This is a genomic window from Hymenobacter sp. PAMC 26628 (genome assembly GCF_001562275.1).
Classification (GTDB): domain Bacteria; phylum Bacteroidota; class Bacteroidia; order Cytophagales; family Hymenobacteraceae; genus Hymenobacter.
Genome location: NZ_CP014304.1, coordinates 1822601 through 1879738, shown reverse-complemented (window position 1 = coordinate 1879738; position 57138 = coordinate 1822601). Strand labels below are relative to the sequence as shown.

47 protein-coding genes and 1 tRNA gene (1 of these 48 running past the window's edge) are annotated in these 57138 nt (G+C 63.3%); 20 read left to right on the top strand and 28 right to left on the bottom strand.

All coding sequences use genetic code 11. From position 1 onward, the window contains the following. Positions 1–59 precede the first annotated feature (59 nt). The gene (gene msrA / locus AXW84_RS08275; RefSeq protein WP_068231248.1) at positions 60–602 is read left to right on the top strand and encodes a peptide-methionine (S)-S-oxide reductase MsrA; all 543 of its coding nucleotides are present in this window, start codon (positions 60–62) and stop codon (positions 600–602) included. A 291-nt stretch (positions 603–893) separates the two neighbouring features. Here msrA and AXW84_RS08270 read toward each other — a convergent pair whose 3' ends face one another. Beyond that, complete coding sequence (locus AXW84_RS08270) at positions 894–1730, bottom strand: 2,3,4,5-tetrahydropyridine-2,6-dicarboxylate N-succinyltransferase (RefSeq protein WP_068231245.1); 837 nt, start codon at positions 1728–1730, stop codon at positions 894–896. A gap of 88 nt (positions 1731–1818) precedes the next feature. Between AXW84_RS08270 and AXW84_RS08265 the strand changes: the two genes are divergently transcribed. The 5 genes from AXW84_RS08265 to AXW84_RS08245 all read left to right on the top strand — a co-directional run bounded on the left by AXW84_RS08265 (position 1819) and on the right by AXW84_RS08245 (position 8020). Continuing rightward, the gene (locus tag AXW84_RS08265; RefSeq protein ID WP_071891121.1) at positions 1819–2988 is read left to right on the top strand and encodes a glycosyltransferase; all 1170 of its coding nucleotides are present in this window, start codon (positions 1819–1821) and stop codon (positions 2986–2988) included. A gap of 82 nt (positions 2989–3070) precedes the next feature. Continuing rightward, the gene (locus tag AXW84_RS08260; RefSeq protein ID WP_204248436.1) at positions 3071–4081 is read left to right on the top strand and encodes a beta-ketoacyl-ACP synthase III; all 1011 of its coding nucleotides are present in this window, start codon (positions 3071–3073) and stop codon (positions 4079–4081) included. 127 nt (positions 4082–4208) lie between these two features. After that, positions 4209–4865, top strand: a complete 657-nt coding sequence (locus tag AXW84_RS08255) for a metal-dependent transcriptional regulator (protein ID WP_068231239.1) — start codon at positions 4209–4211, stop codon at positions 4863–4865. A gap of 297 nt (positions 4866–5162) precedes the next feature. Continuing rightward, complete coding sequence (mnmE, locus tag AXW84_RS08250) at positions 5163–6569, top strand: tRNA uridine-5-carboxymethylaminomethyl(34) synthesis GTPase MnmE (RefSeq protein WP_068231236.1); 1407 nt, start codon at positions 5163–5165, stop codon at positions 6567–6569. Between the two features lie 158 nt (positions 6570–6727). Continuing rightward, positions 6728–8020 carry a citrate synthase gene (locus AXW84_RS08245; RefSeq protein WP_068231233.1) on the top strand — a complete coding sequence of 431 codons (1293 nt, stop codon included), beginning with the start codon at positions 6728–6730 and terminating at the stop codon, positions 8018–8020. Positions 8021–8106: 86 nt separating this feature from the next. Here the strand turns inward: AXW84_RS08245 and AXW84_RS08240 are convergent, their stop codons facing one another. The 7 genes from AXW84_RS08240 to AXW84_RS08210 form a co-directional block, all read right to left on the bottom strand. Continuing rightward, a complete protein-coding gene (locus tag AXW84_RS08240; RefSeq protein WP_068231230.1) occupies positions 8107–8298 on the bottom strand; it encodes a DUF4177 domain-containing protein in 192 nt (63 codons plus the stop codon). A gap of 73 nt (positions 8299–8371) precedes the next feature. Next, complete coding sequence (locus AXW84_RS08235) at positions 8372–8752, bottom strand: hypothetical protein (RefSeq protein ID WP_068231227.1); 381 nt, start codon at positions 8750–8752, stop codon at positions 8372–8374. 482 nt (positions 8753–9234) lie between these two features. After that, positions 9235–11160, bottom strand: coding sequence for an OmpA family protein (locus tag AXW84_RS08230; protein WP_236943334.1), 1926 nt, complete (start codon positions 11158–11160; stop codon positions 9235–9237). Between the two features lie 79 nt (positions 11161–11239). Beyond that, positions 11240–11884 (bottom strand): 7-carboxy-7-deazaguanine synthase QueE, encoded by a 645-nt coding sequence (locus tag AXW84_RS08225; protein ID WP_068239078.1) that lies wholly within the window; start codon positions 11882–11884, stop codon positions 11240–11242. 147 nt (positions 11885–12031) lie between these two features. Further along, positions 12032–12949, bottom strand: a complete 918-nt coding sequence (locus AXW84_RS08220) for a bifunctional 5,10-methylenetetrahydrofolate dehydrogenase/5,10-methenyltetrahydrofolate cyclohydrolase (protein WP_068231224.1) — start codon at positions 12947–12949, stop codon at positions 12032–12034. Positions 12950–13455: 506 nt separating this feature from the next. Continuing rightward, positions 13456–15243 (bottom strand): translation elongation factor 4, encoded by a 1788-nt coding sequence (lepA, locus tag AXW84_RS08215; protein ID WP_068231221.1) that lies wholly within the window; start codon positions 15241–15243, stop codon positions 13456–13458. A 137-nt stretch (positions 15244–15380) separates the two neighbouring features. Continuing rightward, entirely contained in the window at positions 15381–16385 is a 1005-nt protein-coding gene (locus tag AXW84_RS08210) for an acyl transferase (protein WP_068231218.1), read from the bottom strand. Positions 16386–16504: 119 nt separating this feature from the next. Here AXW84_RS08210 and AXW84_RS08205 point away from each other — a divergent pair, with 119 nt between their 5' ends. Beyond that, a complete protein-coding gene (locus tag AXW84_RS08205) occupies positions 16505–17041 on the top strand; it encodes a hypothetical protein (RefSeq protein ID WP_068231215.1) in 537 nt (178 codons plus the stop codon). Positions 17042–17137: 96 nt separating this feature from the next. On the opposite strand, the gene AXW84_RS08200 is transcribed toward AXW84_RS08205, so the two are convergent. Further along, complete coding sequence (locus AXW84_RS08200; RefSeq protein WP_068231212.1) at positions 17138–19555, bottom strand: alpha-ketoacid dehydrogenase subunit alpha/beta; 2418 nt, start codon at positions 19553–19555, stop codon at positions 17138–17140. A 186-nt stretch (positions 19556–19741) separates the two neighbouring features. On the opposite strand from AXW84_RS08200, the gene AXW84_RS23145 reads away from it, so the two are divergent. The 4 genes from AXW84_RS23145 to ald all read left to right on the top strand — a co-directional run bounded on the left by AXW84_RS23145 (position 19742) and on the right by ald (position 23353). Then, positions 19742–20521 (top strand): DUF1573 domain-containing protein, encoded by a 780-nt coding sequence (locus AXW84_RS23145; RefSeq protein WP_071891118.1) that lies wholly within the window; start codon positions 19742–19744, stop codon positions 20519–20521. 14 nt (positions 20522–20535) lie between these two features. After that, positions 20536–21555, top strand: coding sequence for an L-glyceraldehyde 3-phosphate reductase (gene mgrA, locus AXW84_RS08190; RefSeq protein ID WP_068231209.1), 1020 nt, complete (start codon positions 20536–20538; stop codon positions 21553–21555). A 62-nt stretch (positions 21556–21617) separates the two neighbouring features. Continuing rightward, positions 21618–22130 (top strand): VOC family protein, encoded by a 513-nt coding sequence (locus AXW84_RS08185; RefSeq protein WP_068231206.1) that lies wholly within the window; start codon positions 21618–21620, stop codon positions 22128–22130. Between the two features lie 95 nt (positions 22131–22225). After that, positions 22226–23353, top strand: coding sequence for an alanine dehydrogenase (ald, locus tag AXW84_RS08180; RefSeq protein WP_068231203.1), 1128 nt, complete (start codon positions 22226–22228; stop codon positions 23351–23353). 142 nt (positions 23354–23495) lie between these two features. Here the strand turns inward: ald and AXW84_RS08175 are convergent, their stop codons facing one another. The 3 genes from AXW84_RS08175 to AXW84_RS08165 form a co-directional block, all read right to left on the bottom strand. Continuing rightward, on the bottom strand, positions 23496–24524 hold the full coding sequence (locus AXW84_RS08175) for an aldo/keto reductase (RefSeq protein WP_068231200.1): 1029 nt from the start codon (positions 24522–24524) through the stop codon (positions 23496–23498). 104 nt (positions 24525–24628) lie between these two features. Next, the gene (locus AXW84_RS08170) at positions 24629–25492 is read right to left on the bottom strand and encodes a fumarylacetoacetate hydrolase family protein (protein ID WP_068231197.1); all 864 of its coding nucleotides are present in this window, start codon (positions 25490–25492) and stop codon (positions 24629–24631) included. A 139-nt stretch (positions 25493–25631) separates the two neighbouring features. Next, the gene (locus tag AXW84_RS08165) at positions 25632–26102 is read right to left on the bottom strand and encodes a type I restriction enzyme HsdR N-terminal domain-containing protein (protein WP_068231194.1); all 471 of its coding nucleotides are present in this window, start codon (positions 26100–26102) and stop codon (positions 25632–25634) included. Positions 26103–26231: 129 nt separating this feature from the next. Between AXW84_RS08165 and AXW84_RS08160 the strand changes: the two genes are divergently transcribed. The 3 genes from AXW84_RS08160 to AXW84_RS08150 all read left to right on the top strand — a co-directional run bounded on the left by AXW84_RS08160 (position 26232) and on the right by AXW84_RS08150 (position 31865). Continuing rightward, positions 26232–27002, top strand: a complete 771-nt coding sequence (locus AXW84_RS08160) for an AMP nucleosidase (protein ID WP_068231191.1) — start codon at positions 26232–26234, stop codon at positions 27000–27002. 163 nt (positions 27003–27165) lie between these two features. Beyond that, on the top strand, positions 27166–28824 hold the full coding sequence (locus tag AXW84_RS08155; RefSeq protein WP_068231188.1) for an amidohydrolase: 1659 nt from the start codon (positions 27166–27168) through the stop codon (positions 28822–28824). 626 nt (positions 28825–29450) lie between these two features. Then, on the top strand, positions 29451–31865 hold the full coding sequence (locus AXW84_RS08150) for a T9SS type A sorting domain-containing protein (protein ID WP_068231185.1): 2415 nt from the start codon (positions 29451–29453) through the stop codon (positions 31863–31865). Between the two features lie 173 nt (positions 31866–32038). Here the strand turns inward: AXW84_RS08150 and AXW84_RS08145 are convergent, their stop codons facing one another. The 6 genes from AXW84_RS08145 to AXW84_RS08130 all read right to left on the bottom strand — a co-directional run bounded on the left by AXW84_RS08145 (position 32039) and on the right by AXW84_RS08130 (position 36398). After that, complete coding sequence (locus AXW84_RS08145) at positions 32039–32557, bottom strand: DinB family protein (protein ID WP_068231183.1); 519 nt, start codon at positions 32555–32557, stop codon at positions 32039–32041. A gap of 75 nt (positions 32558–32632) precedes the next feature. After that, complete coding sequence (locus AXW84_RS08140) at positions 32633–34063, bottom strand: MFS transporter (protein ID WP_068231180.1); 1431 nt, start codon at positions 34061–34063, stop codon at positions 32633–32635. A 105-nt stretch (positions 34064–34168) separates the two neighbouring features. Further along, on the bottom strand, positions 34169–34702 hold the full coding sequence (locus AXW84_RS26150; protein ID WP_250636929.1) for a DUF2254 family protein: 534 nt from the start codon (positions 34700–34702) through the stop codon (positions 34169–34171). Then, on the bottom strand, positions 34645–35316 hold the full coding sequence (locus AXW84_RS26145) for a DUF2254 family protein (protein ID WP_250636928.1): 672 nt from the start codon (positions 35314–35316) through the stop codon (positions 34645–34647). Before AXW84_RS26145 ends, AXW84_RS26150 begins: the two co-directional genes overlap by 58 nt. Then, positions 35310–35432, bottom strand: coding sequence for a hypothetical protein (locus AXW84_RS26200; RefSeq protein ID WP_257722082.1), 123 nt, complete (start codon positions 35430–35432; stop codon positions 35310–35312). The genes AXW84_RS26145 and AXW84_RS26200 overlap by 7 nt, the downstream gene beginning before the upstream one ends. A gap of 159 nt (positions 35433–35591) precedes the next feature. After that, positions 35592–36398, bottom strand: coding sequence for a DUF4468 domain-containing protein (locus tag AXW84_RS08130; RefSeq protein WP_068231177.1), 807 nt, complete (start codon positions 36396–36398; stop codon positions 35592–35594). Between the two features lie 690 nt (positions 36399–37088). Between AXW84_RS08130 and AXW84_RS08125 the strand changes: the two genes are divergently transcribed. Next, the gene (locus AXW84_RS08125; RefSeq protein WP_162268251.1) at positions 37089–38018 is read left to right on the top strand and encodes a hypothetical protein; all 930 of its coding nucleotides are present in this window, start codon (positions 37089–37091) and stop codon (positions 38016–38018) included. Between the two features lie 188 nt (positions 38019–38206). On the opposite strand, the gene AXW84_RS08120 is transcribed toward AXW84_RS08125, so the two are convergent. Further along, positions 38207–38294, bottom strand: a tRNA-Ser gene (locus AXW84_RS08120). A 127-nt stretch (positions 38295–38421) separates the two neighbouring features. After that, positions 38422–39519, bottom strand: a complete 1098-nt coding sequence (locus AXW84_RS08115; protein ID WP_082773773.1) for a type I asparaginase — start codon at positions 39517–39519, stop codon at positions 38422–38424. A 150-nt stretch (positions 39520–39669) separates the two neighbouring features. Between AXW84_RS08115 and AXW84_RS08110 the strand changes: the two genes are divergently transcribed. Beyond that, entirely contained in the window at positions 39670–41187 is a 1518-nt protein-coding gene (locus tag AXW84_RS08110; RefSeq protein WP_068231172.1) for a malate:quinone oxidoreductase, read from the top strand. 154 nt (positions 41188–41341) lie between these two features. On the opposite strand, the gene AXW84_RS08105 is transcribed toward AXW84_RS08110, so the two are convergent. Continuing rightward, entirely contained in the window at positions 41342–41917 is a 576-nt protein-coding gene (locus tag AXW84_RS08105; protein WP_068231169.1) for a DUF3109 family protein, read from the bottom strand. A 96-nt stretch (positions 41918–42013) separates the two neighbouring features. Between AXW84_RS08105 and AXW84_RS08100 the strand changes: the two genes are divergently transcribed. From AXW84_RS08100 to murA, 3 genes are all read left to right on the top strand, one after another. Continuing rightward, positions 42014–44269, top strand: a complete 2256-nt coding sequence (locus AXW84_RS08100; protein WP_068231167.1) for an ATP-dependent helicase — start codon at positions 42014–42016, stop codon at positions 44267–44269. A 177-nt stretch (positions 44270–44446) separates the two neighbouring features. Beyond that, positions 44447–45205 (top strand): DUF4290 domain-containing protein, encoded by a 759-nt coding sequence (locus AXW84_RS08095; protein ID WP_068231164.1) that lies wholly within the window; start codon positions 44447–44449, stop codon positions 45203–45205. 85 nt (positions 45206–45290) lie between these two features. Next, positions 45291–46595, top strand: a complete 1305-nt coding sequence (gene murA / locus AXW84_RS08090; protein ID WP_068231161.1) for a UDP-N-acetylglucosamine 1-carboxyvinyltransferase — start codon at positions 45291–45293, stop codon at positions 46593–46595. 98 nt (positions 46596–46693) lie between these two features. Here the strand turns inward: murA and AXW84_RS08085 are convergent, their stop codons facing one another. The 7 genes from AXW84_RS08085 to AXW84_RS08055 all read right to left on the bottom strand — a co-directional run bounded on the left by AXW84_RS08085 (position 46694) and on the right by AXW84_RS08055 (position 55621). Next, on the bottom strand, positions 46694–47032 hold the full coding sequence (locus AXW84_RS08085) for a phage holin family protein (RefSeq protein WP_068231158.1): 339 nt from the start codon (positions 47030–47032) through the stop codon (positions 46694–46696). Positions 47033–47091: 59 nt separating this feature from the next. Continuing rightward, the gene (locus AXW84_RS08080) at positions 47092–48183 is read right to left on the bottom strand and encodes an agmatinase family protein (protein WP_068231155.1); all 1092 of its coding nucleotides are present in this window, start codon (positions 48181–48183) and stop codon (positions 47092–47094) included. 192 nt (positions 48184–48375) lie between these two features. After that, positions 48376–49011 (bottom strand): chemotaxis protein CheC, encoded by a 636-nt coding sequence (locus tag AXW84_RS08075; RefSeq protein ID WP_236943282.1) that lies wholly within the window; start codon positions 49009–49011, stop codon positions 48376–48378. A 70-nt stretch (positions 49012–49081) separates the two neighbouring features. Then, positions 49082–50734 (bottom strand): chemotaxis protein CheA, encoded by a 1653-nt coding sequence (locus AXW84_RS08070; RefSeq protein ID WP_068231150.1) that lies wholly within the window; start codon positions 50732–50734, stop codon positions 49082–49084. Positions 50735–50851: 117 nt separating this feature from the next. Next, positions 50852–51226 (bottom strand): response regulator, encoded by a 375-nt coding sequence (locus tag AXW84_RS08065; protein ID WP_068231147.1) that lies wholly within the window; start codon positions 51224–51226, stop codon positions 50852–50854. 91 nt (positions 51227–51317) lie between these two features. After that, positions 51318–51833, bottom strand: coding sequence for a chemotaxis protein CheW (locus AXW84_RS08060; RefSeq protein ID WP_068231143.1), 516 nt, complete (start codon positions 51831–51833; stop codon positions 51318–51320). Between the two features lie 35 nt (positions 51834–51868). After that, entirely contained in the window at positions 51869–55621 is a 3753-nt protein-coding gene (locus tag AXW84_RS08055) for a methyl-accepting chemotaxis protein (RefSeq protein WP_082773772.1), read from the bottom strand. Between the two features lie 263 nt (positions 55622–55884). Here AXW84_RS08055 and topA point away from each other — a divergent pair, with 263 nt between their 5' ends. After that, positions 55885–57138, top strand: partial view of a type I DNA topoisomerase gene (gene topA, locus AXW84_RS08050; protein ID WP_068231140.1) — the 5' end (the start) only. The gene runs 1269 nt beyond the window's last position; the window shows 1254 of its 2523 coding nt (coding positions 1–1254); its start codon is at positions 55885–55887; its stop codon lies off the right edge, out of view.

Genomic DNA, 57138 nt, shown 5'->3' with positions numbered 1-57138 from the left:
TGATTTGCGTTGAGGACCTAGCAGCGCGTACTTCACAACCCGCGCGCTTTTCCTGACCCATGACTGAACATGCATTATTTGGCGCCGGCTGTTTCTGGTGCGTCGAGGCCGTTTTCCAGAACCTGAAGGGCGTGGAGAAAGTGGTATCTGGCTACGCCGGGGGCCGCATCGCCAACCCGACCTATAAAGAAGTGTGCAGCGGCCTGACGGGCCACAACGAAGTGATTGATATTGCCTTCGACCCGGCCGTCATCAGCTACAAAGAGCTGCTCGAAATCTTCTGGAAAACCCACGACCCGACCACCCTCAACCGTCAGGGCAACGACGTGGGCACCCAGTATCGCTCGGGCGTGTACTACTACAGCGACGAGCAAAAGCAGCTCGCCGAAGGCTACAAACAGAAGCTCAACGACGGCCATGCCTTTCCAAACCCCATCGTGACGGAAATCACCGCTGCCCCCACCTTCTACCCCGCCGAGAACTACCACCAGAACTACTTCAACCTGCACGGCCACGAGCCCTACTGCCAGTTCGTCGCCAAGCCCAAAGTAGACAAGGTGAAAGCCCTGTTCGGCGAAAAGCTGAAGGAAGGCGTAGCGTGATTGCCGCCCGGAACCTGGATAAAAAAAGCCCGCTAATTAGCGGGCTTTTTTATGTGTCAATAAAATTAATCCTACTAGTAACAAAGAAAGTTCTAGCAACAAAGGAAGTTCAGAAAAGACTAGAATCCCTCCTAGTAAACTAAGTAATCTACCCTTGCACGGATAAGTATACCCAACAGGGCCTGCTAGAATTCCGGCGAATAAAAACACCAAGCCAAGCCATTTCTGCTTAGTCATATAACTACTTTGCTCACTGTGCTTTGTGTGGCCGTCAAATTTATCCTTACCAAATTAAACACTTACCCCAAAATCGCGCAACGCGTCGTTCAAGCTCGTTTTCAAGTCGGTGCTGGGTTTGCGCTGACCGATGATGAGGGCGCAGGGCACCTGGTACTCGCCGGCGGGGAACTGCTTGGGGATGGAGCCGGGGATGACGACCGAGCGGGGCGGCACGTAGCCCTTGTACTCCTTGGGCTCGGGGCCCGTCACGTCGATGATTTTGGTGCTGCCGGTGATGGTGACGCCCGCGCCAATGACGGCTTCTTTGCCGATGCGGCAGCCTTCGACCAGGATGCTGCGCGAGCCGATGAAGGCGCCGTCCTCGATGATGACGGGGGCCGCTTGCACGGGCTCTAGCACGCCGCCCAGGCCCACGCCACCGCTCAGGTGCACGCCTTTGCCCACTTGGGCGCAGCTGCCCACGGTGGCCCAGGTGTCCACCATCGTGCCCTCGCCCACGTAGGCCCCGATGTTGGTGTAGCTGGGCATGAGGATGACGCCGGGGGCCAGGAAGGCGCCGTAGCGGGCCACGGCGGGCGGCACCACGCGCACCTGCTGGCCGGCGTAGTCGGTTTTGAGCTGCATTTTGTCGTGGTACTCGAAGGGGCCCACTTCCTGGGTGCTCATCTGGCGCAGGGGGAAGTAGAGGATGACGGCCTTCTTCACCCACTCGTTGATGGTCCACTCGCCGCCGTCTTCGGCGGGCGGGGTGGCCACGCGCAGGCGGCCTTTGTCGAGCTCTTCAATGATGGCCTCGACGGCGGCTTTGGTGTCGGCGGTTTGGAGTAGGGCGCGGTCGGCCCAGGCAGCTTCGATGGTGGCTTGCGCGGCGGCGGAATCGAATGACATAAAAACGGAAAAAGTGAATCCGGGGCAAAACTACCATCTTTGGCCGCCGCAGCCGCGGGCCGGCGCTTCCTTTCTGCCTTGCTTGCCCATGCCGCCGCTCACCGTTCTGCTTGCGTCCGTCCTCAAGCCCGTCGACGAGCCGCGGATGACGGGCAAGTTTGCCGCCACCCTGCTGGAGCGGCCCGGCATGCAGGTGCACGTAGCCGGCCAGGGCCCCCGCGCTGGCCGGGGCCCCGGGGCCGGCGGGGCGGAGAGCCGACTAGAGTTCCACGCTATTTTTCAGGGTTCACGGCTGGGGCTGAGTCGCTTGGGGGCCCAGTGGCGCTACTGGCGCCTGCTGCGTCGCCTGCGGCCCGGCCTGGTGGTAGTGCACGCCCCGGAGCTGCTGCCGCTCACGCTGCTGTGGCAGGCGCTGGGGAGCGGCCGGCGCTTCGTGTACGACATCCAGGAAAACTTCGCGCTCAACATCCGCACCCAGCGCGTGTACCCGCCGTGGGTGGGCCGCGTGCTGGCCGGGGCCCTGCGCCGCGTGGAAACCCTGGCCGCCCGCCGCGCCGCCGGCCTCGCGCTGGCCGAGGCCAGCTACGCCGATGAGCTACCTTTTTTGAATAGGGCCCCGGGCCGCGTGGCGGTGCTCGAAAACAAGTACCAGCCCGCGCCCGGCGAAGCGCCACCCGCCGCTGCCCGGCCGCTGCCGGGGCCCCAGACGCCGCTGCGGCTGCTGTTTTCGGGCACCCTCTCGGAGCTGAACGGCGTGCGCGAAGCGGTGGCCCTGGCGGGGGCCCTGCACGCGGCCCGGCCGGGCGGGGCCCACCTCACGGTTATCGGCTTTTGCCAGCAACCCACTTTATTGCAGTGGCTTACGGAAACTGCCGACCAACACTCGGCCTGGCTGACGCTGGAAGGCGGGGCCCGGCCGGTGCCCCACGCGGCCGTAGTGGCGGCCATCGGGCGGGCGCACCTGGGCCTGCTGGCCTACCGCCCCCACCCCAGCTCGGAACGATGCCAGCCCACCAAGCTGTTTGAATACCTGGCCCACGGCCTGCCGCTGCTGGTGCCGCCCAACCCGCTGTGGGCGGCGGCAGTGCGGGCCCACGGCGCGGGCTTGGTCGTCGATTTTGCCGACCCAGCCGCGGCGGCGGCCACCGTGCTGGGGGCCCTGGCGGCGGGCCCGGCGTTTTACCCGCAGGGGCCCCCGGCCGATGCGCTGTGGGCCGGCGAGGCCAAAAAATTATGGGCCCTGCTGAATTTATCCTGAATAAGCTGCCAACTTTGCGCCCCTTTTGGCGGGGCAGTTCCGTACATTTCCTTCCCCAATCCCACCCTTTTCCCTGCGTTGCATGGCTACTTTGCGTCATTCCGAAATTGCCGGCGTCGGCCACTACGTACCCAGCCGGGTGGTGAAAAACGCCGAACTGGAGCCCCTGCTCAACACCTCGGACACCTGGATCCAGGAGCGCACCGGCATCCAGGAGCGGCGCTGGTTTGAGGAAGGCACCGACACCACGGCCAATATGGGGGCCCGCGCCGCCCGCCGGGCCCTGGACATGGCCGGCCTCCAGCCCGACGACGTGCAGCTCATCGTATTCGCGACGCTTTCCCCCGACTACTTCTTCCCGGGCTCGGGCGTGCTGTTGCAGCGCGAGCTGGGCATGACGAATAATTGCCCCGCCCTCGACGTACGCAACCAGTGCTCAGGCTTCATCTACGGCCTCTCGGTAGCCGACCAGTTTGTGCGCACCGGCATGTACGACACGGTGCTGGTGGTGGGCTCGGAAATCCATTCCTCGGGCCTCGACAAAACGCCCAACGGCCGCGGCGTGGCCGTCATTTTCGGCGACGGCGCCGGGGCCGTGGTGCTGCGGCCCAGCACCCGCGAGGGCCACGGCATCCTCAGCACGCACCTGTATTCGCAGGGCGAGTTTGCCGAGGAGCTGATTGTGAAGGAGCCCAGCTCGAACCAGGAGGACCGGGTGGGGCACGTCATCGCCAACGCCGCCGACCTTTACCCCTACATGAACGGCCAGAACGTGTTCAAGCACGCCGTGGTGCGCTTCCCGCAAGTCATCAAGGAGGCACTGGACACGAACGGCTACCAACCCGCCGATATCGATATGCTCATCCCGCACCAGGCCAATTTGCGCATCACGCAGTACGTGCAGCAGAAAATGGGCCTGCCCGACGAGAAAGTGTTCAGCAACATCCAGCGCTACGGCAACACCACCGCCGCCAGCATCCCGCTGGCCCTGAGCGAGGCCGTGGAGCAGGGCAAAGTTCAGCGCGGCGACCTAGTGTGCCTGGCCGCTTTCGGCTCGGGTTTCACTTGGGCCTCGGCGCTGATTAAGTGGTGAGATTGTTAATTAAAAATTATAAATGAAGAATTAAAAATTGATGCGGGAGAACCGGCGTCCTCCAAACCGTCGGCTTTGCTAGCCGCGCTCTTAACGTCATTTTTAATTTATAATTTTTAATTCCCTCATGACCATCACCGAAGAGAACTACCTCAAGGCCATTTGCAAGCTTTCGGAAGCGGAGCCGGAGACGGGCGTGAGCACCAACCGCATTGCGGGGGCCCTGGCTACGCGCCCGGCTTCGGTGACGGACATGCTGCGCCGCCTGGCCGACAAGGGCTTGCTGGATTACGAGAAGTACCGCGGTGTGCAGCTCACCGACGCGGGCCGGCGGCTGGCATTGCTCACCATCCGGCGGCACCGGCTGTGGGAGGTATTTTTGGTGCAGCAGCTGGGCTTTAATTGGGACGAGGTGCACGAGGTGGCCGAGGAGCTGGAGCACGTGCAGTCGCCGCTGCTGATGCGGCGGCTCGACGCCTTTCTGGGCCACCCCGCCCTCGACCCCCATGGCGACCCCATTCCGGCCGAGGACGGGGCCATGCGCCGCCCCGCCCACCGCCTGCTGGCCGACCTGGAAGCCGGCGAACGTGGCACCCTCACGGCGGTCAAAAACACGTCGGGGCCCTTCCTGCAATACCTCGACAAGGTGGGCCTCCAGCTGGGGGCCCTGGTGGAAGTGCTCGACAAGGTGGCCTTCGACCACTCGCTGGAGCTGCGCGTGAACCGGGAGCGCACCGCCCTGGTGTCGGCCGAAGTGAGCCGCAATTTGTTCGTGACGGCGTAGTCTGAACCACGGATTTATCGGATTGGGCGGATTCGTCGGATTTTGGGGACGATTCCTGGGGCCGGTTAGGGGCCCTGGGACGGGGCGGGCAGCCGGCTTTTCGTTGAATCGCTGTTATCCTAAACTAAACCTCTTATCAGACAAACGATTAGCAAATGCACCCTAGCGATTAGCGGGCAGCCGGCGAAAAGCCAGCAGCCCGCCCTGTTCAGGGGGCCCATATAGCCCAAACCTAAGCCTAAGCCCAAACGCGAATCGTCCCCAAAATCCGACAAATCCGCCCAGTCCGATAAATCCGTGGTTCTGACACTCTTTTCCGATACCATCGTGGCCTTGTCCACGCCGCCCGGCGTGGGGGCCCTGGCCGTGGTGCGCCTCGCGGGGCCCGACGCGGTGAGCCTGGTGGCCGGCATATTTTCCAAGAAAAACCTAGCCGCTCAGCCCGGCCACACCCTGCACTACGGCACCATCCGCGACCCCGACGGCGGGGCCCTAATCGACGAAGTAGTCGTGGCCCTGTACCGGGCCCCGCGCTCGTTCACGCGCGAAGACGCGGTGGAAATTAGCACCCACGGCTCCGACTACGTGGTGCGCCAGCTGCTGGCGCTGCTGCTGCGCCGCGGGGCGCGCCTGGCCGAGGCCGGCGAGTTCACCAAGCGTGCCTTTCTCAACGGGGCCCTGGACCTGGCCCAGGCCGAGGCCGTGGCCGACCTTATCGCCGCCGACTCGGCCCTGAGCCACCAGGTAGCCCTCCACCAGCTGCGGGGCGGCTTCTCGCAGGAGCTGCGCGCGCTGCGCGGCCGGCTTGTCACGTTCGCCTCGCTGCTGGAGCTGGAGCTGGACTTTGGCGAGGAAGACGTGGAATTTGCCGACCGCACCGGCCTCAGGGCCCTGCTGGCCGAGGTGGCCGAGCGGGTGGCGGCGCTGCTGCGCTCGTTCGAGCTGGGCAACGTGATTAAGAACGGCATCACGGTCGTCATCGCCGGGCGGCCCAACGCGGGAAAGTCCACGCTGCTCAACGCGTTGCTGCGCGAGGAGCGGGCCATCGTGTCGGCCATTCCGGGCACCACGCGCGACTTTATCGAGGACGAGGTGAGCCTCGACGGCCTGCGCTTCCGCTTCGTGGACACGGCCGGCTTGCGCGACGATCCCGCCGACGAGGTAGAAGCCATCGGCGTGCAGCGCACCCGCCAGCGCATCGGCCAGGCCGCCCTGCTCCTCTACCTCTTCGACCTAACCGAGTTGACGCCTGCCCAGGTGCGGGCCGAAATTAGGGCCCTGACGGACGCGCACCCCGCCCTGCCCGTGCTGGCCGTGGGCAACAAGCTGGACTTGGGCACGGCCGAACAGCTGGCTGACTTTGACGGCTTTGCGGTTGGCGGCACCGCCGCCGTGCGGCTGGCTGCCGCCCGGGGCCAGGGCTTGGAGGCGCTGCAAGCCGCGTTGCTGGCCCGCGTGCGCAGTGCCGGCCTAGCGGGCCACGCCGGGGCCACCATCGTCACGAATGTGCGCCACGCCCGGGCCCTGGCCGTGGCGGCCGAGCACCTGGCCGCTGTGCGCGTGGGCCTCGACGCCGGCCAGGGCACCGAGTTGCTGGCCGCCGACCTGCGCCACGCCTTGGGGGCGTTGGGTGAAATCACGGGCGAGATTTCGTCGGACGATTTGCTGACCAGCATCTTCACCCAGTTCTGCATCGGCAAGTAAGCTGAGGGGCCCCGGGCCACGCTGGGCCAACCTGCGCCCGGTCGAAACCATGCCTCCGCTACTTTTGTAATAATTGCACGGCACAAAAATCGGGCAGCTTGCCGCGCAGGCCGTAGCTTCGCGCCCGTTACCCACTCCTTATTCCTTCCTCACCGCACATGGCAGAATCTGCTGAACTCATCCTCGACGGTAAATCCATCAGCCTCCCCGTCATCGAGGGCACCGAGCACGAAAAAGCTTTTGACATAGGCAAGCTGCGCGACCAGACCGGCTACGTCACCCTCGACTCGGGCTATAAAAACACCGGGGCTACCAAAAGCGCCATCACCTTCCTCGACGGCGAGGAAGGCATCCTGCGCTACCGCGGCTATCCGATTGAGCAGTTGGCCGAGAAATCGTCGTTCATCGAAGTGGCGTACCTGCTGATTTACGGGGCCCTGCCCACGGCCCCCCAGCTGGCCGACTTCAGCAACCGCATCACCAAGCACACGCTGGTGCACGAGGACATGCGGAAGATTTTCGACGGCTTCCCGAGCAGCACGCACCCGATGGCCATCCTGAGCAGCCTCACCTGCGCCCTCACCGGCTTCTACCCCGAGAGTATCAGCCCCAACCAAACTCCAGAGGAAGTTGACCTGAATGTGGTTCGCTTACTGGCTAAAATCTCGACCATCGCCGCCTGGACCTACAAAAACTCGGTGGGCCACCCGCTTAACTACCCCCGCAACGACCTCGACTACACCTCCAACTTCCTGTACATGATGTTCAGCTTCCCCACGGAGAAGTACGAAATCAACCCGGTGGTGGTGAGTGCGTTGAACAAGCTGCTCATCCTGCACGCCGACCACGAGCAGAACTGTTCGACCAGCACCGTGCGCCTCGTGGGCTCGGCCAACGCCAGCCTCTACGGCTCGGTGTCGGCGGGCATCAACGCGCTGTGGGGCCCCCTGCACGGCGGCGCCAACCAGGAAGTGATTGAGATGCTGGAAGCCATCGAGAAAGACGGCGGCGACACCAGCAAGTTCATCAACAAGGCCAAGGACAAGAACGACTCGTTCCGCCTGATGGGCTTCGGCCACCGGGTGTACAAAAACTTCGACCCGCGCGCCAAAATCATCAAAAAAGCCGCCGACGAGGTGCTGCAAGCCCTGGGCATGCAGGACAGCCCGCTGCTGAAAATCGCGCAGGAGCTGGAGCAAGCCGCCCTCACCGACCAGTACTTCGTGGAGCGCAAGCTGTACCCGAACGTGGACTTCTACTCGGGCATCATTTACAAGGCCCTGGGCATCCCCACCGAAATGTTCACGGTGATGTTTGCTGTGGGCCGCCTCCCCGGCTGGATTGCCCAGTGGAAGGAAATGCGCGAGAACAAAGAGCCCATTGGCCGCCCCCGCCAGATTTACGTGGGCGAGCTGGAGCGCGACTACACCGCCATCGGCGAGCGGGCCTAGGGCCCCAGCGTTTTGCTTTATTAAGCCGTAGCCGGCTTGCTCGCGGGCAAGCCGGCTACGGCTTTTTTAGGGCCCCGGGGGGTAGCTCAAGCTATTTCACGCTTGAGGGTGACGAGCAGGCCCCGGGCCTGGTTGCGGGTAAACTCCGTTTCGACCACCGCCACCACTTCCCAGCCCTGCGCCCCGAGCACGTTCAGCCGTTCCGTCAGTTCTTGGTAATCAATGGCGCTGAAGAAGCCGCTGTTGATGTCCAGCAGGCGGTATTCAAATTTTTTCATGGGTTGGCAGACAGCGTTGTGCGGCGGTTGAGGAGTCAGTCAAAACAACTCTATCGCTGCCGGTGCCCACGCATTACAGCCGGTGCGCTGTGAAGCTGCTGCGCAGGCCCTGGTAGGCCACCAGCTGGGCGGGGCGTAGCAGGGCGGACAGCGCAGTTTCGTAACGCTGCTGGGCGCCGGCCAGGGCCTGGTCGCGGGCAGCGGGGTCGGCACCGCTCAGGCTGATGGCCAGGGCCTGGCGCTCGGCCAGCATGCGCAGGTGCAGGGCTCGGATGCGGATGTACTGAGCTTCGTCGAGGGGCACGCGGCCGGCCAGGGCCCGGGTCAGGCCGTTGGCCCGCGCCACGGTGGCGGCCGAATACGCGGCGGGGTCGTCGGAGCCGGCCGGGGCCGAAGTAGCAGGTTGGGCCCCGAGGCCAGCGACTAGGCAGAACGTAGCGAAAAAGTTGTACATGGTAATGGAATAAAAAAGGTGATGAAGAAATCTCGGCTTATGCCCCTTGCCAACCGGCAGGGCCAGCGGCTTGGGTTCTCCAAACGTAGTCCTATTTCTCCTTCAGCCAAGTAACTTGATTTTCAGCCCATTTCTCATCCGGCTATTTTACGTATTAACCATAAACATCTGGTTAATAGACCTATATTATCAAATCGAAAATATGGCGTTTATACCAGCACTTTTCAGCGGCTAGCCATACCGACAAACCTTTCTTAACGGAATGCCAAACTATTTTCACCTTCCTAAAGCCTTGCTTTAAGTAGAAACCCTGAGCGGCTGCAAAGGCGCACTTGTAGCGCCAAGTCGCGCTCCGCCGCACGCGGGTTGCTTTAGCAACACCTAGGGCCCCGGGGCGAGGCCCCCTGCGGTGCCAGCGCTGCCTAGCAGCACGAGCACGCGCCGTCCGAACCAAGTAAACCTATTCGAATCAAGGTATCTGGTTAGAGGATGCGCAGCTCGATGCGGCGGTTCAGGCGGCGGCTGGCGTCGGTATCGTTAGGGCCCAGGGCGCGGGCGGCGCCGTAGCCCTTGGCCCGCAAGCGGGCGGCTTGCACGCCGTGGGCCGTGAGGTAGGCCACCACGGCTTGCGCCCGGCGCTCGGAAAGCTGGAGGTTAGCCGCGTCGGTGCCCACGTTGTCGGTGTGGCCCGAAACCTCGATTTGCACGTCCTGGTACTGGCGCATGAACTCGATGAGGCGGTTGAGCTCGGTGCGCGAGCGGGGCTCCAGCTCGTACTGGTTGGTGTCGAAGAACAGGTTGTTCAGCACCACGCTGCGGCCGGCGCGCACGGGGTCGAGGTAGATATCGAGCGTGAACGGGTCGAACTGCTGCTTGCCGGCGTAGTCGAAGCTCAGGCTTTTGAGCAGGTACTTATCGGCGGCGGCGTACATGGCGTAGCGGTGGCCCTCGTTAAGTACGGCGGTGTACTCCCCGGTTTCGGGGTCGGAGGTCACGAACTGCGTCAAGGCGTCGGTGTCCACGTCGTAGATTTTTACATCGGCCCGCATGGGCTTCTTAGTAGTAGCGTCGAACACCCGGCCCTGGGCGTAGGTGCTGGTTTCGCGGGCCTTGACCTCGGCGGGCACGTCGAAGCCGAAGAGCTGCACGCCCCGCTCGGGTGGCAGCCCCCCGGGGGCAGCGGGCTTTTCGTCGCCCATCTGCGTGCGCGAGTAGAAGCCGCGCTGGTTGTCAGACGATACAAACAGCGAGGCCTCGTCTTCGAACGTATTCAGCGGGTAGCCTAGGTTGGCCGGGGGGCCCCAGGCGCCGCCAGCGGCGGCTTCGCTGCGGAATACGTCGAGCCCGCCCATGCCCACCAGCCCGTCGGTGACGTAGTAGAGCGTGGTGCCGCTGGCGTGGATGAACGGGGCCATATCCTTGCCAGGCGTGTTCACCGGGGTTCCCAGGTTTTTGGCAGGGGCCCAAGCGCCATCGGGTTGCAAGGTGGTTACGTACAAGTCTTCCTGGCCCTGGCCGCCACGGCGGGTCGAGGTGAAGTACAGCGTACGCCCGTCGGCCGAGAGTGACGGCTGCGAGTCCCACTCCGGCGAGTTCACGGCCACGCCCAGGTTTTGGGGTGGGCTCCAGGTATTACCAGTGCGCCGCGAAATATATAAATCGCAGTTACCCACGCTCTTGGGCCGGTCACAGGAGGCAAACACTAGCGTTTTGCCGTCGCCCGAAATCGTGCCCGCGCCCTCGTTGTAGCTCGAATTGATGGTCGGGGCAATGCCAGCGGGCGCGCTGAACGTGCCATCGGCCGCCCGGCGGCTCACAAACAGGTCTTCGCCGCTGCTCAACATCGGCCGCCCCGTGAAGAGCAGGAAGCGGCTGTCGGCCGTCAGCGTGGGAAAGTATTGGAACTTGAAGGCGTTCAGCGGGGGCCCCAGCGGCGCGGGCGCGGGTCCTACGGGGTGCTTCAAGGCCGCCTCGGCAAACTCGCAGGTGCGCAGGCCGCGCTCGGCCACGGCGCGGTGGCGGGCCACTTTGGGGCCCACTTTCAGCAGCTGGCGGTATGCCACGCCGGCAGTGGCGTAGTCACCGTACTGCAAGGCCAGGTCGCCGAGCAACAGGTACTGGGTGGCGCGGGCGGCGTCGGGCGGCACCTTGGCCAGGCCCTCGCGGTAGGCGGCCAGGGCCCCGCGGGTGTCGCCCTGGGCCTTCAGTAGCGAGCCTTTCATAAGCCAGCCTTCGCCGAGCGACGGAAACTTTTGGGTGAGGGTACCCAGCGTCTCCAGCGCCTTGCCAAACTCGCGGTCTTTGGCCTGGGCCTGAGCCTTCTCGTAGAGGCCGCGAGCCTTGGTATTGGCAATAACCGGGGGCGCAATTCCCTGAGCCTGTGCCGATAGGGCCCCGCCCAGGGCCACTGCCAAAACCAGTCCGCCATGCAGTGCGCAGCGTCGGGCGTTGCCCCAAAAAGTACCCAGTCGTCGCATAGCCCGCAAACTACGGAATGTCGAGGTATTTATGCGTTTGCAGCGATACTTGCCAGCGCGGGTGGGCCTTCACGTAATCGATGAGGGCGGGCGTCATGCGAGCGGCGCGGCTCCATTCGGGCTGGAGGTAAAGGCGCGTGGTGGCGGGCACCAGCGCGGCGTGCTCCTCGGCCCAAGCAAAGTCGCTGTCGTTGAAAACGATGATTTTCAGCTCGTCGGCGTGGGCCAGCACGTCGGGCCGAGGAGCCTTGAACTTCTTGGGCGACACGCAGATCCAGTCCCAGCGGCCGCTGAGCGGGTGGGCCCCGGAGGTTTCAATCCAGGTTTGGAAGCCGGCCGCTTGCAGGGCCCGCGTGAGGGGCCCGCAGTCGTGCATCAGCGGCTCGCCGCCGGTGATGACCACGTTCCGGCCGGGGTACGCGGCGGCGGCGGCCACCAGCGCGGCCACGGCCTGGCGCGGGTGCGCGTCGGCGTCCCACGATTCCTTCACGTCGCACCACACGCAGCCCACGTCGCACCCGCCGAGGCGGATGAAGTAGGCCGCCCGGCCGGTGTTAAAGCCTTCGCCCTGAATGGTATAAAACTGCTCCATCACCGGCAGCGCCGTAGCCACCGGCCCCGGGGCCGTACCGGCTAGCACCGGCAACTCCAACATCAACTCCATAGCCATAATAGCACAATCAGACAAGCAAACCGGCCCCGCGCCACCCGCAAGTGGGGGTTAGAAACAATCCTTAAAGGTACGGCTTGCCTTGGGGAAGTTAAAAGTTGAGGGTTAAAAGTTAAAAACCCTGCTCTTTTTTCAACTTTTAACTTCCCCAGGGCGCGGGTATACGGCGCCCGTGGCGGCGCGCAACGTGTTCAGCAGCAGCATGGCGATGGTCATGGGGCCCACGCCGCCGGGCACGGGCGTGATGCGCGAAGCCAGCGGGGCCACTTCGGCAAAGTTCACGTCGCCCTTCAGGGTGAAGCCGCTCTTCTTGTTGGCGTCCGTCACGCGGGTCGTGCCCACGTCAATCACCACCGCGCCGGGCTTCACCATGTCGGCCGTCACGAACTCGGGCCGGCCGATGGCGGCCACGATAATGTCGGCCGTCCGCACAATTTCAGGCAGGTTTTTGGTGCGCGAATGGCATAAAGTAACAGTGCAGTTAGCCGTCTCCAAGTTTTTGGCTAACAAGATGCTGACTGGCGTACCCACGATGTTACTACGGCCAATAACCACGCAGTGCTGGCCACTCGTTTTGATGCCCTGGCGGGCCATCAACTCCACGATACCGGAGGGCGTGGCAGGCAGCAGCGCGGGCAGTCCGGCCACCATGCGGCCCAGGTTCATGGGGTGGAAGCCGTCCACGTCCTTCTCAGGCCGGATGGCTTCGATCACCTTCTCGGCATCGATGTGCTTGGGCAGCGGCAGCTGCACAATGAAGCCGTCGATGGCCGGGTCGTCATTCAGGGCCCCCACCTGGGCCAACAGATCGGCCTCGGTGATGTCGTCTTCAAAGCGCAGCAGGGTGCTGTCGTAGCCCACCCGCTCGCAGGCCAGCACCTTGTTGCGCACGTAGGTTTCGGAGCCGCCATCGTGGCCCACGAGGATGGCGGCCAGGTGCGGCGGGCGCTGGCCGGTGGCCGTCAGCTTGGCCACGGCGGCAGCAATTTCAACTTTGATGTCCTCGGCGGTTTGCTTGCCGTCGATGAGGTGGGGGGTAGCAACTTGCATTTCTATAAACTTTAGTGTTCTTCTAGCATCACTGTGAAAACTGTACTCCACGAATAATAGTGGGTTCGGCCTACGCTAATAAACCAGTTTTCTTCCATTTCCTCGGGCAAGTCGGCGAAGATGTGCAAACCAGTTCCGTTACTTAATTCCAAGCGTAAATCGCCCCACTTAGGCAAGGTTACTGTTTGGACTTCGCCATCATGCAATAGCGCCAAGCCAAGAGCAAGCAGGCCATCTGGGTCTTCATGCCAAGTGCAAACGACGTCTGCTCCTTTGGTTACGCGCCATGCACAAGAGACCATAAGAGAATACTCACCCCACTCCGGCTTGTCCGCTAATGGCTCACCGAATTGTAAGGTGGAAATGGACCCTGCACCGCTACCAGCTCGGCTGCCCCACGCCTTTATACCGCGCAGCTTTTAAACGACTGCTTGTAGCTCAGAGAAATTAACTTTGCGTTTTGCCATAATTAAAAACGCGGCCCTTTCAAAGCCGCGTTTTTCAAATCAGTCAATCTTCAGCACCGCCAAAAACGCCTCCTGCGGAATCTCAACCGAGCCCACGGTGCGCATCCGCTTCTTACCCTCCTTCTGCTTTTCGAGCAGCTTGCGCTTACGGCTGATGTCGCCGCCGTAGCACTTGGCAATCACGTTTTTGCGCAGGGCCTTGATGGTTTCGCGGGCGATGATTTTCTGGCCGATGCTGGCCTGGATGGCGATGTCGAACATCTGGCGGGGCAGCAGCTCGCGCAGCTTTTCGCAGAGGCGGCGGCCCCACTCGTAGCTCTTCGAGCGGTGCACAATGGCCGAGAGGGCGTCCACCTTCTCGCCGTTCAGCATCACGTCGAGCTTCACCATATCGGATTCGCGGAAGCCAATCAGCTCGTAATCAAGCGAAGCGTAGCCGCGGCTGATGGACTTGAGCTTGTCGAAGAAGTCAAACACGATTTCCGAGAGTGGCAGCTCGAAGCTCATTTCTACCCGCTCGCTCGTCAGGTACGACTGGCCCTTGATGATGCCGCGCTTCTCCATACACAGCGTAATGATGGGGCCCACGTACTCCGAAGCGGTGATGATCTGCGCTTTGATGTAGGGCTCCTCGATGGTTTTTATCAGGTTCGGCTCCGGCATTTCGGAGGGCGCGTTGATGGTCAGCAGCTGGTCTTTGGTGCCGGTGGCGTGGAACTGCACGCTCGGCACGGTGGTGATGACCGTCATGTTGAATTCGCGCTCCAGGCGCTCCTGTACGATTTCCATGTGCAGCATGCCCAGGAAACCGCAGCGGAAGCCGAAGCCCAGCGCCACCGACGTTTCGGGCTCCCAGACCAGCGAAGCATCGTTGAGCTGGAGCTTTTCCATGCTCGAACGCAGCTCCTCGTACTCGGTCGTATCCACCGGGTAGATGCCGGCGAACACCATCGGCTTCACGTCGGCAAAGCCCTGGATGGCCTCGGCCGTGGGGTTATGCACGTGGGTAATGGTGTCGCCCACCTTCACCTCACGGGCTTCTTTGATGCCCGAGATGAGGTAGCCCACGTTGCCGGCGCTCATCTCCTGGCGCGGCTCCTGGTTCAGGCCCAGGATGCCGATTTCGTCGGCCCCGTACTCCTTGCCCGTGGCCATGAAGCGCAGCTTGTCGCCCTTCTTCATCACGCCATTCTTGATGCGGAACAGGACCTCGATGCCGCGGTACGAGTTGAACACCGAGTCAAAAATCAGGGCCTGCAAGGGGGCCCCGGGGTCACCTTTTGGAGCTGGTACACGTTCCACAATGGCGTTCAGGATGGCCTCAATGCCAATGCCAGCCTTGCCCGAAGCGTGGATAATGTCCTCCGGTTTGCAGCCAATCAGGTCCACAATCTCGTCGGTTACTTCCTCCGGCATGGCGTGCGGCAAGTCAATCTTGTTGAGCACCGGGATGATTTCCAAGTCAGCCCCAATGGCGAGGTACAGGTTGGAAATTGTCTGGGCCTCAATGCCTTGCGAGGCATCCACAATCAGCAAGGCCCCTTCGCAGGCGGCGATGCTGCGGCTCACTTCGTAGCTAAAATCGACGTGGCCGGGCGTGTCGATCAGGTTCAGCGTGTAAATCTCCCCTTTGTAGGGAAACTGCATCTGGATGGCGTGGCTTTTGATGGTAATGCCCCGCTCGCGCTCCAGGTCCATGTTGTCGAGCAGCTGGGCCTGCATGTCGCGCTTGGCCACGGTGCTCGTGAACTCCAGGAGCCGGTCGGCCAGCGTGCTTTTGCCGTGGTCGATGTGGGCGATGATGCAGAAATTACGGATATTCTTCAACGGAGGGCGGTTTTTTCAGAACAACGAAGGTACGGCGAAAGCAGTGCCAATGCCAGCGTAAGGGTGTAGCGTGGACTCTGCGAGTCCGCGCGTTGAACGTTCACTACGCGCGGACTCGCAGAGTCCGCGCTATAGCCTCACGCCACCAGCTGGTTGCAGCCGCGCACATCGGAATTGTCCATGCGGCCCAGCACCTCAAACGAGCCATCGGAGTGCTGCACGGCTAAATCTTTGGTTTCGATGAAGGCACACGAGTCAATGTTGGCCAGGTCAATAACATTGATGGCACCGTCGGGCCGGCGCTCGGCCACGTCGAACGGGTCGGCGGGGTCGCGCAGCAGCACGCGTAGCGGCGACGGCGCGTGGAAGCGGCCGTCGCCGAGCGAGTAGGCCTGGCTGAGCAGCTCCGTCATGCCGTACTCGGAGTGGATGCCGGCGGGCCCGAAGGCGCGCTGCAACTCCTGGTGCAGCTCCTCGCGAATCAGCTCGCGGCGGCGGCCCTTCATGCCGCCGGTTTCGAGCACCGTCAGGCCCTGCAGCTCGGGCGCGGGGCCCGCTTCGGCGGCCAGGTCCAGCAGGGCGTAGCTCACGCCGATGAGCAGCACGCGGCGGCTGGGGGCCCGCTGGGCCTCGGCCAGGGCCCGGCGCAGGGCCCCGTGGTCGTGCAGGAAAAATGCGGGCTGCACCTGCCCCGAGCGCCGGGCGAAGTCGTCCACCATCGCCACCAGCGACGACTGCCCCTGCTCCAGGTACGAGGGCAGCAGGGCCAGGAACGTCCAGCCCGGGAGGGGCCCGTAGAACTGCTCGAAGATGCGGGCGGCGTTGTCGCGGTACAGCTGCGGGTCGCGCAGCAAGTGGCGGCTGCGCTGTTGCCGGGTGGTGCCGCTGCTCAGGAATTCTTCCTGGGGGCCCCAGGCGGCGGGCTCGGTGCGCACGTCGTGGGTTTTGAAGAACTCGATGGGCAGAAACGGGATGTCGGCCAGGGCCCCCACGGCGGCGGGAGCCCGGCCCAACTGGCGCAGGTAGGCGGCGTAGGGCGGGCAGTGGGCGGCCTGGTGGCGAAACAAAGCCAGGGCCGCCGCCTCGAAGGTGGCGGCCGACACAGCGGGCAGCTGGCGCAGGAACTCGGCGCGGAAACTCATTGGCGGGCGAAGGGGTTAGCAGGGCACAACAAAACCGCGGCGGCTTCGTTGCGAAAAATGTACATTCGGGCCACTTTTGGGGCCCCGGGGTGGGTTCACTTTCGTCTTTTCACGCTTCTATGCGCACTTTATTCTACTCACTGCGCCTGGCTGGGCTACTGGCCGTTGCGGCCGGGGCCGTCAGCAGCTGCCTCAACCCGCCCGACTACTCCACCACGCCGTCCATCGACAACGCGCAGCTCACCTCCACGCGCCTGGGCACGGGCGGGGCCCGGCGCGACTCGATGGTCGTCTCCGTCACGTATCAGGACGGCAACGGCGACCTAGGCTTGTCTGATGCGGACATTGCCGGCCCATTTGCCAGCAATCCCAAGAACTATTTCCTCCAGCCGCAGCTGAAAAATGCCACAACCGGCGTATTCGCCGATTTCACCACCAGCACCATCCCGCTGGGCCAGTACAACGGCCGGTACCCGCGCATCACCGCCGACGGTACCAAGGAGGCCCCGGTGAAGGGTACGCTCCAGTACGGCCAAGCCTTTCTGCTCGGCTCGCCCTTCCGGCCCGGCCAGGAGGTGCGCTTCGTGGTCAGCATCCAGGACCGCGCCCTGAACCGGAGCAACGTGGTGACCACCAACAGCATCATCATCCCGTAGGGCCCTGAGCCCGACGGTAAAGAAGGGCCGTTTCCCGCTGGGGAGGCGGCCGTTTTTTTGGTGATGTAGCTCGCGCTACAAAGTCCAAGCTATGGGTTAATAAATGTCCGGGAACCGCTCTGGGTCGGCCTCGCTCAGCAAGGCGTAGGCAGCGTCGAACACGTCCTCCACGTTGGGCTTGCTGAAGTAGTCGCCGTCGGAGCTGTAGGCCGGGCGGTGGGCCTGGGCCGAGAGGCAGCGCGGGGCGGCGTCGAGCAGCTGGTAGCCGTTTTGCTCGTCGATGACGTGCTGAAGCATGAAGGCCGAGGCCCCGCCGGGCACGTCCTCGTCGGCAAACAGCACGCGGCCGGTTTTGCGCAGGCTGTCGGCGATGAGGTGCTCGGTGTCGAAGGGCAGCAGGGTTTGCACGTCGATGACTTCGGCCGAAATGCCTTCGGCGGCCAGCTGGGCGGCGGCCTCCAGCACCACCCGGCACATCGAGCCGTAGGTAACGATGGTAACGTCGGTGCCGGCGCGCAGCACCTCGGGGCGGCCCAGCGGCAGCGTGAACTCACCCACGTTGGCGGGCAGCTTTTCCTTGAGGCGGTAGCCGTTCAGGCACTCCACCACCACGGCGGGTTCGTCGGAGCGCAGCAGCGTGTTGTAGAAGCCGGCGGCGCGGGTCATGTCGCGGGGCACGCACACGTGGATGCCGCGCAGCGTGGTGAGCAGCAGGCCCATGGGCGAGCCCGAGTGCCAGATGCCCTCCAGGCGGTGGCCCCGGGTGCGCACAATCAGCGGGGCCTTCTGGCCGCCCTTGGTGCGGTACTGGAGGCAGGCGAGGTCGTCGCTCAGAATTTGAACCGCGTACAGCAGATAATCGAGGTACTGAACCTCGGCGATGGGCCGCAGCCCGCGCAGGGCCGTGCCAATGCCCTGCCCAATAATGGTGCACTCGCGGATGCCAGTATCGGTCACGCGCAGCTCGCCAAACTTCTCCTGCAAGCCGGCGAAGGCCTGGTTTACGTCGCCGATCTGGCCCACGTCCTCGCCGATGGCAAAAATGCGTGGGTCGCGCTCGAAGTTGGCCGTGAAGCAAGCTTGCAGCACCTCGCGGCCGTCCACCTGCGGGGCCCCGTCGGCGTAGGCCACGGGCACTTCCTCGATGTTGCCCACCGCTTCTTCGCTCTGGCTGAAGAGGTTGGAGTTGTAGCGGTCGGCGTTTTCGCCTTGCAGCTGCTCCAGGTACTGTTGCACGGCGCGGCGGCCGGGGTGGCGCAGGCCGCGCACCTGGCGCAGGGCCCGGCGTAGGGTGCGCACGCTGTCGGCGCGGATGGGCGCGGGGTTGGTGCGCAGTTGGTTTACGGTTTCGGCCAGGGCGTGCTCGGTGCCAGTGGCCTTCACCAGGCGGTCGAGCAGGGCCACGGTGGCGTCGCGCTCGTCCTTGATGGGGCCCACGAAGGCCGCCCAGGCGGCGGTGCGCGCCTGCTTAACGGTGGCCGCGGCGTCCTTTTCGAGGGCGTCGAGTTCCTCGGCGGTGGCGTGGCCCTCGGCCAGCAGCCACTCACGCATTTTCAGTAGGCAGTCGTTTTTTTCTTCCCAAAGCAGGCGCGCCTTGGGCTTGTAGCGCTCGTGCGAGCCGCTGGTGCTGTGGCCTTGGGGCTGCGTGAGCTCGGTGACGTGGAAGAGCACGGGCACGTGCTGTTCGCGGCACACGGCGGCCGCGCGCTGGTAGGCGTCCACCAGGGCGGGGTAATCCCAGCCCTTTACCACAAAAATCTCGAAGCCGGGCTCCCCCTCGCCCTCGCGCTGCAAACCGGCCATGATGGCCGAAATGCTCTGCTTGGTGGTCTGGTACTCGGCGGGCACCGAGATGCCGTAGTGGTCGTCCCACACGCTCACCAACAGCGGAATCTGGAGCACGCCGGCCGCGTTCAGGGCCTCGAAAAACATGCCCTCCGAGGTGCTGGCGTTGCCGATGGTGCCGAAGGCCACCTCGTTGCCGTGCACCGAGAAGTCGCTAAACTGGTGCAGCTCGGGGTTGAGGCGGTAGAGCTTGCTGGCGTAGGCCAGGCCCACGAGGCGCGGCATTTGGGCGGCGGTGGGCGAGATATCGGCCGACGAATTCTTGGTCGAGGTCTGGGGCTTGAACCGGCCGTCGTCGTCGAGCAAGCGGGTGCCGAAGTGGCCGTTCATGGCGCGGCCGGCGGTGGAGGGCTCGGCCTCCACGTCGGGGTTGGCGTAGAGCTGGGCAAAGTACTGCTGCCAGGTCAGCTCGCCGATGGCCACCATGAAGGTTTGGTCGCGGTAGTAGCCGGCGCGAAAGTCGCCGTTTTTGAAGGCGCGGGCCATGGCCAGCTGGGGCAGCTCTTTACCATCGCCAAAGATGCCAAACTTGGCCTTACCCATGAACACCTCCTTGCGGCCGGCCAGCGAGGCGTGCCGGCTCTCCCACCCCAAGCAGTAGTCGTGCAGAAAATCGGCCGGGGCCAGGGCGGCCGTGGGGGCCGGAGCGATGAGTTCGGCAGTGGGCATGGGCTAGGAAACTTAAGTGGAGCGGGTGGGGCGTGGGTAAGGACGAAGCGGCCGGAGCCGGAGCAAAAATAGGGCACCGGGCGCGGGCAAGCCGGTGGGCGGGGGCCCGGTGTATATTTGCCTTGCCCGCCAGCCGCCGCAGTTTGCCGCCGCGGGCCGCCGGTTTCACGCCCCACGCTCCTACTTATGAAATACCTTTTCGCCCTCGCTTTGTTGGCCGGCGCCCTGGGGGCCCGGGCCCAGGGCGTGCTCACGTTCGAGCGCGACCTACACGATTTCGGCGCCGTGCCGGAGGGCACGCAGGCCGCCCACGAGTTCCGGTTCAAGAACACCGGCAACCAGCCCGTGGTCATCGCCAACGTGCAGGCCAGCTGCGGCTGCACCACCCCCGACTGGACCAAAACGCCGGTGCTGCCCGGCAAGTCGGGCATCGTGCGGGCCGTGTACAGCAGCGCCGGCCGCCCCGGCGTGTTCAACAAAACCGTAACCGTGACCAGCAACGCCGCCGAGCCCAGCCACGTGCTCACCATCAAGGGCACGGTGCTGACCAAAGACGAGCAGAAAAAAACCCTGACGCCCGCCGAACTGGCCCGTTCGCCGCGCCTGGTAATTGAAGGGGCCCCGGCGCACGATTTCGGCCGGCTCGAAAGTGGGCAGCAACTCAGCGCGCGCTTCGTGGTGCGCAACGCCGGCAAGAGCCCGCTCGTGCTGGGGGCCCTGGGCAGCGCCTGCTACTGCGTGGGCTACAAGGTGCCGCCCGCCCCCATCGCCCCCGGCCAAAGCGCCACCGTGGAGCTGGTGTACGCCCCGCGCCAGCTGGGGCCCCTGGCCGACGTGGTGACGCTGCAATCGAACGACGTGGCCACGGCCGGCGAGGCCAAGCTCACGCTGCGCGCCACCGTGGTGCGCACCCTGGTCCCCGAAAGCCTCGTAAAGGAAAGCGGCACCGCCGTTCCGTTCAAATAACCCTTTCCCTTTTCATGCCTCCCCAATACCTCCCCGCCGCGGGCCGCTACCAGGCCCTGCCCTACCGCCGCTGCGGCAAAAGCGGCCTCAAGCTGCCCGCCATTTCACTGGGCCTCTGGCATAACTTCGGCGACGTGGACGCGCTGGCCACCGGCCGCGAAACCCTGCACCTCGCCTTTGATAACGGCATCACCCACTTCGACCTGGCCAACAACTACGGCCCGCCCCCCGGCTCGGCCGAGCTGAACTTTGGCAAGGTGCTGGCCCAGGATTTTGCCGCGTACCGCGACGAGCTGATCATCTCCACCAAGGCCGGCTACAACATGTGGGAGGGCCCCTACGGCGAGTGGGGCTCGCGCAAGTACCTGCTGGCCAGCCTCGACCAGAGCCTCAAGCGCATGGGCCTGGAGTACGTGGATATCTTCTACCACCACCGGCCCGACCCCGACACGCCCCTGGAGGAAAGCATGGGGGCCCTGGCCCATGCCGTGCGCCAGGGCAAGGCCCTGTACGTAGGCCTGTCGAACTACGGGCCCGAGGAGGCGCAAAAGGCCATCGGCCTGCTGCGCGAAATGGGCACGCCCTGCCTCATCCACCAGCCCAAGTACTCCCTGCTGGTGCGCGACCCCGAGGCCGGGCTGCTCGACGTGCTGGGCGCGGCGGGCGTGGGCTGCATCCCGTTCTCGCCCCTGGCCCAGGGCCTGCTGTCGGACAAGTACTTAAAGGGCATCCCCGACGACTCGCGGGCGGCGAGCAGCACGGGCTTTTTGCAGCGCGAGCAGGTGACGCCCGCCGTGGTGGCCCAGCTCCAGCAGCTCAACGCCGTGGCCCAGGCCCGCGGCCAAAGCCTGGCCCAAATGGCCCTGGCCTGGCTGCTGAAGGATGACCGGGTGACCTCCGTGCTGGTGGGCGCCAGCCGCCCCGCCCAGCTCGCCGACTCGCTACACTGCCTCCAAAACCTGGATTTCAGCGCTGACGAGCTGGCCCGCATCGAGCAGATTTTGCAGAAGCCCGCGGAAACAGCCGCGGCCTAAACGCCTAATAACTGGGGCCCTCAAGCGTTGCTTGGGGGCCCCAGTTTTTTAATCTTAATTCCATGCCGGAAGCTCCCACACCCTACGCCGCGCCCGCCGGGGCCCAAGTGGGCCACGTGCACTTGCAAGTTACCGACCTCGACCGAGCGTTGGCCTTTTACCAGGGCCTGCTGGGCTTTGAATTGCAGCAGCGCTACGGCGCGCAGGCTGCCTTTTTGGGGGCTGGGGGTTACCACCACCACATCGGGCTGAACACCTGGAACAGCCTGAATGGGGCCCCGGCCCATACCCAGGGCGCGGCGGGCCTTTACCACGCCGCCCTGCTCTACCCCACCCGCGCCGACCTGGGCCGCGTGGTGGGCCGGCTGGTGGCGGCCGGCTACCCGCTGCGCGGCGCGGCCGACCACGGCGTGTCGGAAGCCGTGTACCTCAACGACCCCGACGGCAACGGCCTGGAGCTGTACTGGGACCGGCCGCGCGCCGAATGGCCCCGCGACGCGGCCGGCGCCATCGCCATGTACACCCATCCCCTCGATTTGGGCGCGCTGGTGGCAGCGGGCGAAACACCCGGCTAGCGGGCGGCACTTTTAGCCGCCCCGGCCCGTTGGGGCCCTATCTTTGCACCGCGTTTTGCATCCTTATTGTCTCCCCACTCCCACCCCGCAACCTTATGATTATCGGCGTTCCCAAAGAAATTAAAAACAACGAAAACCGCGTGGGCCTCACGCCCGCCGGCGTGGCCGAGCTGCGCAAGCACGGCCACACGCTGCTGGTGCAGGCCGGGGCCGGCGGCGGCAGTGGCTTCGACGATGCCGAGTACGAGCAGGCGGGGGCGCAGTTGCTGCCCACCATCGCCGACGTGTACGGGCAGGCCGAGATGATCATCAAGGTGAAGGAGCCGATTGCCGAGGAGTACCCGCTCATCAAGGAAAACCAGCTGCTGTTCACCTACTTCCACTTCGCCAGCGGTGAGGAGCTGACCCACGCCATGATCGAGCGCAAGGCCATTTGCCTGGCCTACGAAACCGTGGAGCTGCCCAACCGGGCCCTGCCCCTGCTCATCCCGATGAGCGAGGTGGCCGGCCGCATGGCCCCCCAGGAAGGCGCCAAGTACCTGGAGAAACCCCTGAAAGGCCGCGGCATTCTGCTCGGCGGCGTGCCCGGCGTGAAGCCGGCGCACGTGCTGGTGCTCGGCGCGGGCATCGTGGGCACGCAGGCCGCTAAAGTGGCCGCGGGCCTGGGGGCCCAGGTTACCATCATGGACATCAACCTGAACCGCCTGCGCGAGCTCGACGACTTCATGCCCAAGAACGTGGTGACGCAGTACTCCAACGAGTACAACATCCGCGAAGCCATCAAAACCATCGACCTGGTGGTGGGCGCGGTGCTGATTCCGGGCGCCAAGGCCCCGCACCTCATCACGCGCGACATGCTGAAAACCATGCGCCCCGGCACCGTGCTCGTGGACGTGGCCGTGGACCAGGGCGGCTGCATCGAAACCTGCCGCCCCACCACCCACGAAGACCCGACCTTCATCATCGACGACGTGGTGCACTACTGCGTAGCCAACATGCCCGGCGCGGTGCCCTACACCTCCACCCTGGCCCTCACCAACGCCACGCTGCCCTACGCCGTGAAGCTGGCCAACCTGGGCTGGCAAGCCGCTTGCCGTCAAGACGCGGCCCTGCGCCTCGGCCTGAACGTGGTGCACGGCGAGGTCGTCTACAAAGGCGTGGCCGACGCCTGGGGCCTGCCCCTGGTGGACGTAGCCGACGTGCTGGAGCCGGTAACGGCGTAACGCTAACCCTGCAAGTCCGCGCGTGAACGTAGCTGCACGGCTCCGTGCGGCCCCGCCCACGCACGGACTCTGCGAGGCCGCGCTACATAAAATAAGCCTCCCCGATACTGTATCGGGGAGGCTTATTTCGTTTACGACTTACCTACTCCGCCTTGCGGTCGCCGCTGGTAAAGTCCACCATCCAGCCCGGATACTCGGGGGCCAGCTTGCTCACTTCGGCCAGTTGCTGCAATTCTTCGGGCGTGAATTTTACGTCCACGGCTTTGAGGTTGTCTTCGAGCTGCTCCATTTTTTTGGCGCCGATGATGACGGTGCTCACCACGGGCTGGTGCAGCAGCCAAGCCAGGGCCAGCGAGGCCACGGTGCTGCCCTTGGCCTCGGCCATGGGCTGGAGCTGGTCGATGATGTCGAAGGCCAGGTCTTTGTTGACGGGCGGAAAGTCGAAGCCATTGCCGCCCCGGCGGCCTTCAGCCTTTTGGTTTTTGCGGGTGTACTTGCCGCTGAGGAAGCCGCCGGCCAGGGGGCTCCACACCATCAGGCCCACTTTTTGGTCGAGCAGCAGGGGCCCCAGCTCGCGCTCCAGGTCGCGCCCGGCCAGGGTATAATAGGCTTGCAGCGACGCGAACCGCTCCAGGTGCTCGTAGTGCGAAATGCTCAGGGCCTTCATTAGCTGCCAAGCCGTCACGTTGCTGGCGCCAATGTAGCGCACCTTGCCGCTACGCACGAGGTCGTCGAGGGCCCGCAGGGTTTCGTCGAGGGGGGTGAGCGGGTCGTAGCTGTGGATTTGGTAGAGGTCGATGTAGTCGGTGTTCAGGCGCTTGAGGCTGGCCTCGGCCTGCGCCACGATGTGCTTGCGGGTGAGGCCCGCGTCGTTGGGGCCCTCGCCCATTTTGCCGCGCACCTTGGTGGCCAGCACCAGGTCGTCGCGGTTCACCCCCAGGTTGCGGATGGCCTGGCCGGTTATTTCCTCCGATTGGCCTTCGGTGTACACGTTGGCCGTGTCGATGAAGTTGACGCCGGCGTCGAGCGAGCGTTTTAGGATGGCGTCGGCCCCGGTCTGGTCCACGCCAGTGATGGCGGCAAAGCGGCCGCCGTTGGTGCCAAACGTCATAGTGCCGAGGCAGATTTCCGATACTTTCAGGCCGGTATTGCCCAGGAGGTTGTATTTCATGTTAATTAACGTTGATGGAAAGGTGCGCGACGCGTGAAAACTAGCCGCTGATTGCGTAGACGAATAAGTTCGCCAGATGCCTTAACGGGGCCCCACGTTTGCCCTTACTCCTGGCCTGGGTACGCCGCCACGCGCTGGCGCTGCTCGCCCAGGCCCGCAATGCCCAGCGCCACCACGTCGCCGGCGCGCAGGTACTGCGGCGGGTGCAGGCCCATGCCCGTGCCGGCCGGGCTGCCGGTGGAAATCACGTCGCCGGGCAGTAAGGTCATGAACTCGCTGACGTAGCTGATGATTTTGGCCAGCCCGAACACCAAGTTGGCGGTGGTAGCTTCCTGCTTGGCTTCGCCGTTCACGGTGAGCCAGATGCGCAGGTTTTCGGGGTCGGGCACGTCGGCGGGCAGGGTCAGGTAGGGCCCCAGCGGCGCGAAGGTGTCAGCGCTTTTGCCCTTGGTCCACTGCCCGCCGCGCTCCAGCTGGTGGGCCCGCTCGCTGTAGTCGTTGAGAATGGTGTAGCCGGCCACGTGGCCCAGGGCGTCGGCTTCCGTTACGTACGACGCTGGCTTACCGATGACGAACGACAGCTCGGCTTCCCAGTCGAGCTTTTCGGCGCTGCGGGGCAGTACTACGTCGTCGTAGGGGCCGCACAAGGCTGAGGTGGCTTTGAGGAAAAACACCGGCTCGGTGGGCAGGCCCAGGCCGGTTTCGGCGCCGTGGTCGCGGTAGTTCAGGCCGATGCACACGATTTTGGACGGCCGGGCCACGCAGCTGCCCAGGCGAGCATCGGCAGGCACCGCGGGGCACTGGGCGGCGTGGGGCCCCAGCCAGGCGGCCAGGCGCGCCGGGCCGTCGGTGGCGAAGAAGGCCTCGTGGTAGTCTTCGCCAAACGCCGATACGTCGAGGCGCTGGCCGGCGGCGGTGCGCACGCCGGGCTGCTCGTGCCCCCGCGGGCCGAAGCGGAATAATTGCATGGGATGGGTGTTAGTTGTCAGTTTTTCGTTGTCAGTTGTCAGTTGAATTTTGGTGTAGCTGCTCGCCGGAAACCACTGATAAAAATTTCGGATACCTAATAACGAACAACTAACAACGAACAACTGACAACTAAAGGCCTTACGGCCCAGCCAGCGCCACGGCTGCCGCAAAGGCCGGAATTTCGTCGAGCCGCTCGTTGGTGCGGGCCGCGAAATCGACGCGCCAGCAGTAGTGCACCAGGCCGTTGGTGAGCAGCAGCAGCGGGGCCCCCACGGTTTGGTTGTAGGTGGCGGCCTGGCGGGCCACGGCCGCGTCGATGGCCACGTGCGGGGCCTTGCACTCGACCAGCAGCAGGGGCTGGCCGGTGGGGCCCAGGGCCAGCAGATCGGTGCGCTTCTGGCGCTGGTTGTAGCGCAGGCCGCGCTCGAGGGCCAGCAAGCCGCGCGGGTAGCCCAGGTGGCTCGCCAGGTAGTGCACCACGTGCTGGCGCACCCATTCCTCGGGCGTCAGCACCACGTGCTTGCGCCGGAGGCCGTCCCAAATAAGCGGCTGGTTTGTGGCCGATTGCGTAAGTTTGGCCTCGAAAGGCGGCAGGTCCAACACTTGCATCACCTCCAAAGGTACGGGGCCCTTTCAATGCAAGAATGAGTGAATGGGTGAATGAGGAAGGGCCCCCGGGCCGTTTTTCTCAGCACCTGTTCACTCATTCTTTCATTCACCCATTCACTTATCGTCCCCATGAAAACCAAAGAAGAAATCGTAAATAACTGGCTGCCACGCTACACGGGCGTGCCGCTCGGCGAATTTGGGCAATACATCCTGCTCACCAATTTCAGCAACTACGTGTACATGTTTGCCGAGCAGTTCGGCGTGGAGGTGCGCGGCCTCGACAAGCCCATGCAGACGGCCACGGCGAACGGCATCACCATCATCAATTTCGGCATGGGCTCGCCGATGGCGGCTACGGTGATGGACCTGCTCTCGGCCATCAAGCCCAAGGCGGCACTGTTTCTGGGCAAGTGCGGGGGCCTGAAAAAGACCAAGCTCGGCGATTTAGTGCTGCCCATTGCCGCCATCCGCGGCGACGGTACGTCGGACGATTACTTGCCGAAGGAGATTCCGGCCCTGCCTTCCTTCCGCCTGCAACGCGCGGTTTCGTCGATGATTAAAAAGCACGAGCTGGACTACTACACCGGCACCGTGTACACCACCAACCGCCGGGTGTGGGAGCACGACCAGGAGTTTAAGGACTACCTGCGCCGGGTGCGGGCCCTGGCCGTGGACATGGAAACGGCCACCATTTTCGTGTGTGGCTTCATGAACGACATCCCCCACGGGGCCCTGCTGCTGGTGAGCGACAACCCGATGACGCCCGAGGGCGTGAAAACCTCGGAATCGGACTCGAAGGTGACCACCAGCTTCGTGAAGCAGCACCTGGCCATCGGCATCGAGTCGCTGCTGGAGCTGAAGAATTCGGGCGAGTCGGTGAAGCACATGAAGTTCGAGTAAGAATTACTCACTGGGCCACATCCGGCAAAAAGGCCGTCATGCAACGCTGGGCGCTGCATGACGGCCTTTTTGCATCATTAGGATGAAGCTGTTTTGGTTACCTTCGACGGCTTCCTACGACAGCTTCAATTTCTCATTTGCCCGCGGGCACGTCCCTCTTTTTATGAATTCACTTTTTATTCAATTAAGCGCGGCCCTGCTGGTGCTGGGGGCCCTAAACGGTTGCCAGCCGCGCCGCGAGGCCGTCGATTTGCTCGTGACCAACGCCACGGTCTACACCGTTGATTCGACGTTCAGCAAGGCGCAGGCCTTCGCGGTGAAGGATGGCAAGTTTGTGGCCGTGGGCACGTCGGCCGACTTGCAGGGCCGCTACCAGGCCACGCAAACGGTGGACGCCGGCGGGCAATTCGTTTACCCCGGCTTCTACGACGCGCACTGCCACTTCTACCGCTACGCGCTGGGGCTGCAAGCGGCTGATTTGGTGGGGGCCACGTCGTGGGCCGAAACGGTGGGCCGCCTCACGCAGCACCGCCAGCAGCAGCCCAATGCGGCCTGGCTCACGGGCCGCGGCTGGGACCAGAACGACTGGCCCGGCCAGCGCTTCCCCACCAAAGACACGCTGGACCGGCTGTTTCCAAACGTGCCGGTGCTCATCGCCCGCGTGGACGGGCACGCGGCGGTGGCCAACCAAAAGGCGCTGGACTTGGCGGGCGTCACGGCGGCCACGCCCATCAGCGGCGGCGTAATTGGGCGCGATGCCCGGGGCCGCCTCACCGGCCTGCTCGTGGACAATGCCGTGAAGCTGGTGGCCGCCAAGATTCCCGAGCCGAGCCCGGCCGAGGCGGCGCGCCTGCTGCTGCAAGGCCAGCAAAACTGCCTCGCCGTGGGCCTCACCAGCCTCGCCGACGCGGGCCTCGACAAGGCCAACATCGACCAAATGGCGGCGCTGCAGCGGGCCGGCCAGCTGCACCTGCGCCTCTACGCCATGCTGAACCCCACGCCCGCCAACAAGGCGTACTACTTACCCCGGGGGCCCTATTTCAGCGACGCCTTGACCATCAGCTCCTTCAAGGTGTACGCCGATGGGGCCCTGGGCTCGCGCGGGGCCGCGCTGCTGGCCCCCTACACCGACCGGCCCGAGGAAACCGGTTTTCTGCTGCAACACCCCGAGTACTACCGGGCGTTGGCCAAGGAGCTGGCGGCCACCAAGTTCCAGATGAACACCCACGCCATCGGCGACTCCTCCAACCGGCTGCTGCTGGATATTTACGGGGCGGCGCTGCACGGCCAGCCCGACCGGCGCTGGCGCATCGAGCACGCGCAGGTGGTGAGCCCGCAGGACGTGGCCAAGTTTGGGCAGTACCACATCGTGCCCTCCGTGCAGCCCACCCACGCCACCTCCGACATGTACTGGGCCGGCCAGCGGCTGGGGCCCCAGCGCCTGAAAACGGCCTACATCTACCAAGACCTGCTGAAGCAATATGGCCAGGTGGCGCTGGGCTCCGACTTCCCCATTGAGGACATCAACCCGCTCTATGGCTTCCACGCTGCCGTGGCGCGGCAAGACGCGAAGAATTTCCCCGCCGGTGGCTTCCAGATGGAAAATGCCCTGAGCCGCCCCGATGCCCTGCGCGGCATGACCACCTGGGCCGCCCACGCCGGCTTCGAGGAGCGGCGCAAGGGCCAGATCAAGCCCGGGATGCTGGCCGATTTCGTGGTGCTGAAAACCGACTTGCTGACGGCTCCCAAAGAGCAGCTGCACGGCGCGAAGGTGCAGCAGACGTGGATTGGCGGGAAGCAGGTGTATTCGGTTAAAAACTGAGGGATAACGAGCAGCAAGGGGCCGTTCTATAATTCCTACGTGGATTATAGAACGGCCTTTTTTTGCTTTCAATCCTTGCTTCTGTTTTAAGTGCAATGCCGTGACGCGGGGCATCGTCTGCCACGACGGTAATTCGGTGCCAGCAACGCAAGATTGCTCTGCTATAACCGCTGCAAATCCGGCGAATAAGATTAATAATCTGCTGCTTCGTTTAGGCGGTGCCTTAAACTGGGGCATTACCTGCGTACAACCAAAATGGCCCATACAGCCAACCAGCGCAGGTGTTTCAGGCAAAATTACTAATTATTAAATTAATTAAATATTTCAACAAATTAATTACACTGCTAAAAAAGCCGGCCCAGATGGACCGGCTTTTTTGCGTTATACAACCCCATTGAATAATGCATCGTCCGTTGCCGGCCGCCGCTAGCCGAGGAAATGCTGCCGTTAGCCGAAACGGCTAGCCCCGGCCGGGGCCCCAGCCACAATTTTACAATCAGATAGCAACGGAGAGTTAATGCAACTGACTTCAACCGGCTTCTAAAACCCTCACCCGAAGCCACCCTTAGTTGGAATTAGGCCGGTTTTATCAAAGTACAATTTCTAGTCTTTCACACCTTACCGTTATGAATAAATTCTACTCCAAGCTCCTGCCGGCCGTGGCACTGGTTCTGGGCAACATGGCTACTCCGGCGCTGGCCCAGGTGCCGCTCACCGGTTTCGCTCCTTATACGCAAGACTTCAATACCCTCTCGACATCGACGGCCGAGGTAGATTTTGTGAACAACACGACCTTAAAAGGGGTGTACGCCCAGGCTGTGCTCGACGGCTACGGCGCTTACCCGCAGGGCGGCGCGGCCGTGCCGTGCTACGGCAACGACGGCACGCAGCACCCGGAGGCGAACTACTATAGCTTTGGCACGAACGGCAGCACCGAACGGGCGTTCGGCGGCATCGCCACCACGTTCTATTCGAACGGCTACCCACTGACCGGCAACGGCTACGTGGCCATGCGCTTCGTGAACAACACGGGCCGCACCATTGCCAACCTGGAGGTGGGCTACGCCATGGAGCAGTGGTACAACTCGGGCAAGATTGACAAGGCTCAGTTGACGTTTGACTACCAGGTGCCGGCCACCACGTTTGCGGGTATGATGGAAACCGGCGCCTGGACGAACGTGCCCACCATGGGCGTCAACGCCCCCTCGACGGCCACCGTCGTGTCGAGCAAGAACGGCAACTTGGCCGCCAACCGCCGGGTGCTGAGCACCACCATCAACAACCTCAACCTGCCCGCGGGCCGGGAAGTGGTGCTGCGCTGGAAGTACGTGATGAACCAGAACACCAACGGCAACGGCCTGTCCATCGACGACGTGACCGTGACGCCCGAAGCCGGCGACATCGCAACGGGCCCTGGTGCCGACAACGTCTTTTATTACGACGGCTCCGGCACCCTTAACGACTTGAGGAACTGGGCATCCAAAAGAAATCAGACTCCAGGTTCGTTTACCGCCGCCAATCAAATCTTTTACGTTACTACTACCGGCACCCAAGTTGCCCTCCCCGGCAACCTCATCAGCGGCACCAACTCGAAACTGGTAATCGGCGATGGCACAACCACGGCAGCCGTGTCGGTGGTGATGACTCCTAATAAAGGTGATCAAACATCGATGACCATTGACGTAAGCAGCAATAGCACACTGGAAATCAACGGCATTGAAGGCAAGCTGCCCACCCTGGGCAAGCTGAATCCTACCAGCACGGTGTACTACAACACCACCCGCACGGATATCGCCATCAACTGCCCCGTGTTCGGCAACCTCAAGCTTAACGGCAACAGCGTAAAAACGCTGGCCCGCAACGTATCGGTATACGGCACTCTGAGCCTGACCGGCAGCAGCATTCTTCAACTCAATGTGTATGACCTGACGGTGTTGAAAGGCGGCGCGGCCACCACCGACGGCACCGCGTATATCCGCACCAACACTGGGGGCGCACTGCGCCAAACGGTGCCTGCTAACAACACGCCCGTTCTGTTCCCTGTCGGCCAAATGACCTACAACCCGGCCTGGCTTAGCCAAACCACCACGGCTACGGAGGATGTGTTCGGTATTGCTGTGAGCGACAGCGTGTTCACCACCTACGTTACGGTGCCTACATCTTCCGGTAACAACGACGATAAAGGCAAGGGAAACGACAAAAAAGGCAAAGGCGCACCGCTGACGACTTCGACCACCAACGTGACACACACTTGGTACGTAAGCGAAAATGACCTGGGCGGCTCCAACGTGACGATGACCCTGCAAAGCGCGCTGCCCACCACCATGTTACCTTCCCAGGTGATGGTTGGCCACTACCACAACAACGTATGGGACGACGACAAACAGCAGAAAGGCACCGCCGCACTGGTTGCCAGCCAAGTCTACAAGTTCACCCGCACCGGCGTTACCGACTTCTCGCCTTTCAGCCTGAACACCGCCCCCGCCGCCCCCCTGCCCGTTGAGCTGATTGCTTTCACCGCCAACCGCACCGGCAGCGCCGTTACCTGCAACTGGGCCACGGCAACGGAACTGCGCAACGACCATTTCTCGGTAGAGCGCAGCCTGGACGGACAGCATTTCTACGCCCTGGGCCAGGTGGCCGGCGCCGGCACCAGCACTTTGCGCCACGACTACCGCTTGGTAGATGCCAAGCCGGCCAGCACGGTGGCGTACTACCGCCTGAGCCAAGTTGATACGGACAGCATCACCTCCTATTCGCCCGTCGTGGTTGTGCAGGGTACCGCAACCGCCGTGGCCGTAACCGCCTCGCCCAACCCCAGCACCGGCCCGGTCGTGCTGACGCTCAACACCGCCAGTGCCACCACCGTCACCGGCACGGTTGTAAACATGGTCGGCGCCCAAGTGCTGCGCTTCGAGCAACCGGTGATTGCCGGCTACCAGGCCATCACGATAGACCTGAGTGCCCAGCCAGCCGGGGTGTACCTGCTCCGCGTCGAGACACCCCAGGGCCCCCAGACCTTGCGCATAGCCAAACAATAACCGGCGAACGCAGCCCCCCAACACTGATTCAGCGCCCCGGGTAGTTAGCAAAAAAGGTCCGCTTGGCACATTGCCAAGTGGACCTTTTTGCTAACTACCCGGGGCATCGGGGCTTTTACTGCGGCGGCTGGCAAAGTACCCCGGCGGCAGTGCTGTACCCTACCCTATTTCAATCAGAAGCTGCCCGTTTCGTCGGCGCTGGGGCCGTACACGCCGGGCACCGGAATATCGAGCAAGCGCAGGTACACCGTGAGCTGGCCGCGGTGGTGGATGCTGTGGTTCAGCCCCATGATGCGCAGGGCGGCGCCCTTGGGGCGGTTCATGAGCACTTGCTCGCCGCGGCGCAGCTGAAAGGGCTGGGTCAGCTTCTCGTCGTCTGACGCTTGCAGGGCCTGCCGAAGGCTGGCGCTGTACTGGTCAAAGCGGGCCAGCAGCTCGGCGCTGGTGGTGGGCGAGGGGCCCGGCTTGGGGGCGTTAGTATCCAGGAAATCGCGCTCGTCTTTGTCCACAAACAGCTGCTTAAAGGCCAGCAGGTTGACGATGTGCGAAGCCAACTGCCCCAGCTTCATCGACTTGGGGTGGGGCTGGTACTGGAACTGGTCCTCGGGCACGCGCGCGAGCACTTTGCGGGTGACGGCCAGCTCGTGGTCGAGCTCGGCGAGGATGTTTTGCTGGAGGGAGGAAGTGTGCATGGGAGAATGGGAATGGAAAATTGGGGCAAGGCATTGGCCCACCCCCCGCCGGGTCAGGACGAGGCGAGGCGCCGTTTATTTCAACGTACTGGGCGTGCTGGCGATGGACGAGGCGGCCGGGGGCCCCGGAAACGTGGCTGGGTTAGTGGCCGGTGTGTCGCGCAGCTTCTTGCCGCGCAGCGTTAGCAGAAAGCCCAAGCCGAAGATAAAGAACACGATGAGCGACAAGATGCTGTTGCGCATCGAGCCCGTAATTTGCCCAATCAAGCCAAACGAAAGCGTACCAAGGACGATGCCTATCTTCTCCACCACGTCGAAAAAGCTAAAGTAGGCCGCCGCATTGGGCGTGTTTTCGGGGATAATTTTGGAGTACGTGCTGCGCGAAAGGCTTTGGACTGCGCCCATGGTGAGGCCGATGACGGCGGCCAGGGCGAAGAAGCTCCACCCCTTCTGCACGAAGTAGCCGGCCACGCAAATCAGCATCCAGATGAACACGGCCCAGCTCAGGGCCCGCGTGTTGCCGATGCGCTCCGAGAGCTTGGCAAACAGCCAGGCCCCCAGAATGCCCACGATTTGCAGCAGCAGGATGGTCACAATCAGCGACGTACTGTCAAGCTGCAATACCTTGTCGCCGAAGATGGTGGCCACGTACATCACCGTTTGCACGCCCATGTTGTAGGTGAAGTAGGCCAGCAGGAAGCGCTTGAGGTTGGGCTGCTGCTTGAGCTGGTCCCACACCTTGCCCAGCTCGCGGAAGCCGTTGAGCAGCCAGCCATCTTGCGAGACGGGCGCATCGGCCGCGCGGCCGGCGTCGGGCGGCAGCGTGAAAAATGGAATCTGGGCAAAGCCCACCCACCACAGGCCCGTGAGCAGGAAGCTCAGCCGCGTGGCGTGGCCCACGCTCATGCCAAATAAGGCCACGCCTTTCGGCCCGCCCATAATTTCGGGGCCCTGGATGATGGCCAGGCAGATAACCAGCAGCAGCACCGAGCCGATGTAACCCATCGAAAAGCCCCGCGCGGAGAGCGAATCGAACTTCTCCTCGGAGCTGATTTCGGGCAGGTACGAGTTGTAGAACACAATGCTGCCGCTGAAGCCCACCGTGGCCGCAATGAAGATAAACGTGCTGAGCGTGAGGTTGTCTTTGGTGAAAAAGTACAGCCCCGCGCAGCTGAGGGCCCCCAGGTAGCAGAAAATTTGCAGGAACAGCTTCTTGCGGCCCGAGTAGTCGGCCAGCGACGTGAGGAACGGGCTGACCAGCGCAATGAGCAGGAAAGAAAACGAAATGGCGTAGGTCAGCAGCGACGAGCCGGGCACCCGGAACCCCAGGAAATCAACCACATCGGTGGGGTTGATAGCCTTGGTGATGCTCCCCCAGTAAATGGGAAAAATGGAGCTGGTGATGACGAGCGGGTACACCGAGTTGGCCCAGTCGTAGAACGTCCAGCCGTTGGTGATGCGCTTGTTATCTTTTTCAACGGCCGGCGCGGATGCGGGGGGAGCCATAAGCTGTAAAGTGAGTGAGCGGCCAAGATACTACCGTTTGGGGGCGGCTACCCGCCGCATAACCCAACGGTAACGGCGCAGTTTAAAAGCTTGTCGGGGGCACCCCTACCCCGTCCAGGCCGCGCTTAGCTCGTCGTACAAACACTGCACCTCCCGGCGCTCATAGTCGGTGCCGAGGCTGGCCTGGGCGCAGGCCAGCAGCAGCGTAGCCTGCTCGCGCAGCACGGGCAGGCGGGCAGGGTCGTGCACCTGGCTGGCCGCCCGCGCCAACGCCCGCAGCAGGCGGCGCAGCACGGCCGGGTTGCCCCGGACATTTTCGCGCACCAGGTCGAAGGCCAGCTGCACGTAGGCCTCGAACGAATACACCCGCACCAACACCCGCAGGTGCTGCCCATCGCCGCGCAGCACCCCTGAAAACTCGCGCCGGGCCAGGCGGCCCACCAGCTCGCCCAGGTAGTCGAGGGCCATAATGGCGGTGGTGGTGTCGTTCACAGCCGGCGAGAGGGCCTTGAGGGCAATGTCCACCAGCTGTTGCAAGCCGAAAGCCACGTCCTGTTCAGGGTTGCGGTGGCAGCCTGGGCTCACGTAGCACAGCAGGTCGGCGGGCCAATCGGCGCGGTCGGGGGCGGCGCGCTCCATGCCCGCCCCCGACTGCTAAACAAGCGTTGGCCCGTGCCCACGAAGTCGCCGATGTGGGCTTCCAGGCGCAGCACCGTGCGGTGGCGGATGGTCCAGGCCAGCAGGCTCGGCTTGTCGAGGTATTGCAGGTAGCCGGCCTCGGTGGCCACTACCGGTTGCCAGCCCTCGGGCGCGGCCACGAAGGTTTCGGCGGCGGCGCGGGCCTCGGGGTGCAGCTCCTGCCCAAAGTGCAGCGGAAAAAGCCGGTCGATTTCAGCCTCCGTCTCGGCCATGATGCGGCGCACCAGCGTGCCCGTTTGCAGGGCTTCGGCCACGTGGTGGATGAAGAAGATGAGCGCCCCTACCCCGCCCAGCGCCAGCAGCAGCCCCACCAGCACCGCCGTGGTGGGTACAAACTTGTCGGCCCGCCCGCTGCGGATGGTGCCCTGCACCAGCAGCCCAAACGTGAACACGCTCACGAAATAGCCCATCGTGAACTGATTCACCCCGTCGCGCATGAAATTGCGCAGCGCCCTGGGCGAGTACTGGTTGCTGACCTGCGCAATAGCCGCCAGCAGCAGCGAAAACGTGAGCGCCGCCACCGTCAGCATCGAGCCCGAAATGGCGTTCAGCATCCCGCCCCGCCCACGTCGATGCCAAACAGCAGCGGCAGCTGCCGCGTGCCGCTGACGCTGTGCCCTTGGTCGTACTGCACCAGCCCGTAGGCCAGCCCCAGTGCGGGCAGCACCATCAGCAGCGGCACAAACCACAGCGACTCGCGGAGCGGCTGCTACAACTGGCGCAGGCGGAAGTTCATGGCGGGGTGGAGTTAGTGAGTGGGCAGGTGTGGAAAATCACAAGGGCCAGCAGGGCAGTCCGGGGTAGCCGCGACGGCGGTCGGGGCCCTGGGCTAGAAGTCGCCAGGGCCGGCCGCGGCCGGGGCGGCCCCCAAGGTCATGGCCGTTTGAAGGGTAGCCAGCAGGTGGCGCACGTCGCGGGTGGCGGCCGTTTTCAGCTCGGCCCAGGGCGCGTGGCTGCCGAAGCCCGCGTAGCCAAACAAGCTGGCCTTGTCCTGCTCCAGGGCCCCGCCCGAGCGCAGGTTGGGCGTGCCGGTGGCGTCGTGCACCAGGTCGGTGAGCACGTATTTATAAGCCCCATCCTTCACGTAGATTGTGAGCGTGTGCCGCACCACGCCGGCGTAGCTGCCGCGCGGCACCCCGGCGTAGGCGGTGCGGAAGGTGGCAATTTGGGTGCCCTTTACCACCAGTTGGCCAGCGGCGGGGCCCGGCGCCACCACGGCGTTGGCCAGCGGGTAGGCCTGCGCCACCCAGGCGGTGGCCCGGGCGAGGAGGTTGGCTTGGCTGGCACCTGGCACGCGCACCACGCCTTCGTAGGCGATGCGGTGTGTGCGGGAGTCGACGGGTAGCGCGTCGGCATCGGCGGGGTCGTAATCGGTCAGCTTACCGGCCAGGGTGAGGTAGCGGAAGCCATCGAGCTCGACCACCACCCACCGGGGCGAAAGGCGGCCCACCACCACGGCCGCCGCCTGGCTGGGCAGGTACTTGGTGGGCCGGCCGGCGGTGTCGGCTGCGCTGCGGAACAGGGGGGCCCGGGCCAGCCCGATGTAGTAGGTCACGGGCGGGTCATTGGCTGGCAGCTTTTGGGCGGTGGCGGCCAGCGGCAGCCCAAGCAAACAGAACAGAATGGCAGCTTTCATCAGCGGGGGCAACGCGCGGGGAAAAAGGGGCTGCGGGCAGCGAAATGGATTTTCCGTTCGCCGCCCGCGCAGTTGGGGCCCAAACGCCAGGGCCCCAAAAGTAGCAGCACATGCGGTTCGGTTCGCAGCAGCCCGAAGCGCCTAACGCGCCACCAGATTGCTTGCTGTGGCCGCTGCCCCATGGGGCCCTGCCGCCACCCAAGCAATTCTGGGCCCCAGCCCCCTCACCCGGGGCCGCCAAGCAAGGGCGTTACACGTCTCAATTCTAGCAAATCTTTTGCAAATGCAATTTGTATAATATCATGTTTAGTGCATAGTGATAAAATAGATAATTGCTTTATATTTGCTTATTATCAATGTTTATTAATTAAAGTAGTTTATTTTAAATAGTATTAAAATTAGATAAATAATTCGTTTTGTTATATGCTATACCACTACGCTACAACCCCACAACTTGCCTCGCACCGCTGCTGCGAAACTTCCCCCGCACGAGGCAACCGCCGGCACCAGGCGCTGGGCGGGGGGCCCGCAAATGCTACCCCTCTTCAGGCCCCAGCCGGCAAAGCGAGTAGCGCAGGCCCGCAACGGGTAGCGGCGCAAGCCCTCCCATGGCGTTGGGGCAACGGGGCAACGGCACTGGGGCTGCCCCGGCCTCTTAGCCATTTTCGACGGCTGGTACTTGGCATATCTGTGGCTCGGTTCCTGGCGGGGCCGATGAAGCGCCTACTGGTTGCCTGCTGTTTGTTGCTGGCTACTAGTTGGGCGGCCGGGGCCCAGTCCTACACCTACACCGTGGGCAATGCGCTACTGCGGCCCGCCCAAGACGTGATTCTGCGCACCGGCGAGTCACTCTACATTCCGCCGAATACTGTTTACACCGGCCAGGTCACGTTTGAGGGAACTGGACAACTCATCGTCAACGACTGGGTTTGGATTACTAACGCCGTGGCCCTGCCCGCGCAAGCCACGCTCACGAACCTCCACATGCTTTCACTCGAGCAGCTAACGCTGGCGGAAGGTGCCACGGTGCACAACGCCCACCAGTTCGCCACCACGTCGCTGGCGCTGGCCGCGGGGGCCACCGTGCAGAACGACGCAGACGCGTGGATGCAGGTGTACAGCGCGGCCTTTACCAACGAGGGCCAGATATACAACTGCGGCACGTTCCTGGCGCAGAGCTGGGCCACCGGCGGTAGCGTGGTGGGGTGCGCCCCGTTGCCGGTGCAGCTGGTCAGCTTCACGGCCAAACCGGCGGCGGGCGCCGTGGAACTGCGCTGGCGCACGGCGCAGGAGGTGAACGCCGCCCGCTACGAAGTGGAGCGCAGCGTCGACGGACTGCTCTTTGCCCCGCTCAGCCAACAGCCGGCCCGGGGCCCCGGGGCCTATACGGCCAGCGACAAGACCCGACCGGGTACGCAGTACTACCGCCTGCGCCTCGTGGACGCGGACGCCAGCTTCAGCTACTCGCCCGTGGCCGTGGTAAACGGAGCCGCGCTGGTGAGCCGGGCGTGGTACAACGAGATGGGGCAGCGGCTGGGGGCCCCGCGGCCGGGCTTCTTGCTAGAGGTGAACACCTACGCCAACGGGGCGGTGGAGAGCCGCAAGTACTGGCAGCAATAAGCTCTACGCTAGCGTTTCGCATAGGTTAAGGAGCTGATTAAACTAATGAAACGGTCATGCTCGTCTGTCGTCCGCGCAGCCGAGCATGGCTGTGTTTAACAAACTTCATTGGTTTCTTAAAGCCCACCGTTTCAGCTCAGCTAAAAAACAAAAAAACCCCGCTTGCAGGCTGCAAGCGGGGTTTTACGTAGAGGGGATGGGATTCGAACCCACGATGAGCTTTTGGCCCATACACACTTTCCAGGCGTGCTCCTTCGACCACTCGGACACCCCTCTAGGATGGCAGTAATCTGAGGCAAAGGTACGAGGCCCCGGCCGGCCCGGCAAGCCTTTGGGCCCCGGACGCCACTTTCGGGCCGCGGGGCCCGCCTATTTTCGGGCCTCATTGGGGGCCCGGTGGTACTCATGGTGTAATCTCGCCCCGCAAATCCTGGCCCAGCAGCGGGCGGGTGCGGGTATCGTCGAGGCTCAGGCCGAGCACAAACATCATTTTGGTCACGGCCGCTTCGGTGGTAATATCGTCGCCGCCCACCACGCCCAGGCCGGCCAGCGCGGCGCTGGTTTCGTACTTGCCCTGCACCACGCGGCCCTCCACGCACTGGCTCACGTTGAGGAGCCACACGCCGCGGGCCCGGGCCCCACGCAGGCTGGCCATGAACCACGCGGCGGTGGGCGCGTTGCCCGAGCCGTAGGTTTCGAGCACGCAGCCGCGCAGGCCGGGCACGCCCAGCACGGCATCGACCACGGCCGCCGTGATGCCCGGAAACAGGCGCAGCACGGCCACCCCGGTTTCGAAGCGCTGGTGCACGCGCAGGCGGGCGGCGGGCAGCAGCCGAATGCTGTTGTCGCTGAACTCCAGCCCGATGCCGGCGCGCGCCAGCGGCGGGTAGTTCTCGCTTTTGAAGGCCGCGAACTGCTGACTCTCCACCTTTTTGGCCCGCGTGCCGCGAATCAAAACGTCGTTGAAAAACAGACACACCTCGGGTACCCGCACGGTGCTGGCGAGGGGATGCCGGGCGGCGGCAATTTCCAGGGCCGTCACCAAGTTGCGCTGGGCGTCGGAGCGCCTGGCGCCCACCGGCACCTGGGCCCCGGTGAACACCACCGGCTTGCCCAGGTTTTCCAGCAAGTAGCTCAGGGCCGCCGCCGAGTAGGCCATGGTATCGGTGCCGTGCAGCACCACAAACCCATCAAAATCAGCGTAATGCTCGCCAATGAGCTGGGCCAGGAACAGCCAGTCGGCGGGGGCCACGTTGCTGCTGTCGATGGGCTGGGGCAGGCTCACCAGCGACACCCGCAGGGGCAGGCGGGCCAGCTCGGGCATTTGGCGGTCGAGGCGGTGCAGCTCCATGGGGGCCAGTTCGCCGGCGGCGTTCATGGCCATGCCCACGGTGCCGCCGGTGTACACCACCAGCAAGCGCGGGGCGGTGGCGTCGGCGGGGTCGGCCTGGGTGGGCAAGGGTACCAGGGGCAAGGCGGCGGGGTCGGGGGGCGTCGTCATATCGGGGGCGAAAGGTAGGGCCGGGCAAATGTTGGCCGGGCCGGGGGCCCTAAATTTGCGGCGGCGGCAGCCCCAACCGCCCGGGGCCCGTATTAGGCCCTTGGCCGAGGCCCGGCCATTTGCTTTTCATCATCCCTGGTTTTTGCTGCTATGGCGTCCGAATCCGCTGTCCCTTCCTCTCCTAAAGTCATTACCGACGTCGTGCTCATCGGCGCCGGTATCATGAGCGCCACGCTGGGCACGCTGCTCAAGCAACTCCAGCCCAACCTCACCGTCGAAATTATCGAGCGCCTCGACGAGGTGGCTGCCGAAAGCTCGGACGCCTGGAACAACGCCGGCACCGGCCACTCGGCCTTCTGCGAGCTGAACTACACGCCCGAGCGCCCCGATGGCTCCATTGACATTTCCAAGGCCGACAAAATCGCCGAACAGTTCGAGCTGAGCAAGCAGTTCTGGGCCGCGCTGGTGGAAAATGGCACCCTGCCCGACCCCGATTCCTTCATCCACGCCATTCCGCACATGAGCTTCGTGTGGGGCGCCGCCAATGTGGAGTACTTGCGCAAGCGCCACGCCGCGCTGCTGCACTCGCCCCTGTTCCAGGGTATGGAGTTCAGCACCGACCCGAAGAAAATTGCTGAGTGGATTCCGCTGGTAATGAACGGCCGCGACCGGGCCCAGCCCGTGGCTGCCACCCGCATGGCCATTGGCACCGACGTCAATTTCGGAGCTCTCACTCGCACGCTGTTTGAACACTTGCAGGGCCTGCCGGGCGTCAAGTTCACCCTGGGCCAGGAAGTGAGTGGCATCAAGCGCCGCGACGATGGCAGCACCTGGCGCTTGAAGGTGAAGGATTTGAAAGCCGATACCAAGCGCACGGTGCGGGCCCGGTTTGTGTTCATCGGCGCCGGCGGTGGCTCGCTGCCGCTGCTCGAGAAATCGGGCATTCCCGAGGCTAACGGCTTCGGCGGCTTCCCCGTCAGCGGCCAGTGGCTGAAGTGCGTGAACCCCGAAGTGGTGGCCCGCCACGACGCCAAGGTATACGGCAAGCCGGCCGTGGGCTCGCCGCCCATGAGCATGCCCCACCTCGACACCCGCCAAATCAACGGCCGCCAGGAGTTGCTATTCGGGCCCTACGCCGGCTTCAGCACCAAGTTTTTGAAGAAGGGTTCGTACACCGATTTGTTCCGCTCGATTGAGCTGGGCAACATCCGGCCGCTGCTCTACGCCGGGGCCCGCAACCTGGGCCTCACCAAGTACCTCATCGGCCAGGTGCTGCTCTCGCCCACCGAGCGCATCGCCGCCCTGCGCGAGTACTACCCCGAAGCCAATCCCGCCGACTGGCAGCTCGCCGTGGCCGGCCAGCGCGTGCAGGTAATCAAGAAAGACAAGAAGCAAGGCGGCGTGCTGGAGTTCGGCACCGAAGTGGTGACGGCTGCCGACGGCTCCATCGCCGCGCTGCTGGGGGCCTCGCCCGGGGCCAGCACCGCCGTGGCCATCATGCTCGACCTCGTGCAGCGCTGCTTCCCCGAGCAAGCCGCCACGCCCGAGTGGCAGGCCAAGTTCCGCCAGCTCGTACCCTCCTTCGGCCAAAAGCTGGCCGACAACACTACCCTGTGCGCCGCCGTGCGCCAGCGCAGCCAGGACGTACTGCACGTGGTACCGGTGTAGCTGGGGCCCTAAATCTAGCCCTCCCTTACGAAGCAAGGCCGTCATGCTGAGCGCAGCCGAAGCATCTCTCTAGCAGCAGTAATTATTACTTGCGCGATAGATATGCTTCGGCTGCGCTCAGCATGACGGCCTTGCCTTATCCTAAAAAGCTAGTCTACTTCGTCCCCAATTGGCTCTCCACTTCGCGGTCCAGCTCGTTGTACCAGTCCTCGCCGTACTTGCGAATCAGCGGGTCTTTCAGGAACTGGTACACCCGCACGCCCAGGTTGGCGCCGTACGCGCAGGCCGGTGAGCAGATGTTCCAGCGGTCGTAGTTCAGGGCCTCGAATTCTTCGTACTTCGTGATTCGGATCGGGTACAGGTGGCAGCTGATGGGCTTTTTGAACGTGGTGGCCCCGGCCAGGTACGCTTCCTCGATACCGCATTTGAGGATGCCTTTGCCATCATAAAGTGCGTAAGCGCACTCTCGGTCACCGATTGTGGTTGTGCTGTAGTCGTCCTCCCAATCCTTGATGTAGAGGCCCTGCTCGGCAATGGCCTGGCGGCCGGCTTCGGTGAGGAACGGCTTGATGTTTTCGTATTCCGTTTCCAGAATCTTTAGCTCGGCTTCCTCCAGTGGGGCCCCCAGGTCGCCCTCTACGCAGCAGGCGCCTTTGCACGCCTCCAGGTTGCAGACGAAAAAGTTGTCGGCGAGGTCGTCGGAAATAACGGTTTGCTGGATAATAATCATACCGCAAAGATACCGCCCCGCCGGCGCGGGCGGGTTGCGGCCCCCGGGCCCCGGGGTTACCTTTGTAACTACCGCCAAATCGGCGGTTCTCTACCGATGGCATTAGATTATCTTTCCCTGCTCAACCCCTCCCAGGCCGGCGCGGTGATGCAAACCGAGGGCCCCTGCATGATCATCGCCGGGGCGGGCTCGGGCAAAACCCGGGTGCTCACCTACCGCATTGCCCACCTGCTCGAACAAGGCGTGAGCCCGTTCAATATCCTGGCCCTCACCTTCACCAACAAGGCCGCCAAGGAGATGCGCGCCCGCGTGGAAAAGGTAGTGGGCCCCAACGCCCGCAGCCTGTGGATGGGCACCTTCCACTCGGTGTTCGCCAAAATCCTGCGCTCGGAGGCCGACAAAATCGGCTACCCGCGCAGCTTCACCATCTACGACACCCAGGACACCAAGACGCTCATCGGCCAGATTATCAAGGAGCTGGAGCTGGACGACAAGCTGTATAAGCCGGGCCTCGTGCTGGGCCGCATCTCGGCGGCCAAGAACAAGCTGATTTCGGTGAACCAGTACCTGAGCGACGCCGCCATCAAGGCCGACGACGAGGCGGCGCTGCGGCCCAAAATCGGGGTGCTCTACCAGCAGTACCAGCAGCGCTGCTTCAAGGCCGGCGCCATGGACTTCGACGACCTGCTCTTCAACACCAACGTGCTGTTTCGGGAGCACGCCGACGTGCTGAACAAGTACCAGAACATGTTCCGGTTCGTGATGGTGGACGAGTACCAGGACACCAACTACTCGCAGTACCTCATCACCCGCAAGCTGGCGGCTAAGGAGCGGAATATCTGCGTGGTAGGCGACGACGCGCAGAGCATCTATGCCTTCCGCGGGGCCGACATCACCAACATTCTCAACTTCGAGAAGGACTACCCCGAGCTGAAAGTGTTCAAGCTGGAGCAGAACTACCGCTCCACCCAGAACATCGTGAAGGCGGCCAACTCGGTCATCAAAAACAACCAGGCGCAGCTGCGCAAGGACGTGTTTTCGGAGAACGAGGAAGGCACGCTGATTGAAGTTATCAAAGCGGCGTCCGACAACGAAGAAGGTAAGCTGGTGGCCACCACCATCTTCGAGGACAAGATGAACGGGCACTTGTCGTACGACAACTTTGCCATCCTCTACCGCACCAACGCCCAGAGCCGGGCCATGGAAGAGGCCCTGCGCAAGCTCAACATCCGCTACAAAATTGTGGGGGGCCTGAGTTTTTACCAGCGCAAGGAAATCAAGGACCTGGTGGCCTACCTGCGCCTGACGGTGAACCAGAACGACGAGCAGGCCTTGCGCCGCGTCATCAACTACCCCAAGCGCGGCATCGGCGACACCACCGTCAGCAAGCTGGTGGCCACCGCCGAGGCGGCCAACCACAGCCTGTGGGAAGTGGTGAGCAACGCCGACCAGTTCGTGGCCGCCCGCATCTCCAACCCAGTCGTCACCTTCGCCGAGAACATCAAGGCCTACACGGCCTTAGCGGCCCGCGAGGATGCGTTTGAGTCCGCCAAGTTCATCGCCAAAAACTCGGGAATGATCGAGGAGCTGTACTCGGACAAGAGCATCGAGGGCCTCTCGCGCTACGAGAACATCCAGGAGCTGCTCAACGGTATCAAGGAGTACGTGGACGACCCTGAGCGCGAGGATAAGAGCCTAGGAGCCTTCCTGCAAGACATTGCGCTCGTGACGGACTCCGACCTGAAGGACGCCGCCCAGGAGGGCGAGGCCGTGACGCTGATGACCATCCACTCGGCCAAGGGCCTGGAATTTCGCAACGTATTCATTGTGGGCATGGAGGAAAACCTGTTTCCGAGCCAGATGATGATTACCTCGCGGGCCGACCTGGAGGAGGAGCGGCGGCTGTTTTACGTGGCCATCACGCGGGCCGAAAAGAAGCTGACGCTGAGCTACGCCACCTCGCGCTACCAGTGGGGCAACCTGCGCAGCGCCGAAAAAAGCCGCTTTTTGGACGAAATTGACCCGGCCTTCGTGCACTTCAAGTTTGCCTCTGGCGGGGGCCCCGGCGCGGGCGAGCAGCCGTTCCAGCACGTGTTCGAGCGGCGCTCGAACCTGGTGCCGGTGCTGCCGCGCAAAGTGGCGGCCACCAAGTACGTGGCCCCGCCCGACTTTGCCCCTTCCGATACCAAAAACCTGGTGGCCGGCCAGCGCGTGGAGCACCCCAAGTTTGGCTTCGGCGTGGTGCGCCTGCTGGAAAAAGAGCCCGCCGGCGCCAAGGCCACCATCGACTTCGAGGAAGTGGGCGAAAAGGTGCTGCTGCTGAGCTTCGCCAAGCTGCGCATCCATTTGTAAAACGGAGTGGCACTCCGTTGCCGTCAGCCCGGGGCCCTACATGGCCTTTCACCGGGAAATATTACCCTAAACGGAGTGCCACTCCGTTCTACAAGGCCGGCGCTTACCTTTAGGCCGGCTAGGCTCCCGGCGGGTTTTGCACCGCTGTCCGTCCCCATTTTCTGCTTCTCAGTTACTATGAACGAGTTTCAATCCCTGCCCTTCCACTTGCAGCTGCTGGTGCGCGAGTACGGGCAAAGCACCTACCAGCTCATCCAGGGCCTGCGCCAGGTGGAGGACGTGGCCGAGCGCACCCGCCGCGCCGCCCAAATAGTGCAGCTCATCCTGCGCCTCAAGCCCACGCTGCGCGACCAGCCCGACATCCAAACCCGCCTCTGGAGCCACCTCTCGGCGCTGCTGGGCGAGGAAGTGGAGCTGGAGGCCCCCGTGCCCCTGCGCCCAGTGAGCCTGCGCGTAACGCGCCCCAAGCCCGTGCCCTACCCGCGCCAGCCCCCGCGCCTGCGCGCTTACGGACGTGCTATTGAAGCCCTCATCGTTAAGGCGCTGACGCTGGAAAGCCCCGCCGAGCGCGAGCAGGCAGCTATCCAGATTGGGCGCACCATGAAGTTTCTGTTTCGCCAGCACAACAAGGAAAACGCCAAGGACGCCACCATCATCCGCCACCTCAGCGAGCTATCGAACGGCCAGTTGAAGCTGGACCCGGCCATGGTGGATCAGGAGGACCTGTTTGAGATGGGCCCCGGCGTGGCCCCCGGCACGGGCGGCAATGCCAGTGGCAGCAGCCGCGCGCCCTTCGCGGCGCAGGCTAACCAGCCGCGCCGTCCCGGGGCCCCCAGCGGCAACAGCTACGGCAACAACAGCTTCGGCAACGGCCCGAAACGCAACAAGAAAAACGGTAAAAAGGGCCGCCAAGAGCCCCAGCAGCCGCCGCAATAACCGCTTGCCTTTTTACGCCGCCGGGTTGGCCTACGCCAGCCGGGCGGTTTTTTATTTACCTCCGCTTACCCCCTTCCCGAAACTTATGGCTGCATTTGAAGTGCGCGGCGGCCAGCCGCTCCGCGGCGAAATCACGCCCCAAGGTGCTAAAAACGAAGCCCTGCAAATTCTCTGCGCAGTGTTGCTCACCCCCGAGCCGGTTACCATCAGCAACATCCCCGATATCCGCGACGTCAACAAGCTCATCGAGTTGCTGCGCGACATGGGCGTGAAGGTGGGCAAGCTAGCCACCGACACCTACCGCTTCCAAGCCGAAGACGTGCACCTGGAGTACATGGATTCGCCCGAGTTTGTGCGGCAAGCCGGGGCCCTGCGCGGCTCCGTGATGATCCTGGGGCCCATGCTGGGGCGCTACGGCCGCTGCCAGCTACCCAAGCCGGGCGGCGATAAAATCGGCCGCCGGCCGATGGACACACACTTTCTGGGCCTCGAAAAGCTCGGCGGTCAGCTCACCCTCGAGGGCACCGACTTCTACCGCATCAAGGCCGACGGCAAGCTCAAGGGCACCCACATGCTGCTCGACGAGGCCTCGGTGACCGGCACGGCCAACATCGTGATGGCCGCCGTGCTGGCCGAGGGCACCACCACCATCTACAATGCCGCCTGCGAGCCCTATTTGCAGCAGCTGTGCCGCATGCTGGTGCGCATGGGCGCTAACATCCAGGGCATTGGCTCCAACCTGCTCACCATCGAAGGCGTGGAAAGCTTGGGCGGCACCGAGCACCGCATGCTGCCCGACATGATTGAAATCGGCTCTTTCATCGGCCTGGCGGCCATGACGGGCTCCGAAATTACCATCAAGGATTGCCAGATTTCCGAGCTGGGCCTGATTCCGGACACGTTTCGCAAGCTGGGCATCCAGCTGGAGTTTCGCGGCGACGACATCTACATTCCCGCCCAGCCGCACTACGAAATCAACACCTACCTCGACGGCTCCATCCTCACCGTCAGCGACCACACTTGGCCGGGTTTCACGCCCGACCTGCTCAGCATTGTGCTGGTAGTGGCTTGCCAGGCCAAGGGCACGGTGCTTATCCACCAGAAGATGTTTGAGAGCCGCCTGTTCTTCGTCGACAAGCTCATCGACATGGGGGCCCAAATCATTCTCTGCGACCCGCACCGCGCCACCGTCATCGGCCTCGACCAGCGCACGCGCCTGCGCGGCATCACGATGACCTCGCCCGATATCCGCGCCGGGGTGGCGCTGCTCATCGCCGCGCTCAGCGCCGAAGGCAACAGCACTATCCTCAACGTGGAGCAAATTGACCGCGGCTACCAATTCATTGACCAGCGCCTCAATGCACTGGGCGCCGACATTCGGCGAGTGTAAGGCCTCGGCTCGTATGTAATTGAGGCATTAAAAAGCCCGCTTGGAACCGAGCGGGCTTTTGTGTAGCATGCGTTTGGCGGGCGGGCTAGCCAGTTTTGCTAATCAAGCACGGCGTCAACGATGGTGTTCACCACAGCCAAGCCCAAGCTAAACAGCAGCGCGTTCAGGAAGCCGTGCACGTCGAAGCTGCTCATCAGGTAATCGGCCAGCTTGATAATGATGACGTTGATAACCAGCGAGAACAGACCTAAGGTGAGGATGGTAATCGGCAAGCTCAATAGGCTCAGCACAGGCTTGACGATGGCGTTGAGAATGCCCAACACGATGACCAGAATGGCGGCCGAGCCCACACCGTCGAGGGTTACGCCCGGCAGCACGCGGCTCAGGCCGTACACGAGCACGGCCGTGAGCAAAAATTTGAGGATAAAACTGAGCATGGCAAAAAAGCGGTGAAAGCGGTATTGGGGTGAGTGACGCTGCTTTTACGGCGGCGATGCTACTCGTGTTTTCGAGCAGCCAAGCGGCCCTGCGACACGGCCATCCAGTTGGCCATTTGGTAGAGCAGGCGGGCCCCCACAATGCCGTTCCAATCGGTGTCGCCGGGGGCCACCTCGTTGAGGTCGCACCCGATGATGGTGATGCCGGCCCGCACGATGCTACGGATGAGAAAAGCGGCTTCCTCGTACTCCAGCCCCCCGGGCACGGGCGTGCCAGTGCCGGGGCACAGCTTGGGGTCGAGGCCGTCGATGTCGAAGCTGATGTACACCTTGGGCGGCAGCTGGGCAATGATTTTGCCGCACACTTTCTTCCACGACTTCTTGGCGTACCGCTCTTCGCTCAGGAAACGCTGCCCGAACAGCGCCACCCGCCCGTGCGACTGCTCGATGAACTCGGCCTCCTGTTGGCAGTAGTCGCGGATGCCCACTTGCACCAGTTTCTTCACCTGCGGCAGCGTCAGCGCGTTGTGCATAATACTGGCGTGCGAGTACTTGAACCCCTCGTAAGCTGGCCGCAAATCGCAGTGCGCATCGATTTGCAGAATGGCAAACTCCTGGTGGCGAGCCGCTAAGGCATCCAGGAAGCCCAGCGGCGTGCTGTGGTCGCCGCCGAGCACCATTACCGACTGGCCCCCGTCGAGTAGGGCCCCGGTTTTGGCGGCCAGCCACTGGCGCAGCTTGTCGCCTTCGGCGTTCACGAGAGCGGGCACGGCCTGCATGGCCTCAGCGTTAGCGGTGGGCTCGCCGGCCTCCAGCCAGCCGATGTAATCGGCCGCCAAGGGGCGCAGGCGGGCGCTGGTGGCGGCCACTTCGGCGTCGGCTTCTTCCATGGCCAAGCCCAGCTGCCAGGCATTGGGCAGGTCGGGGTCGTAAAGGTCCACTTGCAGGGAAGCTTCGTGCACAGCGGCGGGGCCCTGTGCAGTGCCGGCGCGGTAGCTCACAGTCACCTCCCAGGGCACGGGCACAACCACTACTTGGGCGTCTTCGGGCGCAAAAGGCAGGCCAAAAAGGCCCCCTTCGGCATCGCCGGGGGCGTTGGGGTCGAACTGGGCAATTTTGCGGGCGCGGGCAGCGGAGCCGGAATCAAGCATCGGAATACAAATGAACGGGGCAGTGAATAGCAAAATACGCTATGTCGCAAAGCTGACGCTCCGCGCGTTGCTGCCCGGGTGGAATTAAACGGAGGTGGCGATGCGCGTCGCCGCCAAGCCCTGAGAAAAGCAAGGGCAAGTTTGACCGGTAGGGGGTTGAGCGCAGGGTCCGCGCTTTGCATCACGGCGCAATCAGGCCCCGGCCAATTGCTTACCCAAGAAATCGTAGCCCCGGATGATATCGAGGATTTTCTCAAACGTGGCGCGGTCAAAAAATAACATCAGCGGCAGTTCCACCGAGTTGCCGTGGTCGGAGAACTGGGTGATAATGGAGAAAATAAGCGGTTGCAGCGACTCACTGGGTACCAGGTGGTTCATTAAAGCCGTGGTATCGCCGCTAAATGTGCACGGCGGTGCCCCGTAGATGCTGGCTTTCAGAATATTGGCCAATTGCGTCACTAGGGCCCCGGTAATGATGTTACTAATTTCGAGCAGCAGCGATTCCTGCAATTCGTTGACTTGGATGGAATCGGCAACCTGCATCCGCAAGCATACCCGCGACAACCGCTGCACGTGCTGCCCAGAGAAGAACATGAGCGTAGTGCCCGTAAAATCGCCCCGGATATCGGACTGAATCACTGCATGTTTAACGCTGTATTCATTCACACGCAGCAAAATATCCTCACTTTCAAGCAGGTCTAAGCTGGGCACTTCTAGCAACACCTTTTCCTGCGCAACCACGGCGAACGAATCGGCGGCGCGGGCCAGTCCAATGTTCAAAATTTCGCGGATAATGTCGCGCTCCAGCTCGGTCATTGATAAATTCATATTGGAACTAATCTAAAGCAATTAAGACGTCTGGCGGGAAAGATGAGGACAGAATGATCAGTACGAAAAACTACGCCCGGCGGGCAACAAACAAGCGGGTTAGGGCGGGCACGTCCAGCACCAGGCACACTTGCCCACTGCCCAGTAGCGTCACGCCGCCAAATAAATCAATGGTGTCCAAGGGCTTGCCCAGGGGCTTGACCACAATGCTCTGCTGGCGCAGGAATTGGTCGACGACCAAGCCCAGGCGGCGATTGTTGTAGTTAACGACCAGAACCTGCTGGGGGCCCCGCAGCTGGCTTTTGTCGGCGGGGGGCAGAGATTCGGCACCTTCCACGTGCAACAGTTCGCGTAGCGGCACCACCGGCACGGCTTGGCCTTGCACGTGCGCCAGCAGCATCCCGCCGGCCACTGAAAACTCTTCGGGGCGCAGCGCCAGCACCGTATCCGTGTGCAGTAGCGGCACGGCATACGGCCGGCCGTCGAGTTCCACCAGCAGGGCCCCCTTCACGGCAATGGAGGTAGGTAGTACCAGCGTGAACGAAGTGCCCTGGTTCGGCACTGACTCAATGCGCAACTGCCCCCCCAGCGAGTCGAGGGCCCGCTTCACCACGTCGAGGCCCACGCCACGACCCGATATGTCGGTTACCTGCGCCGCGGTAGAAAACCCGGGCTCGAACAAAAAGGCCCACACCGCCTGCTCGTCGAGGGTGGCGGCCAGTTCACCAGTAGTCAGGCCGCGCTCCACGGCTTTGCGGCGCACGGCTTCGGTGTCGATGCCAGGGCCGTCGTCGGCTATTTGGATTAGCACATCGTCGCGCTCGGTGAGGGCCGACAGACGTAGCTGGCCCATGCGCGGCTTACCGGCCGCTACTCGCTGGGCCGGGGCTTCCAGGCCATGGCTCACGCCGTTACGAACCAAGTGCAGCAGCGCATCAGTGATGATTTGCAACACGTTGCGGTCAATCTGCACATCCTGGCCGCTCAGGACTAATTCCACTTCCTTGCCCTCCGCGGTGGCCACGTCGCGCACCACCCGCGGGAATTTGTTCAGCAGCACGCCCACGCCCACCAGCCGCACGTCCATCACACTGTACTGCAAGTCGTCGGAAATGCGGAACAAGTGGCGAGCAGTAGCTTGTAATGCCGGGTGGCCTATTTCATCGGCCAAAGTCAGAATCCGGTCCCGGTCAATCACCAATTCCCCCACCAAGTTCAGCAACTTATCCAACTTGCGCACCTGAATGTACACCAGGTCCGACAACTCCATTTTGCGGTTGTCTTCCTCTGATGTGGTCCCGTCAACCTCGGAGGGCGTAGGGGCGGGCAATATGGGCTCTTCGCCCCGCGCCAGGCGGTCGAGGTTATCGAGCAAGGCCGTAGCGTCGGGCAACGGCTCATCGGCCCCCACAGCCCGGATCATGGCGCCCAGCGCATCGAGGCCGGTGAAGATTACGGGTACCAACGAACCAGCAAAGGCGCGCTGCTTGTCGCGAATCAGGCCAAAAATCGTTTCCAGGTGGTGGGCCACTTCGCCAATGGCGGTGTGGCCCATCGCCCGAGCGTTCGACTTGAGGTTGTGCATGAGCCGGAACAACTCGTTGAGCGCTGGCACGTCGGTAGGGCTGCGCTCCAATTCACTCAAGTGCCGGCTCATGGCGTCGTAGTATTCCAACGCCTCGGCCATGAACAGCTCGCGGTACTCTTGTTCGCGGGCGGTCATGGGCAGAGTGTTAAATACATCTCAATTCCCTGGGGCCCCAGGGGCAGGCGCACGCCAGTGCTGGTCGCTTTAGCAAAGCCAAACCGGGCCAGGCGAACCGCCCCCAGGACCTGGGCGCTACGCTGCATCGTTGCCCAGCGCCGAACCCACAATCTCGAGCACCCGCTCTTCCGAGAACGGTTTCACAATGTAGGCCAGGGCCCCGTTTTCAATGGCCTCGTTAACGATGACTTCCTGACCTACCGCACTGCACATCACCACTTTGGCATCGGGTGCTTCTTTGCGCAGGCCACGCAGCACATCAAGGCCGGTATTATCGGGCAGAATCACGTCCAGGGTAATGAGGTCGGGCTTAGTGGAAGCGGCCATTTCCAGGGCCTGCTGGCCGTTGGCGGCTTCGCCCACCACCTCGTAGCCGGCATCGGTGAGCATGTTCTTAAGCATCGTGCGCATATAAAAAGAGTCGTCGACGATGAGGATGCGCTTATTCATTGCAAAAGGACAGAAAGTTAAACAAAATGAAGAGGATATAGGGCCCCGGTGAGACTCTTGCTATACGGGCCGGCGGTGGCAAAGGTGCTGGTTAATTCGGCAGCCGCAGTATCTCGGTTGGGGTCAGTAATTTCCGCATGTCAAGCACAATAATTACGCTGCCATCGGGCAGCTTGGCAATGCCTTCCAAGTACCGCTCGCGCTGCCCACTGTCTTGCAAAAACTCGGGCGCCGCCTCGATAGCGGCCGCTGGGAGCCGCAGCGGCCGGGGCACTTCGCGCACGGCCAGCCCAATGGTGTAGTCGGCCGCCTCCACGGCAATGGTGTAGCTGCGCTCGGGCAGGGGCCGCCCAGCGGGCATCAGCCCAAAACGCTCTTCCAGGTCAATGATGGCAATAATATCGCCGCGCAAGTTGACGATGCCCTTAATGAAAGCGGGCGTCTTGGGCATGCGCGCCACTTCGGGCGTGGCCGTTACTTCGCGCACTTGCTCGATGCGGACGCCGTAATCTTCGCCGGCCAGCTGAAACACAATAAGCTGCACCGTGGCTTCGGGAGCGGCTAGCGCGGCCTTGCCCCCCACGGGACGCAGAACAGAATCGGCCATAGGTAAATTATTAGGCGAAGGAAACGGTCAACAAATTATTTGCCAGCCGCTTTGGGCTTCACTTTTTTCGGGCGCGCCTTGGCTGCGGGCTGGCCGTTGGGAGCCGGGGCGGGCACCTCGGGGGCCCCGGCAGCCGTTTTGCGCACAGCTCGGGCCGGCTTAGCAGCGGGAGATGCCGCGGGCCGGCCGGCCGGTGCGGTGGGGGCCCCGGCGGGCTTGTGGCCATTGGTGGCTGCACCGTTGCTCGGGGCCTGGCCGTGGGCACTGGTGCGAGCAATGATGCGGCGGCGCACGGGCGGCGCGGGCTCCGGCTCGGGTTCCGGTTCGGCTTCCACATAGTCGCCGAGCTGGAAAGCCGAGAGGCCAAGTTGCAAGTCGTCGGCAATGTCGGTGAGGCGCTGGCTGCTGGTGGTCAACTCCTGCATCGAGGTGCTCAGCTGCTGGGCCGTGCCGGCCACCTGCTGGGTGCCGGTGGCAGTTTGCTCGGCAATGGCCACCACTTCCTCCACGTACTTCACCACGTCGCCAATGGAAGTGCGCTGCACTTCGGTAGCCGTGAGGATGTCGCGCGAAGTGCGCAGGGTTTCGCCACTGCTGGTGGCAATGTTTTTGAAGGCCGCGCTGGCCTCGAAGGTGGCGTTTTTGCCCTTGAGCACCCGCCCTTCCATCGTGCTGATGGCGGTGGCGGCGGTGGTAGTGTCCTTCTTCACATCGTCCACCAAGGTGCCGATTTCGCTGGCCGACTTGCGCGAGCTTTCCGCCAGCTTGCGGATTTCTTCGGCCACCACGGCGAAGCCCCGGCCCGCCTCGCCGGCCCGGGCCGCTTCAATGGCGGCGTTCAGGGCCAGCAAGTTGGTTTGGGAGGCAATGTCCGTAATCACGCTCAGCGACTTGCTGATTTCCTGCGAGCGGGTGCTAAGCACTTCGATGGTGCGCGAGGTTTGCGAAGCGGCGCTGGAAATCTCTTCCATGTTTTTCACCACTTCGGCCACCGTTTTTAGGCCCAGCTGCGAGGTTTGCTCGCCCATGATGGCCGATTTGTTTACCACGTCGGCCTTGTCAGCCGTTTCCTTGGTGGCCTGCATGATTTCCTCGATCAGCTTGAACGCCTGGTCGGTTTTGAGGGCCTGGTTTTGGGCCCCCTCGGCCATTTGCTGCATGGCCAGCGCCACGTTGGCCGTCACGCTGCTCATAGCCTGGCCTTTTTCCACCATCTCTTCCGAAGAAGTACCCACCACCTGGGCCGAATCATTGATTTCGCTCAGCAAGTCGTTCACGCTCACCACGGCCAGGTTCAGGGCGCTGCTCATGGTTTCGAGGTCGCCGGCCGTTTGCACTTCCACCTGTTGGGTAAAGTCGCCTTCGGAGATGGCGCGCACCACGCGGCTCACCTCCAGCACCGGCAGGGCAATAGCTTCGAGCAGGGCGTTGAGGGTGTCCACTAGCTCTTTCCACGAACCCGACACATCAGTCACCGTAGCGCGTTCCGTCAGCTTGCCCTCGGCGCCGGCCACGCGGGCCACGCGGCTCACTTCCGAGGCCAGGCGGTTCAGGTCGTCCACCATGCGGTTGATGGTGGCGGCCAGGTCGGCCACCTCACCGGCCGCTTCCAGCGTTAGCTTGCGGGTCAAGTCGCCCTGGCTCACGGCCGTCACCACCGCCACGATGCCGCGCACCTGCGTGGTGAGGTTGGCGGCCATCACGTTCACGTTGTCCGTCAAGTCTTTCCAGGTGCCCGATACGTTGGGCACGTTGGCCTGGCCCCCGAGTTGGCCCTCGGTGCCCACTTCGCGCGCCACGCGGGTCACTTCGCCGGCGAAGATGTTGAGCGAGTCCACCATCTGGCTCAGGATGTTCTTCAGGTCCAAAATCTCGCCCTGCGCGTCCACCGTCATCTTCTGGCTCAAGTCGCCCCGGGCCACGGCCGTGGCCACGTTGGCGATGTCGCGCACCTGAGAAGTCAGGTTCGCCGCCATCGTGTTCACGTTGTCCGTCAAGTCTTTCCAGGTACCGCGCACGCCGGGTACGCTGGCTTGGCCGCCGAGTTTGCCCTCGGTGCCCACCTCGCGCGCCACCCGCGTCACCTCGTCGCCGAACACGTTCAGCGAGTCCACCATCTGGTTGAGGTTCTCCTTGAGCTGCAACAGCTCGCCCTTTACGTTCACCGTGATTTTCTGGCTCAAATCGCCGCGGGCCACGGCGGTGGCCACGTTGGCAATGTCGCGCACCTGGCTCGTCAGGTTCGAGGCCATCGTGTTCACGTTGTCCGTCAGCTCCTTCCACACCCCGCCCACGCGGGGCACGTTGGCTTGGCCACCCAAAATGCCCTCGGTGCCCACTTCGCGCGCCACGCGGGTCACTTCGCCGGCGAAGATGTTGAGCGAGTCCACCATCTGGCTCAGGATGTTCTTCAGGTCCAAAATCTCGCCCTGCGCGTCCACCGTCATCTTCTGGCTCAGGTCGCCGCGGGCCACGGCCGTGGCCACGTTGGCAATGTCGCGCACTTGGCTCGTCAGGTTCGCCGCCATCGTGTTCACGTTGTCCGTCAGCTCCTTCCAGGTGCCGGCCGCCCGGGGTACCACGGCCTGGCCGCCGAGCTTGCCCTCGGTGCCCACCTCGCGCGCCACGCGGGTCACCTCGTCGCCGAACACGTTCAGCGAGTCCACCATCTGGTTGAGGATGTTTTTCAGCTCCAGGATTTCGCCCTTCACGTTCACCGTCATCTTCTGGCTGAGGTCGCCGCGGGCCACGGCCGTGGCCACGTTGGCGATGTCGCGCACTTGGCTCGTCAGGTTCGCCGCCATATTGTTCACGTTGTCCGTCAGGCCCTTCCACACGCCGCTTACGCCGGGCACCAGGGCCTGGCCCCCAAGCTGGCCCTCGGTGCCCACGTCCTGGGCCACGCGGCTCACCTCGCCGGCAAACAGGTTCAGCGAGTCCACCATGCCGTTGAGGTTCTGCTTGAGTTGGAGCAATTCGCCCTTCAGCTCCACGGTCACTTTCTGGCTGAGGTCGCCGCGGGCCACGGCCGTGGCCACGTTGGCGATGTCGCGCACTTGGCTCGTCAGGTTCGAGGCCATCGTGTTTACGTTGTCCGTCAGCTCCTTCCACACCCCGCCGGCGTTGGGCACCACGGCCTGGCCACCCAGGCGACCCTCGGTGCCCACGTCCTGGGCCACGCGGCTCACCTCGGAGGCAAACACGTTCAGGTTGTCAATCGTCTTGTTGATGGTTTCGGCCATCACTTTGAAGTCGCCCGACACCGGAATTTGAAAGCTTTCGTCGAGGTTGCCGCGGCTGATGTTTTTCAACACCTTGCCCACTTCCAGCACCGGCACCGCGATGCTGTCGACCAAGCCGTTGATGTTGTTGATCATGTCGCGCCAGAAGCCCGAGGCCCCGTCGGCCGAGGCGCGGGCCTTGAGGTTACCTTCTACGCCAGCCACCTTGCTGATGCGCGACACCTCGCCCCCCACGCCGCCGATCATGGCCACCATGGAGTTGTAGGCCTCGGCGATTTCCGAGAAAATATCGTCGTTCTGCTTGGTCAGGCGCACGCTCACATCGCCTTTTTTAAAGGCATCGAGTGCGTAGAGCACCCGGTTGAGCTGGTCGTTGACGTAGCCCGGGTCCTGGGTGTCGACGGAGCCGCGCGAGCTGCCGCGCTTGCGGGTCAGGTCGTTGGTCGTCCGCGAGCCATCGTGCGTCGCAGCGGCGGGGGCCTCCTCCGCGGCGGCGGCGGCGGGGGCCCGCCGGGGCTTGGGTTGCGGAGTTCTAGGGGAAGCCATAAGGAGATGGTAGATATAGCGTGGGGAGGAAGAGGCCGAGGGGCGGGCGAAGGTCGCCCCTCCGGGCCGTGTTTGCAAAGATAGGCCGGGCGAGGCGGGGCCGAAACCGGGATAACGGCGGGGTTGTTGTGAAGGCACGGGGCCCCGGATGGGATTATTGCGGCATCTTTACGCCCTATACTTGTAATCTTCTAACCTTCGGCTACCGTTTTTGCGTTACGTCTACCCCATCCATATGCTCGCACTCTACTCCTTTCCACTTTATGGTTAAGAATTTAGTTATTGTCGAATCACCGGCCAAGGCCAAAACCATTGAAGGCTACCTGGGCCAGGACTTCGTGGTGCGCTCCAGCTACGGCCACGTGCGCGATTTGCCCAAAGACAACAATGCCATTGATATCGCCAACGGCTTCAAGCCCACTTATGTGGTATCGGCCGATAAAAAAGAGCTGATAGCGCAACTAAAGAAGCTGTCTAAAGAAGCCGAAACCGTGTGGTTGGCGAGTGACGACGACCGCGAGGGCGAAGCCATTTCCTGGCACTTGGCCGAAACGCTGAACTTGGCGCCGGCCAAAACCCGGCGCATTGTGTTCCGCGAAATCACCAAGAATGCCATCCTGGGGGCCATTGACAACCCGCGCGAGGTAGACCAGAACCTGGTGAACGCCCAGCAAGCCCGCCGCGTGCTCGACCGCTTGGTGGGCTTCGAGCTGAGCCCCGTGCTCTGGAAAAAGGTGAAGCCCGGCCTGAGCGCCGGCCGCGTGCAGAGCGTGGCCGTGCGCCTGGTGGTGGAGCGCGAGCGCGAAATCAGCCACTTCCTCAGCGCCAGTGCCTACCGCGTGGTGGCCCGCTTCGACGCCGGCCGCGGGGCCGTGCTGGAAGCCGAGCTGCCCACGCGCTTCAAAACCCGCGCCGAGGCCGAAGCCTTCCTGGGCAATTGCGTGGGGGCCACCTACAAGATCGAGAGCCTCGACAAAAAGCCCGGCAAGCGCAGCCCAGCGGCGCCGTTCACCACGAGCACACTTCAGCAGGAGGCTTCGCGCAAGCTGGGCTACTCGGTGGCCCAAACCATGAGCGTGGCCCAGAAGCTGTACGAAGCTGGCAAAATCAGCTACATGCGGACCGACTCGGTGAACCTGTCGCAGGACGCGCAGGTGGGGGCCCAGGCGGCCATTACGGCGGCATACGGCGCCGAATACCACCACCACCGCACGTTCAAAACCAAGTCGGCCTCGGCCCAGGAGGCCCACGAAGCCATTCGCCCCACCGATTTCGGAGCCGCGAAGGCCGGGGCCGACGCCTCGGAGCAGCGCCTCTACGACCTGATTCGCAAGCGGGCCCTGGCTTCGCAGATGGCGGAGGCCGTGATTGAGCGCACCACGGCCGTGATTGGCATCAGCACGCAGCCGGGCACCACGCTCTCGGCTACGGGCGAGGTGATTACGTTCGAAGGTTTCCTAAAAGTATATGCCGAAAGCAAGGACGACGAGGACGAGGACGACGCAACCAAGGACGGC

What these genes read in the sequence shown, in the direction of transcription:
- msrA (WP_068231248.1), top strand. Translation starts at nt 60, where the DNA reads ATGACTGAACATGCATTATTTGGCGCCGGCTGTTTCTGGTGCGTCGAG.
- AXW84_RS08270 (WP_068231245.1), bottom strand. Translation starts at nt 1,730, where the DNA reads ATGTCATTCGATTCCGCCGCCGCGCAAGCCACCATCGAAGCTGCCTGG.
- AXW84_RS08265 (WP_071891121.1), top strand. Translation starts at nt 1,819, where the DNA reads ATGCCGCCGCTCACCGTTCTGCTTGCGTCCGTCCTCAAGCCCGTCGAC.
- AXW84_RS08260 (WP_204248436.1), top strand. Translation starts at nt 3,071, where the DNA reads ATGGCTACTTTGCGTCATTCCGAAATTGCCGGCGTCGGCCACTACGTA.
- AXW84_RS08255 (WP_068231239.1), top strand. Translation starts at nt 4,209, where the DNA reads ATGACCATCACCGAAGAGAACTACCTCAAGGCCATTTGCAAGCTTTCG.
- AXW84_RS08245 (WP_068231233.1), top strand. Translation starts at nt 6,728, where the DNA reads ATGGCAGAATCTGCTGAACTCATCCTCGACGGTAAATCCATCAGCCTC.
- AXW84_RS08240 (WP_068231230.1), bottom strand. Translation starts at nt 8,298, where the DNA reads ATGAAAAAATTTGAATACCGCCTGCTGGACATCAACAGCGGCTTCTTC.
- AXW84_RS08235 (WP_068231227.1), bottom strand. Translation starts at nt 8,752, where the DNA reads ATGTACAACTTTTTCGCTACGTTCTGCCTAGTCGCTGGCCTCGGGGCC.
- AXW84_RS08225 (WP_068239078.1), bottom strand. Translation starts at nt 11,884, where the DNA reads ATGTTGGAGTTGCCGGTGCTAGCCGGTACGGCCCCGGGGCCGGTGGCT.
- AXW84_RS08220 (WP_068231224.1), bottom strand. Translation starts at nt 12,949, where the DNA reads ATGCAAGTTGCTACCCCCCACCTCATCGACGGCAAGCAAACCGCCGAG.
- AXW84_RS08210 (WP_068231218.1), bottom strand. Translation starts at nt 16,385, where the DNA reads ATGAGTTTCCGCGCCGAGTTCCTGCGCCAGCTGCCCGCTGTGTCGGCC.
- AXW84_RS08205 (WP_068231215.1), top strand. Translation starts at nt 16,505, where the DNA reads ATGCGCACTTTATTCTACTCACTGCGCCTGGCTGGGCTACTGGCCGTT.
- AXW84_RS08200 (WP_068231212.1), bottom strand. Translation starts at nt 19,555, where the DNA reads ATGCCCACTGCCGAACTCATCGCTCCGGCCCCCACGGCCGCCCTGGCC.
- AXW84_RS23145 (WP_071891118.1), top strand. Translation starts at nt 19,742, where the DNA reads ATGAAATACCTTTTCGCCCTCGCTTTGTTGGCCGGCGCCCTGGGGGCC.
- mgrA (WP_068231209.1), top strand. Translation starts at nt 20,536, where the DNA reads ATGCCTCCCCAATACCTCCCCGCCGCGGGCCGCTACCAGGCCCTGCCC.
- AXW84_RS08185 (WP_068231206.1), top strand. Translation starts at nt 21,618, where the DNA reads ATGCCGGAAGCTCCCACACCCTACGCCGCGCCCGCCGGGGCCCAAGTG.
- ald (WP_068231203.1), top strand. Translation starts at nt 22,226, where the DNA reads ATGATTATCGGCGTTCCCAAAGAAATTAAAAACAACGAAAACCGCGTG.
- AXW84_RS08175 (WP_068231200.1), bottom strand. Translation starts at nt 24,524, where the DNA reads ATGAAATACAACCTCCTGGGCAATACCGGCCTGAAAGTATCGGAAATC.
- AXW84_RS08170 (WP_068231197.1), bottom strand. Translation starts at nt 25,492, where the DNA reads ATGCAATTATTCCGCTTCGGCCCGCGGGGGCACGAGCAGCCCGGCGTG.
- AXW84_RS08165 (WP_068231194.1), bottom strand. Translation starts at nt 26,102, where the DNA reads ATGCAAGTGTTGGACCTGCCGCCTTTCGAGGCCAAACTTACGCAATCG.
- AXW84_RS08160 (WP_068231191.1), top strand. Translation starts at nt 26,232, where the DNA reads ATGAAAACCAAAGAAGAAATCGTAAATAACTGGCTGCCACGCTACACG.
- AXW84_RS08155 (WP_068231188.1), top strand. Translation starts at nt 27,166, where the DNA reads ATGAATTCACTTTTTATTCAATTAAGCGCGGCCCTGCTGGTGCTGGGG.
- AXW84_RS08150 (WP_068231185.1), top strand. Translation starts at nt 29,451, where the DNA reads ATGAATAAATTCTACTCCAAGCTCCTGCCGGCCGTGGCACTGGTTCTG.
- AXW84_RS08145 (WP_068231183.1), bottom strand. Translation starts at nt 32,557, where the DNA reads ATGCACACTTCCTCCCTCCAGCAAAACATCCTCGCCGAGCTCGACCAC.
- AXW84_RS08140 (WP_068231180.1), bottom strand. Translation starts at nt 34,063, where the DNA reads ATGGCTCCCCCCGCATCCGCGCCGGCCGTTGAAAAAGATAACAAGCGC.
- AXW84_RS26150 (WP_250636929.1), bottom strand. Translation starts at nt 34,702, where the DNA reads ATGGAGCGCGCCGCCCCCGACCGCGCCGATTGGCCCGCCGACCTGCTG.
- AXW84_RS26145 (WP_250636928.1), bottom strand. Translation starts at nt 35,316, where the DNA reads ATGCTGAACGCCATTTCGGGCTCGATGCTGACGGTGGCGGCGCTCACG.
- AXW84_RS26200 (WP_257722082.1), bottom strand. Translation starts at nt 35,432, where the DNA reads ATGGTGCTGCCCGCACTGGGGCTGGCCTACGGGCTGGTGCAGTACGAC.
- AXW84_RS08130 (WP_068231177.1), bottom strand. Translation starts at nt 36,398, where the DNA reads ATGAAAGCTGCCATTCTGTTCTGTTTGCTTGGGCTGCCGCTGGCCGCC.
- AXW84_RS08115 (WP_082773773.1), bottom strand. Translation starts at nt 39,519, where the DNA reads ATGACGACGCCCCCCGACCCCGCCGCCTTGCCCCTGGTACCCTTGCCC.
- AXW84_RS08110 (WP_068231172.1), top strand. Translation starts at nt 39,670, where the DNA reads ATGGCGTCCGAATCCGCTGTCCCTTCCTCTCCTAAAGTCATTACCGAC.
- AXW84_RS08105 (WP_068231169.1), bottom strand. Translation starts at nt 41,917, where the DNA reads ATGATTATTATCCAGCAAACCGTTATTTCCGACGACCTCGCCGACAAC.
- AXW84_RS08100 (WP_068231167.1), top strand. Translation starts at nt 42,014, where the DNA reads ATGGCATTAGATTATCTTTCCCTGCTCAACCCCTCCCAGGCCGGCGCG.
- AXW84_RS08095 (WP_068231164.1), top strand. Translation starts at nt 44,447, where the DNA reads ATGAACGAGTTTCAATCCCTGCCCTTCCACTTGCAGCTGCTGGTGCGC.
- murA (WP_068231161.1), top strand. Translation starts at nt 45,291, where the DNA reads ATGGCTGCATTTGAAGTGCGCGGCGGCCAGCCGCTCCGCGGCGAAATC.
- AXW84_RS08085 (WP_068231158.1), bottom strand. Translation starts at nt 47,032, where the DNA reads ATGCTCAGTTTTATCCTCAAATTTTTGCTCACGGCCGTGCTCGTGTAC.
- AXW84_RS08080 (WP_068231155.1), bottom strand. Translation starts at nt 48,183, where the DNA reads ATGCTTGATTCCGGCTCCGCTGCCCGCGCCCGCAAAATTGCCCAGTTC.
- AXW84_RS08075 (WP_236943282.1), bottom strand. Translation starts at nt 49,011, where the DNA reads ATGAATTTATCAATGACCGAGCTGGAGCGCGACATTATCCGCGAAATT.
- AXW84_RS08070 (WP_068231150.1), bottom strand. Translation starts at nt 50,734, where the DNA reads ATGACCGCCCGCGAACAAGAGTACCGCGAGCTGTTCATGGCCGAGGCG.
- AXW84_RS08065 (WP_068231147.1), bottom strand. Translation starts at nt 51,226, where the DNA reads ATGAATAAGCGCATCCTCATCGTCGACGACTCTTTTTATATGCGCACG.
- AXW84_RS08060 (WP_068231143.1), bottom strand. Translation starts at nt 51,833, where the DNA reads ATGGCCGATTCTGTTCTGCGTCCCGTGGGGGGCAAGGCCGCGCTAGCC.
- AXW84_RS08055 (WP_082773772.1), bottom strand. Translation starts at nt 55,621, where the DNA reads ATGGCTTCCCCTAGAACTCCGCAACCCAAGCCCCGGCGGGCCCCCGCC.